The organism is Streptomyces sp. NPDC002643, assembly GCF_053592555.1.
This window is the reverse complement of record NZ_JBSFVY010000001.1, coordinates 331,551-386,630: the sequence shown is the minus strand read 5'-3', so window position 1 is coordinate 386,630 and position 55,080 is coordinate 331,551. Positions and strand designations below refer to the sequence as shown.

The following is a 55,080-nucleotide window of genomic DNA, read 5'->3' as shown; positions in this document are numbered from 1 at the left end:
GCCGCGCCGGCGACCAGGGTGGCGGCGCCGAGTGCGGAGCGTGCCGCGGCGGTCAGGGGGGAGCCGTCCCAGCCGATCACCGTGACCCGGTCGGCCATCGTCGTCAGTCTCCTGGGTTCTTCGCGGGTCGTTCGGGAAGGCCCGCACGGGGGGTCACGTGAGGGTACCCGGTGACGTGGAAGTCCCCGGCGGCCGGGCGGTGGGTGGGGGCGGCCCGTGGCCGCGCGTTCAGTTCCAGTCGGAGTACGAGCCGTAGCCGCCGTTGTCGGCGAGTTCGTCGCTGACGCCCTCGATGTCCTCGGGGAGGAGGCTCCAGATGATGAAGTCCGTGCGGATCTCGGTCCAGTGGTCGTCGGCGGTACGGGCGCGCGCTATGCAGGCGTTGCGCAGGACGCCTTCGCTGATACAGCCGATCTTCTGGGCGACCTGCTGGGAGGCGGTGTTGTCGGCGGCGGTGCGCAGCTCGATGCGCTCGAACTTCTGCTCGCGGAACAGCCATTGGGCGGCGGCGAGGGTCGCCTCGGAGGCGTAGCCCTCGCCGCGTGCCCAGGGGGCGATGACGTACGACATCTCGCTGGAGCGGACCCGCCAGTCGGCATGTCGCAGATGGACGATGCCGACGAGGCGCTGGGTGAGGAACTCGTCGACGGCGAAGACGATGCCGCGGCCCTCGGTGCGTTGGGCGGGGGCCTGTTCGGTGATCCAGCGCCGGGCGTCCTCCCGGGTGTACGGGTGGGGGACGGAGGTCCAGGCGGTGACCATCTCGTCGTTCATCATCTCCGCGAACGCCTCGATGTCGTCCTCGTCGAACGCGCGCAGAACCAACCGCTCCGTGCTGATGGAGATGTCGGGAAAGGTGCTCATCATGCGCCGCTCCGTAACCTTCGAACCCTTGAGGCCTGAACCGTCGAAACCTTTGAGGCCTGCTGAACTGCCCAGCATGCAGCATGAAAGCACTGAATCGCACCACAGGGTCCACCCCGAGTGATCGAGTGGACCCCATGCGTGGCGATACGCCGTATACGCCCCCGGCTCCGGATCGAACGGCAGCCGCTCAAGCGGTCGATCAGAAGGACGGGATGACGGAACCGTCGTACTGGTCCTCGATGGACTTCCTGACCTCGTCGGAGGTGAGGAGCTTGGCGAGCTTCTTCACGCGCGGGTCGTCCTTGACGGACTCCAGTACGAGGGCGTCCTCGGCCGGCTTCGGGTCGGCCTCGATGGCGTAGGTGCCGTTGACGACGGCGGCGTCGACGTCGTCGAGGGAGCGCGGGGTCTGGGCCGCCTCCCACTCCTTGAACTGGAGGTTCTTGGGGTTCTTGGTGCTCCTGGCCCAGTACCGCAGGCCCTGAGAATGGGGGCCGATGGGGCATCGAGGGACCCCTTCGTCCGGGGTCGGCGGTGGCAGGGCTTTTCGGCCGTATTAGGGTCACGGCATGCTTGTTGCCCTGACGGTGACGACCGCCGTCGCCGCGCTGTTGCTCGCCGCGTGGTGCGGCTGGGCCGCGTACCGAGATCAGCCGACCAAGGACTGGCACTTCATCGGCATGGCCGTGGTGACGGTGCTGGCCCTGATCCAACTGGTCGTCGGAATCGTGCAGTTGGCGCGGGGCGAGAAGCCGGAGCAGGGGACCACGATCTTCGTGTCCTACCTCCTCGGGGCGTTCGCCTGCGTCCCGGTGACCGGATTCATGTCGCTCGCGGAGCGGACCCGGTGGGGCAGTGTGACCGTCGCGGCGGGTGGTGTGGTGCTGGCCGTGTTGCAGGTGCGGCTCTATGACATCTGGGGAGGCTGAGGTGTCCGGAGTGCGGGAGGAGCCGGGTGCCGAGCGGGCCCGGCTGATCAGCGGGCCCGGGATGCTGCTGGTGTGGCTCTACGGGGTGATGGTCGTCGGGGCCGTGTCGCGGTCCGTCGTCCAGATCTCCACCGAGTTCGAGCACGCGCCGCTCGCCTACTCGCTGTCCGCCGTCGCGGGCGTCGTGTACGGGTTCATCACGTACTCGCTGGTGCGGGGCGGGGAGTTCGCCCGCCGGGCCGCGCGGGTGTGCTGTGCGGTGGAGTTGGCGGGCGTGCTGGTCGTGGGGACGTGGACGCTGGTGGAGCCGTCGGCGTTTCCGGACAAGACGGTGTGGTCGGATTACGGGATCGGGTACTTGTTCATTCCGGTGATTCTGCCGATCACGGCGATGTACTGGCTGCGGAAGAGTGCGCGGCAGGGGGAGACGGGCTGAGGTTTCTGGGCGACTGCAGGTCCGTTGTGGCTGGTCGCGCGGTTCCCCGCGCCCCTTGAAAGCCGGGGGGTGCCCCCAGCCCTTTAGGGGCGCGGGGAACTGCGCGACCAGCCAGACACGACCCGCAGTCGCCCGAAAACCTCAGGCCGCACCCCAGTAGGCGCCCCTAAGCCGTAGCCGCGTACGCCTCCGCAGGCTTCTCCAGCACCACCATCGGCACCCCGTCCTGCCCCTGGCTCGTGCCCACCGCCTCATACCCGACCCTGCGGTACAACCGCAGATTCCCCTCGCTGCGGTGGCCCGCGCTGAGGCGGAACCTCGTGGCGCCGTGATCCTCCACGAGGGCCGACTCGGCGGCGCGGAGCAGCCTCGCCCCGATGCCGTGCCCCTGGAGGCGGGGGTGGACGCAGAGTTTGCCGATCGAGGCGGTGCCGTCCTCGTCGATCGCGCCGCGCACCGAGCCGACGACCTCGTCGCCGAGCCGGGCCACGAACACACAGTCGGAGGCGACCTCTTCGCGAACGGAGTCGAGGCTCTGCACGAGCGGGTCGATCCGGTAGTTGCCGTACAGCGCCGCCTCGCTCTGGAAGCACAGGTACTGCAGCCTGAAGATCTGCTCGGCGTCCTGCTCGTTCGCCACGGAGATGGTCACGCTCATGCCCATGTGTGCACGCCTCCCGCTCACCTGCTCACCAGTTGTCCTTCACTCCTATCCCCGTGGTTCGCGCGCCGCAACCTCCACGGCGAGCAAACGACGCAGACATCCAAGGCATCTGGAACGTTCCGGACCCAAGCTGCCCTGTGAGATACCCAACTTGCCCGCGATCTCGCGGTACGTGAGGTCCTGCGGTGACAGCAGTGCCGCGAGCAGGCTGGGGCAACGGCCGGGGAGTCGGCGTACGGCGGCGTGCAGGGCGCGGCGGCGGGCGGCGGCGAGGGCCTGCTGTTCCGGGCAGGCCGCGCGGTCGTCGGCGGGCTCGTCGGCATAGGGCTGTTCGACCCTGGCCTTGCGGCGGCTGAGACGGGCCTCGAAGCGGACGGCGCTGCGCAGCCAGGCCTCGGGATCGGCGGGCGGTCCGTCCGTGTCGAGGCGTTCCAGCAGCCGTAGCCAGACCGCCTGTTCCAGGTCTCCCGCCTCCGCGCCGGCGGCCGGGGCCTCGGCCGACACCTCCGCGACCAGCAGGGGCCGGAGGGTGGCGAGCATGTCGTGACTCATATGCCCCGGGACGCCGCCGCCCCGGCAAGGGGTTGCCGGGGCGGACGGGAGTTACCCCCATCGGGGGCAGGGGGCTCAGTCGTTGACGAAGTCCGCGTGGGCCAGGAGGCCCGTGTCCGGGTTGTCGGTGAAGATGCCGTCGATGCCGGTGTCGAAGTACACCTTGAACGCGCCGAAGGCGTCGCCGTAGGCGTTGGCGTCCGTGCCCTTGCGGAACTCGGCGGGCAGGAAGCTGTTCTCGTTGCGCATCGTGTAGGGGTGCAGGATCAGGCCCTCGGCGTGCGCGTCGCGGACGAGGGTGGTCGGCGTGGTGAGCCTGCCGCTCGTGTCGCGCGGGATGATCAGGTCCAGCGTGGGGCCGATGCCGTGGGCGTACGAGGCGATCCAGGCCAGGCCCTCCGGCTTGACCAGGTCCGCGACGGTGCGCGGGTCGCCCGCCTCGACGAAGTCCCAGGGGCGGGTGGAGGCGCCGGACAGCAGGACGACGAGCGGGCTGTCGACCAGGCGGCCCAGGCGCTGGATGCTGCCGGGCTCGAAGGACTGCAGGAAGACCGGGGAGTTCTTCTTGTGGCGGTCGTACTTGCGCAGCAGCTTGGCGAGCGGCTCCTCCAGGCCGAGGCCGAGCCCCCGGAAGTAGGTGGGGTGCTTGGTCTCGACGTGCAGCCAGATCCGCTTGCCGCGCTTCCTGCCCTCCTTGTCGGCCCAGCGCAGGACCTCCTCGAAGGAGGGGATGGTCCAGCGGCCGTCGTAGAGGGTGTTCTCCTGGCGGACGCCCGGGATGCGCTCCTTGGCGCGCAGGGTCTTCAGCTCGGCGAGCGTGAAGTCCTCGGTGAACCAGCCCGTGTAGGTGACACCGTCGACCACCTTCGTGGTCTTCCGGCCGGCGAACTCTGGGTGGTCGGCGACATCGGTCGTCCCGGTGATGTCGTTCTCGTGACGGCACACGAGATGGCCGTCCTTGGTGGGCACGAGGTCCTGCTCGATGACGTGCGCGCCCATGTCGAGGGCGAGCTGGTACGAGCCGAGCGTGTGCTCCGGGCGGTAACCGCTCGCGCCCCGGTGCGCGATGACCGTCGGTACCGGCAGGCTCCGGTAGCCGCCTCCGGACGAACCGAGCGACGACGCACCGCGCGATGTCGACTCGGCCGCGCCCGCCGTACCCGGCAGTCCGAGGACCGCCCCGCCCGCTCCCAGCATCGCGGCGCCGAGCAGCGCCCTCCGGCCCGCGCCCCGCCCCTGCTCGTACGCGTGCTCGTACGAGCCCCGCGACTCGCCGGTCGCCGACGGCTCTCTCAACTCCTGCGTCCCCATGACGGCTCCTCCCACCGTGCGCCTGTCAAAGCGGGACGATGGTAGGTGTCATGAAGTGACCGTTGGGAGACCTGGGACCGAACACACGGATGACGCCTTGTGTCGCACTGGAGGCGGAAGTTGACAGGGCATCGCATCCGGAGCGCGACATGCGTCACATGTCGGACCTCGGCTTCGGCGGGTCATCGGGGCGCCACCGCAGGTAAAGCTGCGTCAATAGTGTGTATCCACTCGGTGAACCCGATGTGCGTCACCCGCGAAAGCGGGAGTATCGTCCTCACCTGCACAGACTTGTACCGGAACCCTTGACATGGGAGGGCCCGTTGTCCCGCTTCGCGCTCATCAAGGCAGTGCTCGGACCGATCATGCGTCTGATGTTCCGCCCCCGGGTGGAAGGCGTGGAGCACATCCCGGGGGACGGTCCGGTCATCCTCGCCGGCAACCACCTCACCTTCATCGACTCGATGATCCTGCCGCTGGTCTGCGACCGGCAGGTCTTCTTCATCGGCAAGGACGAGTACGTCACCGGCAAGGGCTTCAAGGGCCGGCTGATGGCGTGGTTCTTCACCGGCGTCGGCATGATCCCCGTCGACCGCGACGGCGGACGCGGTGGCGTCGCCGCGCTGATGACCGGGCGGCGCGTGCTGGACGAGGGCAAGGTGTTCGGTATCTACCCCGAGGGCACAAGGTCGCCCGACGGGCGGCTGTACCGGGGGCGTACGGGTATCGCCCGGCTGACCCTGATGACGGGGGCGCCCGTCGTTCCGTTCGCGATGATCGGCACGGACAAGATTCAGCCGGGGGGTGCGGGGTTGCCCCGGCCGGGGCGGGTCACTGTGCGGTTCGGCGAGGCGATGGAGTTCTCTCGGTATGAGGGGATGGATCGGGATCGGTATGTTTTGCGGGCTGTGACCGATTCTGTGATGGCTGAGGTTATGCGGCTTTCTGGGCAGGAGTATGTGGATATGTACGCGTCTAAGGCTAAGGAAGCGGCGTAGTTGGTTCGTTGCCGGGTGCGGGTTCGGTGGGGGCTGGTCGCGCCCACGCGGCGGAGCCGCAAATCGACACAGCCCCGCGCCCCTAAAGGGGCACCCCCCCTCAGCCGGAGGTTTCCAGGTGCTGTTTCCTCAACATGAACCAGGACGCCACCGCCGCCGTCCATAGGACCGCCGCGCCTACGCCCGCTGCGATCGTCAAGCCGTCCACGAAGGACTCCCTGGCTGACGTCAGCAAAGCCTGAGCTGATTCCGGCTGCATTGCCGCTGCCGCCTCCACCGCTCCGCCCAGCGACTCATGTGCGTCCTGCGGTGTGCCTGCCGGGGCCGCGAAGTCTCTGTATACGCCCGTCACTATCGAGCCCAGCAACGCGATGCCCAGGGCCGCGCCCAGTTCGTATGCCGTCTCCGAGACCGCCGACGCCGCGCCCGCCTGTTCCTTCGGGACGCTCGACAGGATGACGTCGGCCGTGACCGTGAAGGAGAAGCCGGCGCCGGTGCCGACCATCAGGAGGGCCGCGCCGAGCAGGGGGTAGCCGGTGGTCTGGTCGAGGAAGGTGAGGGCGGCCAGGGCGAGGCCCATAGCGGCCAGGCCGGCGGCGACCACCGAGCGGACGGAGAAGCGGCGGGCGGCGGCTCCGGCCACCAGGCCGGCCGCTACCGCGCCCAGGGCGGCCGGCAGCTCGGCGAGGCCCGCTTCGAAGGGGCGGCGGCCCTGGACGAGCTGCAGGTACTGGGAGAGGAAGAAGACCAGGCCGGAGAGGCCCAGGATGGTCAGCAGGTCGGCGAGGACCGCTCCCAAGAAGCCGCGGTTGCGGAACAGGCGCATGTCCAACAGGGGGTGCGGCAGGGAGAGTTGGCGGCGTACGAAGAGGGACAGCGCGGCCGTGCCGAGGGCGCCTGCCGCGAGGGCGCCCGTGTCGAGGCCGTGGGCTGCCGTCTCCTTCACGAAGTAGACGACGCCGATCATGCCGATGAGGGAGAGGGCGACGCTGGGGAGGTCCCAGGGGCCGGGGTTCGGGTGGCGGGACTCCGGCAGCAGCTTGACGCCGATGAGGACCAGGACCGCCATCACGGGCAGGTTGATGAGGAAGACCGAGCCCCACCAGAAGTGTTCGAGCAGGAAGCCGCCGACGACCGGGCCGACCGCCGTGCCCGCCGAGGCCGTGGCGCCCCAGACGCCGATGGCGAGGCTGCGTTCGCGCGGGTCGTGGAAGAGGTTGCGGATCAGGGCGAGGGTGGCGGGCATCAGGGTCGCGCCCGCGACACCGAGCAGCGCCCGGGCCACAATCATCATCTCGGGCGTCGTCGCGTAGGCGTTGAGCACGGATATCGCGCCGAACGCGGTCGCGCCCATCAGCAGCAGCCGCTTGCGGCCGACGCGGTCGCCGAGGCTGCCGGCCGAGACCAGCAGGCCCGCGATGACGAACGAGTAGACGTCGCCTATCCATAGGAGCTGGGTGCCCGAGGGCTTCAGGTCCTCGCTGATGTAGGGGGTCGCGAGGCCGAGGACGGTCGCGTCGACGGCCACCAGCAGCACGGCGAGCACGAGGACGGCGAGCGCGAGCCAACGGCCGGGCCGCTTCTCCGTCTCCGCCGTGCGGGCCTGCCGCAGGGTGCTGGTCATGATTCCTCTCTCCGTAGCGCACCGCCGAGCAGCAACTCGACGATCATGTGCGTGAAGTCGTTACGGGCGACCCTTCCCTCGGCGACCGCCCAGGCGCCGGAGGCCAGCAGGCCGTAGAGCGCCTCGGTGAGCCAGGCCGGGGTGAGGTCGATACGGAACTCACCGGCCGACTGGCCGCGCCGGAACAGGGCCGCGACGCGGTCGTCGATCCGGGTCCAGCCCTCGTTCTGCTCCTCGCCCTCGAACAGCTGGTTCTCGGTGTAGAGGAAGGCGAGCAGTCCGGCGGCGGGTTCCATCTCGCGGACGAGTCGTCGTACGGCGTCCGACGCCGGGCCCTCGTCCAGCCGGGCCGCGCCCAGCGCGGTCTCGCACTCCGCGATGCCCAGCGACTCCAGGGCGCGGACCAGTGCGTCGCGGCCGGCGAAGTGCCGGTGCAGGGTGGCACGGCTGATGCCCGCCGCCCTGGCGACCTCGTCCATGGTCGCGGTGGATTTACGGGTCAGCAGGGCTGCGGCGGTGCGCAGTACGTGGTCACGGTCGACGGCCATGAGACGACAGTACCCCATATGAGACATGAATGTCTCAGACAAGGTACAGGGGTCTCATGGCCGTGACCGTCGAAGCCGCCGGACGGCTCCAAGGGGGTGGTGGCTCAGTGCCAGGGGAGTGCGCCTCGGTGGTTCCAGTACGTGGCCGGGTCCTCCACCAGCGTGGCGAGGCGGGCGAGTTGGGCTTCGTCGAGGTCCACGACGGCCGCGTGGAGGTTCGAGGCGAGTTGGTTGGTGGTGGCGGCGCCGGAGAGGACCACTCCTGCCCAGGGCTGGCGCAGGATCACGGCCAGAGCCACCGCGTCGCAGGCCAGGCCCGTCTCCTCGGCGACCGCCTTGAGTGCGTCGGGGGCGTGCGGGGCGGCCAGTCGGCCGTTCGCCATGCCTTCCTTGACGATCACGGTGAGGCCCGCGTCATGTGCCTCGGCGAGGGCGGGGGCGGCCGAGGTCTCCAGCGCGTTGTACGTCGACTGGACCGTACGGAAGAGGGGCTCGCCGTCGACCGTCACGGCGAGGGCGGCGCGGATGGCGTCCGCCTGGGCCGGGCCGCTCGTGGAGAAGCCGATGGTGAGGCCCTGGGCCGCGGCTTCGGCCAGCTTGGCGTGGAGTTCCTTGTCGGTGAGGGCCGGGCTGTCCGGGGTCACCGAGTGGATCTGGTAGAGGTCGAGGCGGTCACCGAGCAGTTCGGCGGTTTCGGCGCGCTGGCGTTCGTACGTCTGGACGCTGTGGTCCTTGACCTCGTGCTGCTCGGCGTCGGTGGTCCAGTCGGCGGTGTAGATGTAGCCCCATTTGCTGCCGATGACCACGTCGTCGATGTCGGGGTGGGTGTTCAGCCAGTCGGCGAGGAACTCCTCGCTGCGGCCGTAGGAGCGGGCCGCGTCGAAGTAGCGGACGCCCTGGGCGTAGGCGGCGTCGAGGAGGGCGTGGGTGCGGGTGCGCAGCGTTTCGACGCTGCGGTCTTCTCCGAGGTCGTGGTCTCGGTCGAGGGTGATGTAGCCGGGGCGGGCGATTGCGGCGAGGCCCAGGCCGAGGTGGCAGGTGGGGGTGGTGGCTGAGGCCAGTCGGGTGAAGGGCATCGCGGGCTCCGTTCGGGTGGGGGCCGGTACGGGTGTTGTCCCAACCTAACTCGCGATGACCTTCGTGGGGTTTCCTCGCCCCCGCCGCCCCTACCCGTCCCATCCCCAGGGGCTGCCGCCCCTTCGACCCCGCCCGCCTTTCGGCTCGGGGGGCGGGGTGCGTTGGCGGGTGCGGGTGAGTGGGGGCTGATCGCGCCTCCCCGCGCCCCTAAAAGAACTGGGGGCAACCCCCAGCTTTTAAGGGGCGCGGGGAACTGCGCGAGCAACCACAACATGCCCGCACCCGCCAACGCACCCCCCACGCCCCACGCCCGAGTTCTCCTGCGGATGGGACGGGTAGGGGCGGCGGACCCCGGTTGTCGGGCCCGCGGCCGGGTCAGTTGGCCTTGGCCGTGGCCCACTCGTGCTGGGTGGCCACGTCCGCCTTGATCTCGGCCAGTTGGACGGCCACCGCGCTCGGGGCCGTGCCGCCTCGGCCGTTGCGGGAGGCCAGAGCGCCGGGGACGTTGAGGACCGTACGGACCTCGGGGGTGAGGTGGGTGCTGATCTTGGCGAACTGGTCGTCCGTCAGGTCGTCGAGTTCCTTGCCCTCCGCCTCGGCGGCCTTGACGCACTCGCCAGCGACCTCGTGGGCCACACGGAAGGGGACGCCCTGCTTGACCAGCCACTCGGCGATGTCCGTGGCGAGGGAGAAGCCGGCGGGGGCCAGTTCCTCCATGCGGTCGCGGTGGACGGTGAGGGTGGCCATCATGCCGGTGAAGGCGGGGAGCAGGACCTCCAGTTGGTCGATGGAGTCGAAGACCGGCTCTTTGTCCTCCTGGAGGTCGCGGTTGTAGGCGAGGGGCAGGGCCTTCAGGGTCGCCATCAGACCCGTCAGGTTGCCGATCAGACGGCCGGACTTGCCTCGGGCCAGTTCCGCGATGTCGGGGTTCTTCTTCTGCGGCATGATCGACGAGCCCGTCGAGAACGCGTCGTGGAGGGTCACGAAGGAGAACTCCTTCGTGTTCCAGATGATGACCTCCTCGGCGATCCGGGAGAGGTTCACGCCGATCATCGCGGTGATGAAGGCGAACTCCGCGACGAAGTCACGGGACGCCGTGCCGTCGATGGAGTTGGCCGAGCTGCCGTGCTCGAAGCCGAGGTCCTTCGCGACCGCCTCCGGGTCCAGGCCCAGGGAGGAGCCGGCCAGGGCACCCGAGCCGTAGGGCGAGACCGCCGTGCGCTCGTCCCACTGGCGCAGCCGCTCCGCGTCCCGGGAGAGAGACTGGACATGGGCCAGGACATGGTGGGCGAACAGCACGGGCTGGGCGTGCTGGAGGTGGGTGCGACCGGGCATCGCCACGTCCGGGTGGGCCTCGGCGAGGCCGATCAGCGCGTCCTGGAGTTCGGCGATCAGGCCGCCGATCGTACGGGCGTGATCCCGGAGGTACATCCGGAACAGGGTGGCCACCTGGTCGTTCCTCGACCGTCCCGCGCGCAGCTTGCCGCCGAGGTCGGGGCCGAGGCGCTCCAGCAGGCCGCGCTCCAGGGCGGTGTGGACGTCCTCGTCGGCGATCGTGCCCACGAAGGAGCCGTCGGCGACATCCGCTTCGAGCTGGTCCAGGCCCGCGATCATCCGGGTCAGCTCGTCCTCGGTGAGCAGGCCCGCCTTGTGCAGCACGCGCGCGTGGGCACGCGAACCGGCGATGTCGTACGGGGCCAGCCGCCAGTCGAAGTGGACGGACGCGGACAGCTTCGCCAGGGCCTCGGCGGGACCGTCGGCGAAACGTCCGCCCCAGAGCCGTACGTCACCGCTGTTGCTGCTCACTTGCGCTGCTCCTAGAGAGATACGAATGTGCTGCCGCCCCACGTCGGGAGGTGGCGGTACTCACGCTACTGCCTACGCCTGGTCTCGCTTCGAGGCGATCTTCGACGACAGGGCATAGAGGTCGATGAAGCCCTTGGCCGCCGACTGGTCGAAGGTGTCGCCCGTGTCGTACGTCGCCAGGTTGAAGTCGTAGAGGGAGGAGTCCGAGCGGCGGCCGGTGACGACCGCTCGGCCGCCGTGCAGGGTCATGCGGATGTCGCCGCCGACATGCTCGTTGGCCTCGTTGACGAAGCCTTCGAGGGCGCGCTTGAGCGGGGAGAACCACTGGCCGTCGTAGACGAGTTCGCCCCAGCGCTGGTCGATCTGGCGCTTGTAGCGGGCGAGTTCGCGTTCGACGGTGACGTTCTCCAGCTCCTGGTGGGCCGTGATGAGGGCGATGGCGCCCGGGGCCTCGTAGACCTCGCGGGACTTGATGCCGACGAGGCGGTCCTCGACCATGTCGATGCGGCCGACGCCCTGGGTGCCGGCGCGCTCGTTGAGCTGCTGGATCGCCTGGAGGACGGTGACGGGCCTCCCGTCGATGGCGACCGGGGCGCCCTTGTCGAAGGTGATGATCACCTCGTCGGGGTCGCGCTGGACGGCCGGGTTCTGCGTGTACTCGTAGATGTCCTCGATCGGGCCGTTCCAGATGTCCTCCAGGAAGCCCGTCTCGACGGCGCGTCCGAAGACGTTCTGGTCGATGGAGTACGGGGACTTCTTGGTGGTGGCGATCGGGAGCTTCTTGGCCTCGCAGAACGCGATGGCCTTGTCGCGGGTCATCGCGTAGTCGCGGACCGGGGCGATGCACTTCAGGTCGGGGGCGAGGGCGACGATGCCGGCCTCGAAGCGGACCTGGTCGTTGCCCTTGCCGGTGCAGCCGTGGGCGACCGTGGTGGCGCCGTGTTTACGGGCGGCGGCGACCAGGTGCTTGACGATCGTCGGCCGGGAGAGCGCGGAGACCAGCGGATAGCGGTCCATGTAGAGGGCGTTGGCCCTGATCGCCGGGAGGCAGTACTCGTCGGCGAACTCGTCGCGCGCGTCGGCGACTTCGGCCTCGACCGCGCCGCAGGCGAGGGCGCGCTTGCGGATGACGTCCAGGTCCTCGCCTCCCTGGCCGACGTCCACCGCGACCGCGATGACCTCGGCGCCCGTCTCCTCCGCGATCCAGCCGATGGCGACGGAGGTGTCCAGACCGCCCGAGTAGGCGAGTACCACGCGCTCGGTCACGGCGTTCTCCTCACACTGTCGGCCACTGGCATGCATGAGTATGCAGGGTTCTGCATGAATCGTCAATCTGAGAGAAGTTTGAGAGACACGGTCGGGCGGTTTGAACAAACGAAAGGGCTTTCTCGTACCTCTCCCCGAACGCAGGCGCCGCGTTTGTAAACAACGACCACCCGACCCGAGTGAGGCATCCGCATGTCCAGGGCTCTTCCTAAGTACAACAAGCGTCGCGTAGGGATCATCGGCGGCGCCGCCGCGGTCGTGTTGTCCGGAGCGGTCATCGCCGGTTCCGCCCTCGCCGGGGAAGGCGCCAACAACGGTGCGGACGCGGCGGCGGGTGCCTCGCCGGGCACCATCTCCTGCCCGGCGGTCGAGGGGAGCCTGCCGGAGATCCCCGCCGCCGCGCAGGCCGAGGTCGACAGCAACCTCGCCCAGCTGCAGACGCAGATCCAGGAGGCCAACCAGCGTCTGATCGACACCGTCGGCCAGGGCGGCCCCAACTTCGTCCAGAACGCCATCCTCGGCCCTCTGGAGGACAAGCGCGTCGCCGCTCTGAACCGTATCGAGACCGCCATCGGCCGCGTCGCCGACAAGCCCGAGGGCCTGGAGGCGCTCGCCCCGTGCGAGCTGGTCCAGGGTGGTGCGGCCGGGGCCGGCGAGGAGGCGGACGCCGGTGCGGGGGCGGGGGCCACCGTGGAGCCGACCGAAGAGGCGGACGCCGGTGCCGCGGCGGGCGCGGGCGAGGAGGCCGACGCCGGCGAGCAGGCGGGCGAGGGTGCCGACGACGCGGGTGACGCGGGCAACGCCGGTGCGGCGGGCACCATCACCTGCCCCGAGGTCGAGAGCCAGCTCCCGGAGGTTCCGGCCGCCGCGCAGGCCGAGGTCGACCGTAACCTCGCCCAGCTGGACACCCAGATCCAGGAGGCCAACCAGCGCCTCATCGACACCGTCGGCCAGGGCGGCCCCAACTTCGTCCAGAACGCCATCCTCGGACCCCTGGAGGACAAGCGCGTCGCCGCCCTGAACCGCATCGAGACCGCCATCGGCCGCGTCGCCGACAAGCCCGAGGGCCTGGAGGCGCTCGCCCCGTGCCAGCTCAACCAGTGAGCACCTCCGGCTGAGCGCTTCCGAGCGAGCACTACCGAGCGACCACTATCGAGTCGGCATCTCCGGTGAGCACCTCCGCGTGAGCACCACCGAGTCGGCACCCCCGGCGAGCACAGCCGCTGAAGCCCGACCTCCTGCGCTCCGTGTGAGCGACAGGGGCCGTGGCCGCCCCGCGCGCCGGCCGGGGCGGCCATGGAAGACCTGATTCCGGGTGGACCCAGAAAATGGGGTCCACCCGGAGTTCGTTCGGGTCAATAATCGTTAGACATGGGAAAGACTTACGAGCGCATAGACGGCCGCCTGCGTACGTTCATCGAGGCGCAGCCCCTGTTCTTCACCGCCACGGCGCCGCTCTCCGCCGACGGCACGGTCAACCTCTCCCCCAAGGGGCTCAAGGGCTCCTTCGTGATCCTCGACGAACTGACCGTCGCATACCTGGACTTCGCCGGGTCCAACGCGGAGACGGTCGCGCATCTGCGGGAGAACGGCCGGATCACACTCATGTGGTGCGCCTTCCAGGGGCCGCCCAACATCGTGCGGGTGCACGGCAAGGGCGAGGCCGTCCTCCGTGACGACCCACGCTTCAAGGAACTCCTCGCCCGCTTCCCGGACATCGACCCGACGCCGCACGGGCTGCGCGCGATCGTCGTGGTCCACGCCGAGCGCATCCGGGACAGCTGCGGCTACGCGGTGCCGCTCATGACGTACGACGAGGACCGGGACCTCCACGGGCGGCGCTTCGCGCGCGAGGACGACGAGTCGTTGAACGCATACTTCTGCTCCAAGGAGCACATCGGAACCAGCCTGGACGGGCTCCCGGGCCTGCCGCTGCCACTGCCGCCGTCCCCGGCCTGACCCACCCGGCCGACCCCTGCGCGACCGCCACCCGGTCCCCGCCCGGCCGTCGAGCGACCTCCGCCCGGTCGGCCGTCAGCCTCCGTCCGGCCATACCGTGGCACCCGTCCCACCGCCGCGCGACCGCGGCGGGACCGTGTCGCGACCTCCGTCCAGCCGGCTTCGGCCTCCGTCCGAACCGGCCCACAACCTCCGCCCGACCATCTCTCGGCCTCCGTCCGAATCGGCCCACAACCTCCGCCCGACCATCTCTCGGCCTCCGTCCGACCGTCCCTCGGCCACCACCCGAACCGGCCCTAGGCCTCCCTCCCGCCCCCGCGACGTCCGGTTGGCCGTCACGTGACCTGAGGCCGATCGTCCCGCGGCCTGAGCCGGGGCCGGGCCGGTCGGGGCCTCACCGAGGCCGGTCGCGGCCTCCGCCAGGGCGGTCGGGCCCTCCGTCGAAGCGGAACCCCAGGTTTCGCGAGTCGGTTGATTCGGGCGTTGAACACGCGGCGCTTCCTGCACGTACGTGTGGGCCAAGGGTCCAGCCCACCACGGAGGAACCGTGTCCACGATCGCCGGAGGTCGCGCCGCGAGGCGCCAGACGATGCGCCGCATCCGACCTCGTCGCTCCCCCGCAGTCCCCCTGCTGCTTCTGTTCTGGGCAGGCGCTGCCGGTGTGGTGTGGTTGTGGTGGGACAGCACCCCGTCCATCGCCGACCAGGGCAGCCAGTTCACCAACGCCGGACGGATCACCGGGCTGCTCGCCGGGTATCTGATGGCGCTGGTGGTGCTGCAGATGGCGCGGGTGCCCGCCCTGGAGCGCCGGGTCGGCTCGGACCGGGTGGCCCGCTGGCACGCGATGACCGGTCGCTACACGCTCTGTCTGGTCGTCGCGCACGTGGTCCTCACGATGTACGGGTACACCCTCCAGGCCGGGCTCACCGCCGCCGACGTCCTCCAGCAGACGATCGACTCGATCAATCAGCTGCCGGACATGGGCAAGGCCGCCATCGGCACCGGTCTGCTGGTGCTCATCGGGCTGATCTCCATCGGCCCGGTGCGCAAGCGGATTCCGTACGACCTCTGGTACCACACGCATCTGCTGACGTACGCGGCGACGTTCCTGACCTTCTGGCACCAGCTCTCCACCGGCAACGAGTTCGCGGTCACCCCGGTCGCCAAGACCGCCTGGTACGCGCTGTACGGGTCGGTGACCGCGCTGGTGCTCTGGTACCGCGTGCTCACCCCGATCCGGCTCAACATGCGCCACCGGCTGCGGGTCGAGGCGGTCATCGAGGAGTCGCCGGGCATCGTCTCGGTGCTGATGAGCGGGCGCAAGCTGCACCGGATGGGCGCGGAGGCCGGACAGTTCTTCCGCTGGCGGTTCCTGGCGCCCGGGATGCGGTTCAGCTCGCACCCGTACTCCCTGTCCGCCGCGCCCCGCCCCAACATGCTGCGTATCACCGTCAAGGCGATCGGCGACCACAGCTCGGCCCTGCGTGACCTGGAGCCCGGCACCCGGGTGTGGGCCGAGGGCCCGTACGGGGCGCTGACGGCCGACAAGCGCAGCCGGGGCAAGGTGCTGCTGGTGGCCGGCGGTGTGGGCATCACCCCGATGAGGGCCCTGTTCGAGACGCTGCCCGGCGCGGCCGGTGATCTGACCCTGCTCTACCGGGCCAACAGCACCCAGGACCTGGCCCTCTGGGACGAGCTGGCGCAGATCGCCGAGGAGCGCGGGGCACGCCTGATGTACGCGGTGAACAGCCCCGAGGGCGAGCGCCCGGACATCTCGGCGGAGAGCCTGCGCCGCAAGATCCCCGACATCGAGCGCCATGACGTCTTCCTGTGCGGGCCGCCCGGCTTCGCCCAGGGCGTGTACGAGGCGCTGCGCGGCGCGGGCGTACCGACCCGGCGCATCCACCACGAGTCGTTCGAGATGTGACCCCGGGGCGCGGAGCCCCACCCCCCACTCGCCTGCCCCTGCCCACCTCCCCCTGCCCAAGTGCCCCTCACACTTCACACTTCACAGGAGCTGAAGGAGCGATGAAGAAGAGTCACCCCATCCGGCGGACCCTGCTCGCCACCGCCGCCACCGTGTCCGGCATCGTGCTGCTGCTGTCGTTGAAGCCGGCCTCGGACCCGGCGGGATCGGTACAGGCCGGAGCGGCGGGGGGCGCGCCTTCGGCCCAGGGCGGGGTGGCGGCCGGTGCCCAGACCCTCACGGGTAACGCCGTGCAGACGGACTACGGCCCCGTCCAGGTCCGGATCACGGTCAACGGCGGCAAGATCACGACCGCCGAGGCGGTACAGCAGCCGACCGGCGGACGCAGCGACCAGATCAGCGGCACCGCCATCCCCAAGCTCAACCAGGCCGCCGTCGCGGCGAGTTCGGCCGAGATCGACGCCGTATCGGGCGCCACCTACACCAGCGCCGGATACAAGGAGTCCCTCCAGTCCGCCATCGACCAGGCGGGCGCCGCTCAGGGCTCGGGTACGCAGGTGCTCACGGGGACCACCGTCCAGACCGACTACGGGCCGGTGCAGGTCCGGATCACGGTCAGCGGGGGCAAGATCACGGCTGCCGAGGCGGTGCAGCAGCCGACGGGCGGACGCAGCGACCAGATCAGCGGCACCGCCATCCCCAAGCTCAACCAGGCCGCCATGGCGGCGAGTTCGGCCGAGATCGACGCCGTATCGGGCGCCACCTACACCAGCGCCGGATACAAGGAGTCGCTGCAGTCCGCCATCGACCAGGCGGGCGCCGCTCAGGGCTCGGGGTCCGGGTCGGGTTCGGCGGAGGCGGGCGGTGGTGCGCAGGACTCCGGGTCAGAGGCAGAGGCCGGGTCCGGGACCGGGCAGTCGACGGGTACGCAGGTGCTCACCGGTAGCGCCGTGCAGACCGATTACGGGCCGGTGCAGGTCCGGGTGACCGTCAGCGGGGGCAAGATCACGGCCTCCGAGGCGGTGCAGCAGCCGACCGGTGGTCGCAGCGACCAGATCAGCGGCACCGCCATCCCCCAGCTCAACCAGAACGCCGTCGCGGCAGGGAGCGCTGACATCGATGCTGTCTCGGGCGCCACTTACACCAGTGCCGGGTACAAGGAATCCCTCCAGTCCGCGCTCGACCAGGCGGGCTGAGCCGGTGGCCGAACCCTCCGGAACGGCCGGGGCAGGTGGGGCGACGGGAGCCGGTGGTGCGGCCGGGCCGTCCCAGTTGCGGCATGTCGAGGAGGCCATGGGCACTGTCTTCTCGTTCGACATCCGGGGAGGCGAGCCCGAGGCGGTCAGGGCCGCGCTGGACGAGGCGGTGGCCGGGTTGCACACCGTGGACAAGGTGTTCAGCACGTACCGCGAGAACAGTCAGATCTCCCGGCTGGACCGGGGGGAGTTGACGATCGAGGAGTGCGATCCCGAGGTCGCCGAGGTGCTTCGACTGTGTGCCGAGGCGGAGCGGTTGAGTGACGGGTGGTTCAGCGCGACGTACGAGGGCCGCTTCGATCCGACGGGGCTGGTGAAGGGGTGGGCCACCGAGCGTGCCGCGCTCCGGCTGGTCGCCGCCGGGGCGGCCGGGGTGAGTGTCAACGGGGGCGGCGATGTGCAGTTGTGCGGTGTGCCCGGGCCGGATCGGCCGTGGCGGGTGGGGGTCGCGGACCCGCTGCGGCCGGGGGGTTTGGCGGCGGTCGTCACGGCCGCCGGGGCGGATCGGCTGGCGGTGGCGACGTCGGGTACGGCGGAGCGGGGGGCCCATATCGTCGACCCTCGTACCGGTAAGTCGGCGGTGACGGATCTGGTGTCGGTGACGGTGGTCGCGCCTCGGCTGACCTGGGCGGACTGTTGGGCGACCGCCGCGTTCGCGATGGGGTCGCGGCAGGCGTTGGCGTGGTTGGAGGCGTTGCCGGACACGGAGGCGTTGCTGATCACTGCCGGGGATGAGGTGCGGTGCACCGGGGGGCTGGCGGCGCGATTGGGTTGAGCGGGGAGGGCTGGGCCGGGGGCGGAAGGTGACCCGGCGCTGATGCTGAGCTGGGCCGGGGTCTCGCTTACCGGCGCTCGCAGGGTGCCGCTCTCTTTGGGATGGGCGCCCGCCCCTAGCGGCGCGCCTGCCCGCAGTTGGGTAGGGCAGCTGTGGCAACTGGGCCCAGCATTAATAGGGGCGCGGGGAACTGCGCGACCAGCCACGACGGACCCGCAGTCGGCCGATCCCCGCAAGCACCCCTCCCCCCCAGCCGTCCCTCAGTCCCTCAATGCCCGTTCTGGGAAGCCAATCGCAGCAGATGGTCGGCCAATGCCTGCCCGCCCACCGGATCGCGGCTGATCAACAGCAGCGTGTCGTCACCGGCGATGGTGCCCAGCACATCGTGCAGTTCCGCCTGGTCGATGGCCGACGCCAGGAACTGGGCGGCACCCGGCGGCGTACGGAGCACGACGAGGTTCGCCGAGGCCTCCGCCGAGATCAGCAGCTCGGCGGAGAGGCGGCGCATCCGCTCCTCCTTGGCCGACTCCCCCAGCGGCGCCCGGGGCGTACGGAAACCCCCTTCGCTGGGCACCGCGTAGATGAGGTCGCCGTCGTTGTTGCGGATCTTCACCGCGTTGAGCTCGTCCAGGTCCCGGCTGAGCGTCGCCTGGGTGACGCTCAGCCCGTCGTCGGACAGCAGCTTCGCCAACTGGCTCTGCGACCGCACGGGTTGCCGGTTGAGGATGTCGACGATCCGCCGATGCCGTGCCGTGCGGGTCTGCGGCACGGCGGGCCCCGCCTGGTCGTGCTCCTGCGCCTGACTCATCGTCGTCGTCCCATTCCCCGGTTCCCCCGGCTCATCAGTCCCCCTCGGCCCCGTCGGCCGCGTCGGCCCCGCTGACCGCGTCCAGGACGCCCGGCAGTGCCTGGAGGAGGGCGTCCACCTCGGTGTCGCCGATGTTGAGCGCCGGCATGAGCCGTACGACATCGGGGGCGGGCGCGTTCACCAGGAGACCGGCGTCCTGAGCCGCCTGTTGCGCCTGGGGCGCGAGCGGCTCGGTGAGCACGATACCGAGGAGTAGACCGGCGCCACGGACATGGCTGATCAAGGGGTGGCCGAGCGACTCGATCCCGTCCCTCAGGCGCTCGCTCTGCCGCTTGACGTTCTCCAGGAGGCCTTCCGTCTGGATGGTCTCCAGGACGGCGAGCCCGGCGGCGCAGGCGATGGGGTTGCCGCCGAACGTCGTACCGTGCTGGCCGGGCTTCAACAGCTCCGCCGCCCGGCCGAAGGCGACCGTCGCGCCGAGCGGGAGTCCGCCGCCGAGGCCCTTGGCGAGGGTGACGACGTCCGGGAGGACACCCTCGTGCGCCTGGTACTCGAACCAGTGTCCGGTCCGCCCGATGCCGGTCTGCACCTCGTCGAGGACGAGCAGGGAGCCCGTGGCCGCCGTGATCGCCCGCGCCGCCTTCAGATAGCCGGGGGGCGGGACGACCACACCCTTCTCGCCCTGGATCGGCTCGATGACGACGAGCGCGGTGTCCTCGGTGACGGCGGCGGCGAGGGCCTGCGCGTCGCCGTACGGGACGTGGGTGACGTCGCCGGGCAGCGGGTGGAAGCCGTCCTGCTTGCCGGGCTGGCCGGTGAGGGCGAGGGCGCCCATGGTCCGGCCGTGGAAGCCACCCTCGGTGGCGACCATGTGGGTCCGCCCGGTGAGCCGGCCGATCTTGAAGGCGCCCTCGTTGGCCTCGGCGCCGGAGTTGCAGAAGTAGACCTTGCCGTCCCGGCCGAAGTGCGCCAGGAGCCGTTCGGCGAGGGCGACGGGCGGCTCGGCGATGAAGAGATTCGAGACGTGGCCGAGGGAGGCGATCTGCGTGCTGACGGCCTCGACGATCGCCGGGTGGGCGTGGCCGAGCGCGTTGACGGCGATACCGCCGACGAAGTCGACGTACTCCTTGCCGTCGGCGTCCCACAGCCGGCTTCCCTCACCGCGGACCAGGGGGAGCCTGGGGGTGCCGTAGTTGTTCATGAGCGAGCCCTGCCACCGCTGGGTCAGCTCTGCGTTATTCGCGGTCTCGGTCATTCTGCGTCCCCCTGTTCTGTGGCGTCGGGCACGACCATCGTGCCGATGCCTTCGTCGGTGAAGATCTCCAGCAGGATCGAGTGCTGGACCCGGCCGTCTATGACACGGGCGGTCTGGACGCCGCCCCGTACGGCGTGCAGACAGCCCTCCATCTTCGGCACCATGCCGGAGGACAACTCCGGCAGCAGCTTCTCCAGTTGGGAGGCGGTGAGGCGGCTGATCACCTCGTCGGAGTTGGGCCAGTCCTCGTAGAGGCCCTCGACGTCGGTGAGGACCATGAGGGTCTCGGCGCCCAGCGCGGCGGCGAGTGCGGCGGCCGCCGTGTCGGCGTTGACGTTGTACACTTGGCCCCCTTTGTCGGAGGCGTCCTGGCTGCGGGCGATCGACGAGACGACCGGGATACGGCCGTCGGCGAGCAGGGCCTCGATGGCGCCCGTGTCGATCGCGGTGATCTCGCCCACCCGTCCGATGTCGACGAGTTCGCCGTCGATCTCGGGCTGGTGCTTGGTGGCGGTGATGGTGTGCGCGTCCTCGCCGGTGAGTCCGACGGCGAGCGGGCCGTGCTGGTTGAGCAGCCCGACCAGCTCGCGCTGCACCTGTCCGGCGAGCACCATGCGTACGACGTCCATGGCGTCCTCGGTGGTGACCCGGAGGCCGGCCTTGAACTCGCTGACGATGCCGTGCTTGTCGAGGGCGGCGCTGATCTGCGGGCCGCCGCCGTGCACGACGACGACGTTGAGGCCGGCGTGGCGCAGGAAGACGACGTCCTGGGCGAAGGCGGCCTTCAGGTCCTCGTCGATCATGGCGTTGCCGCCGAACTTGATGACGACCGTCTTGCCGTTGTGGCGGGTCAGCCAGGGCAGCGCTTCGATGAGGATCTGGGCCTTGGGGAGGGCGGTGTGCTTCCGCGTGGTGCTCATGAGGAGTAGGCGCTGTTCTCGTGGACGTAGTCTGCGGTGAGGTCGTTGGTCCAGATGGTGGCGGTCTCGGACCCGGCGGCGAGGTCGGCGACGATGTGCACCTCGCGGTAGCGCATGTCGACCTGGTCGCGGTCCTCGCCGACGCCGCCGTTCTTGCAGACCCAGACGCCGTTGATGGCGACGTTGAGACGGTCGGCCTCGAAGGCGGCGGATGTCGTACCGATGGCGGACAGGACACGGCCCCAGTTGGGGTCCTCGCCGTGGATGGCGCACTTGAGGAGGTTGTTGCGGGCGATGGAGCGGCCCACCTCGACGGCGTCGTCCTCGGTCGCGGCGTTCACGACCTCGACCTTGATGTCCTTGCTGGCGCCCTCGGCGTCCCGGATGAGCTGCTGACCGAGGTCGTCGCAGACCTGCCGTACGGCCTCGGCGAACTCCTCGTATTCCGGGGTGACTTCGGCGGCACCGGAGGCGAGCAGCAGCACGGTGTCGTTGGTGGACATACAGCCGTCGGAGTCGACCCGGTCGAAGGTCCTACGGGTGGCGGCGCGCAGGGCCTTGTCCAGTACGTCGCCGTCGAGGGCCGCGTCGGTGGTGAGGACGACGAGCATGGTGGCGAGGCCGGGCGCGAGCATGCCGGCGCCCTTGGCCATCCCCCCGACGGTCCACCCGTCCTTCGTCACGACCGCCGTCTTGTGCACGGTGTCGGTGGTCTTGATGGCGATGGCGGCCTTCTCACCGCCGTGCTCGGACAGCTGCGCGGCGGCCGTGTCGACGCCCGGCAGCAGCTTGTCCATGGGGAGCAGTACGCCGATGAGGCCGGTGGAGGCGACGGCGACCTCGGCGGCGTTCAGCCCGAGGACGTCGGCGGCCTTCTCGGCGGTGGCGTGGGTGTCCTGGAAGCCCTTGGGGCCCGTACAGGCGTTGGCGCCACCGGAGTTGAGGACGACGGCCGACACCCGGCCGCCCTTGAGGACCTGCTCGGACCACAGCACCGGCGCGGCCTTCACCCGGTTGGAGGTGAAGACGCCCGCGGCGGCGAGGCGGGGCCCGGTGTTGACCACGAGGGCCAGGTCGGGGTTGCCGTTCTCCTTGATCCCGGCGGCGATACCCGCCGCCGTGAATCCTTTCGCTGCCGTCACGCTCACGGCGCAACTCCGATCGTCGTCAAGCCCGTGGCCTCGTCCAGGCCGAGGGCGATGTTCATGCTCTGCAGGGCGCCACCGGCGGTGCCCTTGGTGAGGTTGTCGATGGCGCTGATCGCGATGATCCTGCCCACGGACCCGTCGTACGCCACCTGCACCTGAACGGCGTTCGAACCGTAGACGGACGCCGTCGCGGGCCACTGCCCCTCCGGGAGGAGGTGGACGAACGGCTCGTCGGCGAAAGCCTTCTCGTACGCGGCGCGCACGGACTCGGCGGTGACGCCGGGCCTGGCCTTGGCGGAGCAGGTGGCGAGGATGCCTCGGGGCATGGGGGCGAGGGTCGGGGTGAAGGAGACGGAGACCGGCTCGTCCGCCGCCCCGCTGAGGTTCTGGACGATCTCGGGGGTGTGCCGGTGGCCGCCGCCGACGCCGTACGGCGACATGTTGCCCATCACCTCGGAGCCCAGCAGATGGGGCTTGGCCGCCTTGCCCGCGCCGGAGGTTCCGGACGCGGCGACGATCACGGCCTCGTTCTCGGCGAGACCGGCCGCGTACGCCGGGAAGAGGGCGAGGGTGATGGCCGTGGGGTAGCAACCGGGTACCGCGATGCGCTTGGACCCCTCCAGCGCGGCGCGGGCACCCGGCAGTTCGGGAAGGCCGTAGGGCCAGGTACCGGCGTGGGGCGAGCCGTAGAAGCGCTCCCAGTCGGCGGCGTCCTTCAGCCGGAAGTCGGCGCCCATGTCGACGACGAGGACATCCGGGCCGAGCTGCTCGGCGACGGCGGCGGACTGGCCGTGGGGCAGTGCGAGAAACACCACGTCATGGCCCGTGAGCACCTCGGCCGTGGTCTCCTGGAGTATGCGGTCGGCGAGCGGCAGCAGATGCGGTTGCAGCGCGCCGAGCCGCTGTCCCGCGTTCGAGTTCCCGGTCAGCGCCCCGATCTCGACCTCGGGGTGCGCGAGCAGCAGCCGCAGCACCTCCCCGCCCGCATAACCACTCGCCCCCGCAACCGCAGCACGTACCGCCATGGAATCCTCCTCCTGAATGGCATGACTATACGTTTCGCTGCACGTTTATGCAATCGGTGATCCAGGGGGCCTCCGGGCAGGTGTAAATCGCGGCGACAGGGTCCCCCACCCCCCGTTACGGTGCCCCAATGGCATCGATCAAGAAGTTCCAAGTCACCTTCGACTGCGCGGAACCCGAGCGCGTCGCTCGTTTCTGGTGCGAGGTGTTGGGGTACGTCGTACCGCCGCCGCCGGAGGGGTTCGATTCCTGGGACGATTACGATCGCACGCTGCCGCCCGAGAACCAGGGTGTGTGGTTCGCATGCGTCGACCCCTCGGGGGTCGGCCCGCGACTGCTCTTCCAGCGCGTTCCCGAAGGCAAGGTCGTCAAGAACCGGGTGCATCTGGATGTGCGGGCCGGTACCGGGCTCGTGGGCGAGGAGCGCCTGGCCACGCTGGAGGCCGAGTGCGCGAGGCTGGTCGCGCTCGGCGCGGTGTGCGTGCGCGTCATGCGTGCCGATGGCGTCAACGAGTCGTGCATCGTGATGCAGGACATCGAGGGCAACGAGTTCTGTCTCGACTGAGCGCCTCTAGGCAGTCCCCCCGGCTCAGTCCGTGTTCGCGGCGGCGGGTGTGAAGTCGTACGCGGACCAGTGGGCGAGCAGTTCGTATCCGAGGCGCTGGTAGAGGGCGTTGCTGGTGGGGTTGGCCGGGTCGGCGTAAAGAACGACGTCGGTCGCGCCCGCCTCCAGCGCGGCCCTGGTCACCTCGGCCGAGACGGCGCCCGCGTAGCCGCGCCCCCGGAGGTGGACCGGGGTGTAGACGGGGTCCACCCGGACCATGCCGCCGATCATCGAGGTCGAGCCGGCGAGGGAGACCGGGGTGCCGTCCGGGGTCTCCCAGAACGTGAAGTGCTTCTCCGCGAAACGTGATCCGGCCCAGGTGTCGGCGTCGACGAAGCCAGGGGCCTCTCCGACGGCCGTGAGGAACTCGCCGAGGAATCGGAAGAGCTGCTCACGGTCCCGCGCGCCCGCCAATCGGCCCCGGCCCTCCGGGAACGGCTCCGGCGGGGTGAGCGTGCCGAGCCGGTACAGGTGGTACGGCTGGCGGAGCGTCGGCGTCGCGCCGGTGTGCTTGCGCCATGCCTCGGCGAAGGCGAGAGCGGTGTCGCGTTCCCCGCCGACGCCGGGGAACGTGTGGCCGAGCCCGTCCAGGTGCGCGGCCAGGGAGTCGGCCTCCTCGACGGACAGGGAGGTGAGGCTCAGCACACGGGAGGGCAGGCTGTAGAACACGGCGGTGACCTCTCCCCCTCGCTCCAGCCAGCCGAGGAGCGAGTCTCCCTCGCCGAACGCCTTCATCCCGCGCGTGCGCAGCGTCTCGGCCGTGGTCAGCGGCGTGTTGTGCAGGGCGGGACGCGAGCGCAGGAAATCCCGGGTGCGGGTGAGGAAGGTGTCGAGGTCATCGGTGAGGTGCCAGTCGTTCGAGCGCATGGGCGACAGTCTGGCCAGTTGCCGCCGGTGCGCCCATGGTTTTTCGCCAGATCCCGTCCCCGCGACGGGGCTGCTCGTCAGGCGGCCAGGCGCTCCGCGAGCAGGAAGCCGCCGATGAAGATCATCATGGCGCCGGAGGCCCTGGTGACCGTCCGGGCCGCCGACGGCCGGGTCCGCAGTACCGTGCGGGCCAGTACGCCGACGCCCGGATAGACCAGGGCGCAGGCCGTCATGTGGAGGGCGCCCAGCAGCCCCGTCTGCGCGGCGACGGGCCAGCCCCCGGTGGAGTCGATGAACTGCGGGAACAGCGAGAAGTACAGCAGCAGGGCCTTGGGGTTGAGGCCGCTGATCCCGGCCCCCTTGAGCATGATCCGGCGGGGCGACGAGGCCAGGGGCTCCTCGGCGGCACCCAGTACCGCCGGCCGCGTCAGCACACCCCAGCCCAGCCACATCAGATAACCGGCCCCGGCCACGGTCAGCGCGGTGAGCACCGTCGCCGAACTCGCCACGATCACCACCAGCCCGGCCACCGCCAGCAGCGTGTACCCCGCGTACCCGGCCATCAGCCCGGCGACCGCGGGCACGACCGAGCGGTCCCTCAGTCCCGCCGAGATCGCGTAGGCCCAGTCCGCGCCCGGGGGTGAACACCAGCAGCAGATCCACCGCCACAAAGGCCGCCACGACCGTCGGGTCCATCGACCGTCCTCCCTCACGGTCACCGAGCTGGCCGCGCGGGTGCGGCTGAGTGTGTCGCCCTGCCATCGGCGGCTGCGCGACCTCGAACGCGAGGGCGCGATCCGTGGCTATCGCGCGGTCGTCGAACCGGCCGCCGTCGGCCTGAACTTCGAGGCGCTGGTCTTCGTCACCATGCGCTGGGAGGACCGTGAGACCGTCGCCGCGTTCGAGGAGGCCGTGGCCGCCGTCCCCCATGTCATCCAGGCCCAGCGGCTGTTCGGCGAGCCCGACTACCTCCTCCGGGTCGCGACCGCCGACCTGGCCGCCTACCAGCGGCTGTACGACGAGAAGCTGGCCACGCTGCCCGGTGTGCAGCGGCTGACCTCCACGCTCGTGATGAAGCACGTCGTGGACGACCGGCCACTGCCGGAGTAGCCGCCGGACCGGCCGCGCGGTCGGCGGCTCATACCAAGGGGTCCTCACCCCAGGGCGTCCTCACCCCAGGGTGACGTCCATGCCGCCCTCGGCCAGGGTCTCCTGGATCTCGGCGAACAGGTCGTAGGGGACGCCGTCCGACGTCAGGGCCCGGGAGAGATGCCTGCGGGCGACCGCGGAGTCCCGCCAGAGCAGGGTCGCGGGGGCGGTGTAGCCGAAGGTGCCCCGCAGACAGTCGTCGGTGGCGGCCAGGCAGCCGCCGAAGTAGCCGCCGGGGCCGTTCACCGCCTCTCCGAGGGCCAGATGGAAGCCGGGGACGTCGGTGATGTGCCGTCCGTCGAGTTCGTACGCGTGACCGGCCGGCCGGTCCTCGCGCGGGACGGGTCGGCACGCCCGCTCCCGGACGAGCGTGAGCCATGCCTCGCGCCTACGGGTGTCGAGCCCGGCCCAGGCGCCGAGGGCCTTGGGCGGCCCGCCGAACCATCGCTCCCAGAGGGGCCGGACATACTCCGGTACGGGCGTGAAGAACTCCCCGTCCAGCTCCAGGTCGATCAGATCCGCGCCGGGGGCGGTGGTGAGGGAGGAGGGGCGCCAGGCGCGGACCCTGCCCCAGAAGAGACGGTCGGTGAGGGGCTCCCCCCGGTCGTCGTACACCTCCAGGGAGACCTGCTCCAGCTGCAGCGCCCGCCGGGTGCCCTTCGCCAGGGCCTGCCGCAACTCCTCCCCCGGCGCGAGCCCGCGCAGCACGAGCGGGGGTTCGGCCCGCCGGGGCGGCAGGACGCGGGCGAACTCCCGGCAGGAGCCAAGCCACCGGCGCTCGTCGTGGACGCGTACGGCACCCCGGTATCCCTCGGGCGGGCCCAGATGGTCGTCGAGGCCGGTGAGCAGGAGGCCGTCCGTCCCCGGGTGCGTCCCGAGGCTCACCGCGCCCTCGATGAGCCAGTGCTCCGGACAGTCCGCCGCGAACGGGTCGTCCGACCTGGCCGGTTCATCCGACCTGGCCGGTTCGTCCGCCGCCACCAGCCACACCCGGTCACCGACCCAGCCGTGCGGCTCGGCGCTGCCGTCCCCGCCGACCCGGTCGGTCTCTCCGGCGCCCCGCTCCCCTTCGGGAACCCAGCCGAACAGCTCGTACATCCCCCGCCGGGGCTCGCCGAACAGTCCCTCCACCTCCGCGCACGTACCCCAGACATGGCCGTGCTCCGTGTTGATCAGCGCGAACCGCACCCGCCCGTGACTCCCCCGGTCCCCGTCCCCGTCCACATCCACGGTCGGCATCATGCCGGGACGGGCAGCCGCCGGGGCAACCGAATTTGTTCGTGGGCGGCGTGCCACACTGCGCGCCATGACTCTCGCCGCTCTCACCCTCCCCGAATGGCGCTCTTTCGACATCGCCACCGCGCGGCGCATCGCCGAACAGGCGGCCGAGTCGGTCGCGGGCCGAGTCGTACGCGTCGAGACGGTCGAGCATCTCGGTGCCCCGCTGCACCGGGCGCTGATCGAGCGGGCGGGGCAGGAGTTCGCGCTGATACCCGGCGGCCGGGTGACCCTCGGCTTCGACGCGGGCGCCTGGCGGCCGACGCCGGAGCAGACCGCCGACTACGCCGAGAGCCTGGCGCAGGGCTTCGGTTACGCGGACGACCTGCGGGACCACCTCGCGAAGGTGCTCAGCCCACGTCGTACGGTCGTCCTGTCCACCCTGCTCATGGCGGTGGAGGCCGAGAATCTGACGGAGCCGCCCGCCGAGATGCCGGGCGTCCTCGCGGCGCGCGGCCTGCGGATGCCGACGGCCGACGAGTGGGAACACGCCTGCGGTGCCGGGGCGGACACCCTGTTCCGGTGGGGCGACGAATGCCCCCTGGACCGCATCCCCTACGGGGACCCCACCGGCCCGCACAACGAGCCGAACGCCTTCGGGCTGCGGATCGCCCATGACACCTACAGTTCCGAACTCACCGGCGATGCCTCGGTGCGCGGCGGTGACGGCGGCGAGTCGGTGTGCGGCGGCTACGGCCGTCTGCTGGGCTGGCTGCCGCTGGCCACGGCCCACGCCAACCCCGGGCTGGTCGAGTTCGTGTACGGGGAGGACGGCGACGACCTCTACGAGGACCTGTCCACCCGGCCGGTCCTCGCCCTCTGAGAACGTCCGAGGCCGACCCCGGCGAACCCGACCACCCACCCCAGGGGATCGGGCGACCCCATGGGGATCAGCCCTGGCGGGCCGCGCGCTCCGCGTTCCGCTTCTTGATGCGGGCGCCTTCCTTGCGGACCTCGGCCTGGGTGGCGCGCTCGCGCTGGAGCCACTCGGGGTTGTCGTCCTTCAGCGTCTCGATCTGCTCGGTGGTGAGGGCCTCGGTGACACCGCCGCGCGCGAGGCCCGCGATGGAGACGCCCAGCTTGGCCGCGACCACCGGACGCGGGTGCGGGCCGTTGCTGCGCAGTTCCCGCAGCCAGGCGGGCGGATCGGTCTGGAGCGCGTTCAGCTCGGCGCGCGAGACGACGCCCTCCCGGAACTCGGCGGGAGTGGCTTCGAGGTACACACCCAGCTTCTTCGCCGCGGTCGCGGGCTTCATGGTCTGGGCGGTCTGCTGCGTCGTCATGCCGTCAAGGGTAACGAGGGCGGGGGCCATCGCCGACCACGGCCGACAGCGGGGACGAGGGGGCGGGCCGGCGGACCGGTGGACCGGTGGCGATCGGGCGCCCGGTCGTGACCGTTTAGCCTTGGGGTGTGACTGGCTCGGATGCTTCCCCCTCGTTCCGGCTCGCTCATGTCCCGGGAGTGACGCCCGCCAAGTGGGTGCGGATCTGGAACGAGCGGTTGCCCGACATCCCCCTCGTCCTCACCCAGGTGACCGCCGCGGAGGCGTTCGGGGTGCTGCGGGGCGGTGCCGCCGACGCCGGGTTCGTACGGCTCCCGGTGGACGCGGACGACCTCAGCGCGATCCCCCTCTACACCGAGACCACGGTGGTCGTGGTCCCGAAGGACCATGTCGTCGCGGCCGTCGACGAGATCTCCACCGAGGATCTGGCCGACGAGATCGTGCTGCATCCCCTCGACGACACCCTCGGCTGGGAGCGGCCCCCGGGACAGCCCGCCTTCGAGCGCCCCGCGACCACCGCCGACGCGATCGAACTGGTCGCGGCCGGTATCGGAGTGCTCGTCGTCCCGCAGTCCCTGGCCCGTCTCCACCACCGCAAGGACCTCACCTACCGTCCCGTCGAGGACGCCCCCGAGTCCCGGGTCGCCCTGTCCTGGCCCCGGGACGCCACCACCGACATGGTCGAGGACTTCATCGGGATCGTGCGGGGCCGTACGGTCAACAGTTCACGGGGACGCCCCAAGCCCCCGGCGGAGAAACGGCAGCCCAAGGCCAAGCGGCCCTCCTCGTCCACGGATGCCCGGCGCCAGCCGACGTCCGGCAAGAACGCCAAGGGCGGGGCCACCAAGTCCGGGACCGCGAAAGGCGGCAGCACCCGAGGGGGCAGCGGCCGTCATCCCAAGCCCGGCAACGCGAAGAGCGGCGGCAAGGCCGGAAAGCCTCGCCGCCGCTCCTGAGCCGTTCCCGCTCCCGGGTTGCTCCCACCGGTGAGGCACGAACTCACCAGCGGGGCGGCACCCGTTCACCGGGACGGCCGTTCGAAAGGGGGCCGGCCCCCGCCGCACAGGCCATGGCCCGGCCCCTGCGCCAGGGGCGGCCCCGAGTCACCCACGACCCGGGGCCCGCCCCCGACCTCACCTCTTCTTGATCCGCAGGAACGTCACCGAGTTCGCCGGGAACGTGTACGTGAACTCGTCGGCGACCCCCGAGAACGTCGACGTCACCGGGGTCACCGGCGCATCGGTCTCGGTGTTCACCGCGTCCTGGTCGGCGGCCAGGGTGGTGACCTTGGCCTTGGAGGCGACCTTGGCGCCGCCGAGGTCGATGGCCGTACGGGCCTCCGCCGACTGGGCGTTGACGACCTTGACGATCAGGTCACCGGTCGCGGCGTCACGCGTGACGACCTGGCGGAACGGCTCGGCCGGCTTGTCGTCGGTGAAGCTGCCCCACTCCTCGCCGTCCAGGTACAGGGTGACCTGGCGGCCCCGCACCTTGATGTCGATGTCGTAGGCGCGGCCCGTCTCGATGGACCCGGCCTTGGTCATCAGCGTGCCCTTGCCGCCGTCCACGGCCTGCTCGACCGCGCCCTGGGTGTTGTTCCAGCCGCCCAGGTTCCACCAGTAGTAGTTGCCGGTGTCCTTGACGCCGAAGGCGACGAGGAAGCCCTCCTTGCCGGACTTCTTGGTGGCCTTCACATGCAGGTCGTAGTCGTGCCAGGACGGGTCGCCGGCCTGGACCATGGTGTTCTCGGCGGCCTCGTCCGTCTGGACGTACTGGCCGTCCGTGACGCTCCAGCTGCCGCCGCCCGTGTGCGTCCACTTCGCGGCGTCACCGGAGAAGTCGTCGCTGAGCAGCGTCGAGCCGTCCGCCGCCGTGACCTTGACGTCGTCGTACGCGGCGCTGGTGGCCCAGGTCGACAGACCGACGGCACCGGTGATCGGGCCGCTGACGTCGGGGGTGAGGGTGGCCTTCGACGGGACGACACGGTCGCCGACGTTGTTCATGAACAGCTTCTGGACCTCGTAGTTGGTCGAGTTCCAGGAGGCGCGGTTGTTGAACCAGACCAGGTCGGGCCGCCACTGGACGTAGTCCTCGTTGGCGAGCAGCGGGGCGTACGAGGCGAGCTTGACGACGTCCGCGTTGCGCTCCAGACCGGTCATGAACGCGGCTTCGGAGAGGCCGTTCTTCCAGGCGTTGCCCTGGGAGGCGTACTCGCCGAGGAAGACCTTCGGACCGTTCCTGTCGTAGGAGTCGTAGCGGTCGTTGTTCTGGAGGAACCAGTTGGGGCTGTTGTAGTAGTGCTCGTCGACCATGTCGACGTTCGCCTCGCGGTTGAGCTTCCAGGCGGTGTCGAAGGTCGTGCCGGAGTCGTCCGGGCCGGAGTTGGAGATGACCGTGATGTCCGGGTACTTCGCCTCGATGGCGGTGCGGAACTGCTGGAAGCGGGCGAAGAACTCGCCCGGGAGGTTCTCCTCGTTGCCGACTTCGAGGTGGGTGAGGTGGAACGGCTTGGGGTGGCCCATCTGGGCGCGGACCTTGCCCCACTCGGAGGTCGCCGGGCCGCCTGCGAACTCGATGAGGTCGAGGGTGTCCTGGATGTGCCGCTTGAGCAGCGCCTCGTCGGTGACGGCCTTGTTCTGGCCGCAGCCGGTCACCAGGGCCGGGACGACGGGCAGCGGCATGGCGCCGATGTCCTCGGAGAAGCGGAAGTACTCGTAGTAGCCGATGCCGTAACTCTGGTTGTAGCCCCAGAAGTTGGCGTTGGTGGCGCGCTCCTCGACCGGGCCGATGGTGTCCTTCCACTGGTAGCTCCGCTTGCGCTGCCAGTTGGAGGCCTCGCTGTAGTCCTCCATGGAGCCGGTGTTGACGAGGCAGCCGCCGGGGAAGCGGACGAAGCCCGGCTTCAGGGCGGCGATCTTCTCCGCGAGGTCCTTGCGCAGACCATTGGGCTGGTTCTTGTAGGTCTCGCGCGGGAACAGCGACACCATGTCCAGGGCCGCCGCGTTCGTGGACGCGACGGCGAGACGGCCGCGGTTGCTGGTGCGGTTCGCCGTGAACGTGACCTTGTACTTGGCCCAGCCGCCGTCGGCGGCCACCTGGCGGGCGGTGGCCAGGGTGCCCGCCGCGTCCTTCAGGGTGACGGTCAGCGTCGTACCGCCTTCGGCGCGCGCCCATACCGAGAAGTCGTACCGCTTGCCCTCCTCGACGCGGATGCCGGTGTTGTAACCGGCGTTCGTCACGCTCGAACCGGCGGTCAGGGAGAGGTAGTTGCGGTTGCGTTCGTTGAGGCGGCCGGAGTCGTTCATGACCTCCGCCGTGCCGGCGACCGTCCACGAGGTCAGGGGGGTGTACGACCGGTTGTCGTCCGTGGAGTACTCGAAGGATCGATTCTGCACGAGTTCCGCGTACAGACCGCCGTCCGCGGCCCGGTTGATGTCCTCGAAGAAGACGCCGTACATCGTGTCGTCGATCTTCGCACCCGCGGCGGCCGGGTCGACGGTGATCGAGTAGTCGGTGACGTCCTCGGCATGGGCGGTGGTGGGGATGAGGCCGGCCGCCATCAGGAAGGCGGTGGCGGCGACGCCGTATCTCCAGCGGGTGCGTGACATGGGTGCTCCGCGGCTCAGAGTGGCAACAACGATTGCGTTCGAAATCTCAGACGATGATCAGTACGTCGAACGGCAAGATAGGGAGGGCACAGAGGGGCGTCAATGGGGTGCGCGAGGCCACTTTGACGAAAAGTTTCGCCTGTTGCTGCCGAGTCAGGACGTTGGTTCGCTGCGGCTCCGTCGTGGCTGGTCGCTCCCCCACGCTCGGCTTCGCTCGCGCGGGGGGACCCCCATCGCGGCGGAGCCGCACGATGTCCCGCCCCGCGCCCCTTACGGGGCGCTGCCCAACCGGAGGTTCCAACGCCCCGGCCGCCCCGCCACCGTGACCGTCGACAGGGGCCGGATGTCCATGTGCCAGTACGTCGACGGTGGGGCCTTGAGGGTGTGGACGAGGGCGGCTCGGAGGACGGACGGTTCGGCGACGGCGACGATGCGGCCGCCGCCGTCGGTCGGGCGGGTGTCGAGCCAGCCGCCTATCCGGGTGATGAACCCCATCAGCGACTCACCGCCGTGCGGAGTGGAGTCCGGGTCGGCGAGCCAGGCGTCCACGGCGGAGGGCTCCCGGGCCATGGCCTCGCCGAGGGTGAAGCCACGCCAGCGGCCCATGTCGCAGTCCCGCAGCGCGGGCTGGACCAGCGGTGCGTAGCCGAGGGCGTCACCGGTGGCCCGGCTGCGGGGCGTCGGCGCGCAGTAGCGCAACTCGGCCGCCGACAACGGCACCAGCGCATGCGCGGCCCGCTGCACCTCCTCCCAACCGGCCTGGTCGAGCGGCCTGTCGTCCTCGAACCGCTCCGCGAGCAGCGACGAGCAACGGGCGGCTGCGACGAACGTGACCCGAAGATGCATGCGGCGATGGTGGGCCGCGCGGCTGGGCGGGTCAAGAGGCGTTACTGGCCGGTCAAGAGGCGTTACTCAGGAGTTACCCGAGGTACTCCGAAACCCCTCGCGACCGCCCGGAACTCAGCCGCCGACGGCCTCCCGCAGCCTCCGTACCCCCTCCGTGATCTCCCCCGCCCCGGCCACCCCGGCGAAGCTCAACCGCAGGTGCGCGGCCGGGGGTTCGGCGCTGAAGTACGGGCGGCCCGGGGTGACGGCGACGCCCGCGCGCAGGGCGGCGGCGACAAGGGCGGCCTCCTCGGTGCCGTCGGGGAGGCGGACCCAGAGGTGGTAGCCGCCGGAGGGGATGTGCGGCAGAGCGAGTTCGGGGAGGCGCAGCCGCAGTGCGGAGGTCATGGTGTCCCGGCGGTTCCTCAACTCCCGTGACACCGCCCGGAGATGGCGGGGCCAGGCGGGCGATCCGACGAGTTCGAGCGCGGCCTCCTGGAGGGGCCGGGGGACGAAGAAGGTGTCGACGACCTGGATGGCGCGCAGCCGTTCCAGTACCGGCCCCCGGGCCGCGAGCGCGCCGACGCGGAAGCTGGGCGAGGTCGCCTTGGTCAGCGAGGAGACGTGTACGACGACTCCGTCCGGGTCGTCGGCGACCAGCGGCGGCGGCAGCGGCCCCGCGTCCTCGTGCACGAGCCGCCGTACGAAGTCGTCCTCGATGACGAAGGCCCCGGCCTCGCGGGCGATCCGCAGCACCTCGCCCCGGCGGTCGGCCGACAGGGCGGCGCCCGTGGGGTTCTGGAACAGCGGCTGGCAGACGAAGAGCCGGGCGCCGGATGCCTTGAACGCGTCGGCGAGCAGGGCCGGTCGTACGCCGTCCGCGTCGACCGGCACGGGTACGGGGCGCAGGCCGGCCGCTCGGGCGATGGCCAGCATGCCGGGGTAGGTGGGCGACTCGACCAGGAGAGGGGCGCCGGGCGGGGCGAGGGCGCGCAGGGCGGTGGTCAGCGCGGACTGGCCGCCCGTGGCGACGATCACCTCGGCGGCGGTGACCGTCCCGCCGATGCTGCGCGCGAACCACTCGCGCAGCTCGGGCAGCCCGTCCACCGGTGGCCGGGCCCAGGCGCCCGGCCGTCGTCCGGCCCGGGAGAGGGCCGCGCCCATCGCCTGTTCCGGTTGCAGGGAGGGGTGCAGATAGCCGCTGTTGAACTCGATCACTCCGGGTGGCGGGAAGGCGAGCGTCGCCAGGACGCCGGACGCGTCGACCGTGCGGGGCACCAGCTCGGTGGTGGCGTCGGCGCTCAACGCCACCTCCTGCCAGGACGTGTCCCCCACCGCCGCCGCCCCGGTCTCCCTCGGCACGGCCCGGAACGCCCCGGCGCCCGGCCGGGTCACCACCAGCCCCTCGGCGACCAGTTGGGCGAGCGCCCGCGACACGGTCACCGGACTCACGCGATACCGCTCGACGAGCGCCCGACTCGACGGCAGCTTTCCACCTGGCGAGTAGCGGTCAAGCTCCCGCCTCAGCTGTTCCACCAGTTCATCCGCGCTGCTACGCTCTTGCATGAGAGTAGACAGTAGCGCTATCAGCAAGAATTCAGTAGCGGTCGACGGCAAGCGCGCGGTCGGCGAACCCCATCGCCGCCACGCCCCCGCCCGCACCCGCGGAATCCTCCGGGCCCGTACCGGTGGCACTTTTCAGGCCGCTCTCGGGGTGATCGCCTTCTCGCTGACCTTCCCGGCCACCGCCTGGGGGCTGGAGGGGTTCGGGCCCTGGTCGCTCGTCACCGTGCGGACCGTGCTCGCCGCGTTGATCGCCGGTGGCTGTCTGATGGCGCTGAGGGTGCCGCTGCCGGGGCGTGAGCACTGGGCCGGGCTCGCGGTGGTGGGCGGCGGGGTCGTCGTGGGCTTCCCGTTGCTGTCGACGCTCGCGTTGCGGACCTCGACCACCGCGCACGCCGCCGTCGTGGTCGGACTGCTGCCGCTGACGACGGCCCTGTTCTCGGCGCTGCGGATGGGCGCCCGCCCCTCGCGTACGTTCTGGGTGGCCGCCTGCGCCGGAGCCGCCGCCGTGCTCGCGTTCACCGTCGGCCAGAGCGGTGGCGCCCTGAGCACGGCCGACCTCTACCTCTTCGGCGCCCTCGTGGTGTGCGCGGCCGGATACACCGAGGGCGGGAGGCTCGCCCGGGTGATGCCGGGCTGGCAGGTGATCGGCTGGGCGCTGGTGCTCTGTCTGCCGTTCGGCCTCGCGGGGGCGTTCCTGGCCCTGTCGTACGAGCCGGTCCAGCTGACCGGGCACAGTGTGGCGGGGCTGTTGTGGGTGGCGGCCGGGTCGCAGTTCCTGGGGCTTGTGGTCTGGTACCGGGGCATGGCGGCGATCGGGATACCGAAGGCCAGCCAGTTGCAGCTGGCACAACCCCTGCTCACACTGGTGTGGTCGGTGCTGCTGCTCGGCGAGCACCTGACGGTGGCCGCCCCGCTGACGGCCGCGGCGGTGCTGGTGTGCATCGCCGTCACCCAGCGGGCGCGGGGCTGAGCGGCGCCGCCGCACCCGCCGGAACCGGGCTTCCGCACCGGTTCCCACGGGGCTCCCGCGCCGTAGACTCAAGGCCACGGACCGCTGCTCCCGCACCCCGAGGAGGCCCCGAAGATGCGTGCAACCGTGGGCGACCAGCTTGTCCAGCACGGCAGGGTGGTCGGGCAACACGACAAGGTCGGCGAGATCGTCGAAGTCATGGGCCAGGAGGGCAACCCCCCGTACCGCGTCCGCTTCGAGGACGGGCATGTGGGCGTCTGCTCCCCCGGCCCCGACACCGAGATCCGGCACAAGGAGACGCGAGAGTAGATCCTCGGCCGAGGGTCAGCGCGGTGGTTGCGCCGGCTGCTGATAGTGGTCGGCGACCACCTGCGCCATGGCGCCGATCCTGTCGACGCCGACCTCCTTCGCCGAGAAGAACACATGCCCGCGCGCCTCGGCGTAATCGCGGGCCAGCGTGAGGTGCTTGGACAGCTCGGCCGGGTCCTGCCAGGCCGCGGGCTGCGCCGGGTCACCGGCCTTGTAGAGCGCCTCGCCGAGGTAGAGCTTGGTGCCGCTGCCGCGCGCGGTCTCGGCCCACCAGGGCAGCAGCTTGGCGTAGTCGGCGGCGGCGAAGCCGATGTTCCAGTACAGCTGGGGCACGATGTAGTCGATCCAGTTCTCCTGGACCCATTTCCTGGTGTCCGCGTACAGGTCGTCGTACGTCTGGACGCCCGCCCTGGTGTCGGAGCCCCGCTCGTCGGTGGCGATGTTGCGCCACACCCCGAAGGGGCTGATGCCGAACTCGGTGCCGGGGCGGACGCTCTTGATCCCGGCGGCGGTCTCGCTCACCAGCTTGTCGATGTTGTCGCGCCGCCAGTCGGCCCGGTTGGCGAAGTCCCCGCCGAACTCGTCGTACGCCGCGTCGTCGTCGAACACCTGCCCGGCGACCGGGTACGGGTAGAAGTAGTCGTCGAAGTGCACGGCGTCGACCGGGTACTTGCGGACCGCGTCGAGCATCGCCTGCTGCACGAAGGCGCGGACGGCGGGGATACCCGGGTTGTAGTAGAGCTTGCCGCCGTAGGGGACGGCCCAGTCCGGGTTCTTGCGCGCGGGGTGGCTCTCGATCAGTCGGCTCGGGTCGGTGTGGTTGGCGATCCGGTACGGGTTGAACCAGGCGTGCAGCTCCAGACCGCGCGCGTGGGCCTCCTCGACCGCCGTGCCCAGCGGGTCCCAGCCGGGGTCCTGGCCCTGGGTTCCGGTGAGGACTTGCGACCAGGGCTCGTAGGGGGAGGGCCACAGGGCGTCGGCGGTGGGGCGTACCTGGAAGATCACCGTGTTGAGGCGGCGCTCCACGGCGGTGTCGAGATGGGCGAGGAGTTCGGCGCGCTGTTCGTCGGCGGTGAGGCCCGGCTTGGAGGGCCAGTCCCGGTTGACGACCGTTGCCAGCCACATACCGCGCAGTTCCCGGCTCGCGTGCCTTCGGCGGCGGCTCGGCTCCCCGCCGGCGATGGCGGTCCCCGCCGCCACCCCGCCCGCCGCCACGAGTGTCACCGCCGCCGTCGCCCAGAACGCCCGTCGGGACATCCGTGGCTTGCGATGCATGGTCATTACCTCCGCCTGGCGCTTGCCTTGCCGCAGCCCGCTTGGTCATACGGACTGCCGCGCTCCAGCCTTCCATGCGCCACCCCGGATACTGATCGGTAACGGTCGCGGGTAACGTGCAGGTTTGGCGCAGGCCCCCACCAGGGGTATCTGCCAGGCACGTGGACCAGCGAAGGGAACGATGTGACGGACTTCCCGGCGGGAGACATCTCGCGAGTCGGAGTCGTGGGCTGCGGCCAGATGGGAGCGGGCATCGCCGAGGTGTGCGCCCGCGCCGGTCTGGACGTGAAGGTCGCCGAGACCACCGGCGAGGCCCTGGAGTTCGGCCGGACCCGGCTGTTCGGCTCCCTGTCCAAGGCGGCCCAGCGCGGCAAGATCACCGAGGAGGAGCGGGAGGCCACCCAGGCGCGGCTGAGCTTCACCACCGACCTCGGAGAGTTCGCCGACCGTGACCTCGTCATCGAGGCGGTCGTGGAGAACGAGCAGGTGAAGACCGAGATCTTCCAGGTACTCGACCAGGTGGTGACCCGCCCGGACGCCATCCTCGCCTCCAACACCTCCTCGATCCCGCTGGTCAAGCTCGCCGTCGCCACCTCGCGGCCCGACCATGTGATCGGCATCCACTTCTTCAACCCGGCCCCGGTGCAGAAGCTCATCGAGCTGATCCCGGCGCTCACCACCTCCGAGGGCACCCTCAGCCGGGCGCAGCTGTTCGCCGAGAAGACCCTCGGCAAGCACCCCGTCCGCGCCCAGGACCGCTCGGGCTTCGTGGTCAACGCCCTGCTGGTGCCGTATCTGCTCTCCGCCATCCGGATGTTCGAGTCGGGCATCGCCGGGCGCGAGGACATCGACAACGGCATGGAGCTGGGCTGCGCCCACCCGATGGGCCCGCTGAAGCTGTCCGACCTGATCGGTCTGGACACGGTCGTCTCCATCGCCAACTCGATGTACGAGGAGTACAAGGAGCCCCTGTACGCCGCTCCCCCGCTGCTCCAGCGCATGGTCGACGCGGGCCGGCTGGGCCGCAAGACGGGCGCGGGCTTCTATTCGTACCCCTGATTACGTTCAGTGAGTTCTGGGCCGGCCACGGGCCCGGCGCCGTCTTCGGCGCCGGGCCCGTGGCATTCACACACCGTGTGCGCGACGGACACGCATATGCCCGTCGCACACGCTCCCCTCCCGTCGACCAGCCGAGTTGACTGCCTGTTGCACATGAAAGGGATGTGACGACTACAGAAAGGAGCGGGCTCGTGGCACTCGACCCCGAGCATCCCGTGCTCCACGGCGAACTCGCAGAGTTACGCCGTCGCCTCGATGTGGCGCACGCACGCGTCGAAGGAGGGCTGACCCTGTTGAGCCACCGTGCCGAGCAGACCGCCAAGGAACTCGACGACCTGAGCAACCGTGTCGTCAATCTGGAGCACTCCCGCTGGCCGCTGCCCGCCGTCGCGGCCCTCACGGCCATCGGTGCCCTGGTCGTGTCGGTCTGGCAGGTGGTGGGCCGCTGAACGGGTCGGACGGGACGCGCGGGGGAGAACGGATCAGGGCTTGGCGTCCTGCCCGAGCCTCAGATGGTGCAGCAGGAGCAGCGCGGCCGCCATGTTGGAGGCCGGGACCTCACCGCGGGCGACCATGTCGGGCACGAGCTTGAGGGGAACCCATTCCCTGCGGTCGGACTCGAAGTCGTCCACGGGGTGACCGACGTACGCGGCCTCGTCGGACCAGTAGATGTGGTGCACGGCGTCGGTGAGCCCGTTGGAGGGCTCGACGCTCATCAGACGGTGCAGGGGTCCCGGCCGCCATCCGGTCTCCTCCTCCAGTTCACGGGCGGCCGCGTCGGCGACGGATTCACCGTCCTCGACGACACCCGCCGCGAGTTCCCAGCCCCAGCTGTCGGTGATGAAGCGGTGCCGCCAGAGCAGCAGCACCTCGTTGGCCTCGTTGACGACCGTGGCCACGGCCACGGGGCGCAGCCGTATCAGGAAGTGGTCGAGGTGCCGGCCGTCGGGCAATGCGACATCCGCGAGATTGACGCTGAACCAGCGGTTCGCATACACAGTTTGTTCGTTCTGCTTTGTCCACTGCACGGTTCTGCCACCTTCCGCCGAGTAGATGGCAATATCGCAGCAGGAACGTGCTGACAGCAGGCGCACAGTGGGGGCACGGCCGTCCCGGACGCGTGGTGCCGGAGCCATCCGCGCAGGCCCCGTCGGTGTCACAGCGGGATGCGCAGTGCTCCGTCGATGAGTTCGGCGGCTTCGGCGGTCCCCGCGCAGTCGCTGCGCACGAGGTGTTCGCGAACCGCCCGGAGTCTGTCACGCAGCCGCATGGACTCCATGCCACGGGCCCGTTCGGTCATTTCGACGGCGGTCGCCACCGCCTTGTCCGCGTTGCCCTGCCGCAGTTCGATCTGGCTGAGCATGGCGAGCCGGTGCACCCGCCCCCGGTCGTGCGCCGGGGTGTCCACGGCCGCCTCCGCGTGCTCCGCCGCGCCCGTCAGATCGCCGAGGCTGAGCAGCGCCTCCGCCACCTGGACATTGACCAGGCCGGGTTGGACATAGCCGGTCTCGTCGGGTTCGTAGCCGCGCCGGATGCGCTCGGCGGCCTGCTCGGCCCGCTGGATGCAGGACAGCGCGCTGGTGCCGTCGCCGAGGTGCGCGTACGCCTTGGCCTGCATGGCGTAGAGGTCGGAGGCGAGCGCCGGGGTGATGTCCCGTCCGGCGGCCCGCAGCGCGGCCTCGGCGAAGGCCACGGCCTGCCGGTACTCCTTCATGAACAGCACCTGGTTGACCAGCAGCGCGATCACATACGCCCCGAGCCCCCGGTCCCCGCTCGCCTTGGCCAGCCGCAGCGCCTGGTGGAAGTACCGCTGGGCGAGCCCATGGGCATCGGAGTCGTAGGCGCAGATCCCGGCGATGGCCACCAACCCGCCGGTGGCCCGGTGGAGTTGACGCCCCGTGGCGTCGGTGTAGCTACCACGCAGCAGCGGCGCGGCCTCGGCGTTCAGGAAGCCCACGATCCGCGTCCGGGTCGCTATCCCGCCCGCTTTCCGGTACATCTGCTCGTAATGCGTCCGCGCGGCCCGCAGCATCGCGATGTCGGCCATGCTGACCTGATGCCGCCCACCGCGTGAGACGTCCACGTCCTCGGGCGGGTTCTCCCACTCCCACACGGGCATGACCGCCGGTGTCCCGGTGACGGCCGGGGCCCCCAGCACATGCGCCCGCTGCTGCTCGTCGGACCGCCACAGCGCGGTGGCCCGCTCCACGAACCCCGAGAGCCCCGCCCCGTGCAGGGTGGTGGGCTCCCCCGGCACACCGAGCCCGATGTCGTCGAGGGTGACGGTCCGGTGCAGCCGCCCGGCGAGCACCTCGCAGATCAGGTCGGGCACCTGCCCTCTGGGCCGCTGCCCCTTCAACCACCGTGCCACGGCGGTGTGTTCGTACCTCAGCGACAGCCCTCTCGTCCGGCCCGCCTGGTTCACATGGGCGGCAAGACCCGCGTGGGAGATACCGGCCTCGTCGAGGATCGCGTCCAGCAGGGTGTTGGGCTGCATAGCGCCTCCGGCGGCATGCGGGGTGCGACTACGGGGTGGGGGCTACCGGTGGATTGTCGACCGCGGGTTGTTTGTGGCTGGTCGCGCCCTGCGGCGGAGCCGCAAGTGGATGCTGCCTCGCGCCCCTCAAGGCTAGTCGCCGTTCGTTGTGGAGTACCAGTATCGCGATGTCGTCCTTTGGCCTTCCTCCTGTGTGCCTCAGGAGTTGGGTGAAGACTGCGCGGAGGATGGACTGGGGGGAGATCGGGCGGCCTTGGACGGCCTCCGCCAGCGCCTTCGGCAGGCCGAAGAACGCGCCGTTCGCGTCTCTCGCGTCCTCGACCCCGTCCGTGTGGAGGAACAGGGCCTCTCCGGGGAAGAGCTGGCCGCACGGGGTGGGCGGCAGCTCGGCCGGGAGGGGGAACATGCCCAGCGGGGGCATCGGATCGGTGTGGGCGACCAGCTCCGCCCGGCCCGCACTCAGCAAGTACGGCCATGGATGGCCGCAGTTGAGGGCGTGGACGGCGCCGTCGGGGGCGATCTCCAGCAGGACCACGGTCACGAAGTCCTCGGTGTCCTCGGCACGGGCGCCGTCGCGCACATGGCGGGCGAGGGCGCGGTCGAGGCGGGAGAGGAGTCCGGCCAGGTCGGCTTCGTGGTGGACGGCCTCACGGAAACCGCCTAGTACGGCGGCGACGGTGCCGGTGGCGGCGAGCCCGTGACCGCGTACGTCGCCCATCACGACGCGTACGCCGTGGCTGGTGGCGATCACGTCGTACAGATCGCCGCCCCCGCCGGCCCCGCGCTCGGCGGAGAGCCGTACGGCGGCTGCGGCCAGACCGTCGATACGCGTGACCGGCGGCCGAGCGGACCGGCTCCGTGACGTCCGTGCGACCGGCCAGATGTGTCGCACCCGACGAACGAGACGGGCACCGGCCTTGCTTCGAATCATGCCGTTGGCCCCCCATCAGGCCCTGACAGCGTGTACGGCCCCGAGAGGCCGGTCCGATTCTGTCGACCACATGCCCCGAACGAGCCGGATCACCGGAAGTTGTCACCCAAATGAGTGAGATATAGCGATGGGGCGCGGGGTGGATATGGGGGCATGGGGGCTTGCCCCCATAGGGGCGCGGGGAACTGCGCGACCAGCCACGGACGCACCCGCAGCCGCCAAAAACCCGCAGCTCCCCACCCCTTGGGCGCCCTAGCTCCGCAGCACAGCCCCAGTCCGCTCGCCCGCGAGGGCAACCGCCGCGTCCCGGGCGGCCGACGCCTCATCCACGGTCAGCGTCCGATCCCCGGCCCTGAAGCGGAGCGCATAAGCCAGCGACTTCCGCCCCTCACCCAACTGCTCGGCGCTCTCGTACACGTCGAACAGCCGGATGCTCTCCAGCAGTTCCCCGGCGCCCTCGCGCAGCGCGGCCTCCACATCGGTGTGCGGGACGAACGCGTCGACGACCAGGGCGACATCCTGGGTCGCCACCGGGAACGTGGAGATCTTCGGCCCCTTGGGCACCCCGGCGCTCGCCGCCTGGAGGACATCCAGATTCAGCTCCATCGCACAGGTGCGCGCGGGCAGCCCCAGCGTCTTGAGGACACCGGGATGCAGCTCACCGGCGTACCCGATGACCTTCTCCGCGCCGTCCACGACGACCGCCAGCTCGGCGCAGCGGCCCGGGTGCCACGGCCCGTACTGGCCCTTGCGGACGGTCAGTTCGGCCCCGGCCTCGCCGGCGAGCAGCCGTGCCGCCTCGATCGCGTCGGCCCAGTCGGCCGGACGGCCCTTGCCCCACCAGCCGGCCTGCTCACGGGCGCCCGCGAGGACGACGGCGGCGTGCCGGGGCTGGTCGGGGAGCGCGGCCGTGAGGGACGCCAGCTCCTCGTCGGTCGGGCGACGGTCGACGGGCAGACGGCCCGCGACGCGTCGCTCGTCCTTCGGATGGAAGACGAGCCCGGTCTCGAAGAGCGCCAGGTCATGGCTGCCCCGGCCGTCGTTGCGCCGCAGGGCACCGAGCAGGCCCGGCAGCAGCGTCGTACGGAGGGCGGGCTCCTCGTCGGAGAGCGGGTTGACGAGCTTGACGACCTTGCGGTGCCTGTCGTCGGCGTCGAGGCCGAGCTGGTCGAAGACGGGCTCGCCGATGAACGGGTAGTTCAGCGCCTCGACGTAACCGGCACCGGCCAGCGCGAGCCCGACACGGCGGTGCAGCCGCTGCCGGTCGGTGAGGCCGAGACCCGCCGGGGGCTTCGGGAGCGTGGAGGGCAGGTTCTCATAGCCCTCAAGACGGATGACCTCCTCCGCCAGATCGTTAGGGTCGGTGAGGTCGGGCCGCCACGACGGGACGGTGACGATCAGCTCGTCCTGGCCGTAGACGTCGCAGCCGACCTCCTGGAGGCGGCGTACGACGGTCTCGCGGCCGTACGCGACGCCCGCGACCTTGTCGGGGTGGTCCGCCGGGATGCTGATGGTGTGCGGGGCGGACGGGGCGATGACCTCGGTGACGCCCGCGTCGGCGGTGCCGCCGGCGAGGAGGACCAGCAGGTCGACCGTGCGCTGGGCGGCCGCGGCACCGGCCAGCGGGTCCACGCCGCGCTCGAAGCGCTTGGACGCCTCGGAGGACAGCTTGTGGCGGCGGGCCGTGCGCGCGATGGCGATCGGGTCGAAGTGCGCGGCCTCGATGACGACCTCGGTGGTGGTGCCGTCGGTCTCGTCGACCTCGGTGTTGGCGCCGCCCATGACACCGGCGAGCCCGATGGGCCCGTACTCGTCGGTGATGACCAGGTCCTCGGTGTGCAGCGTGCGCACGGCGCCGTCGAGGGTGGTGAGCTTCTCGCCCGCCTCGGCGCGACGGACGCCGATGCCGCCCTGGACGCGGGAGCGGTCGTAGGCGTGCAGGGGCTGGCCCAGCTCCAGCATCACGTAGTTGGTGATGTCGACCGCGAGGGAGATCGGGCGCATGCCCGCCTTCTGCAGACGGCGCTTGAGCCAGATCGGGGACTTGGCGTCGGGGTCCAGGCCGGTGACCGTACGCGCGGTGAAGCGGTCGCAGCCGAGCGGGTCGGAGACCTCGACGGGGTGGCCGAAGGCGTTGGGGCCGGGTACGTCGAGGAGGGCCGGGTCGCGCAGCGGCAGCCCGTAGGCGGTGGCCGTCTCGCGGGCGATGCCGCGCAGCGAGAGGCAGTAGCCGCGGTCGGGGGTGACGGCGATGTCGAGGACCTCGTCGACCAGCTGGAGCAGCTCGATGGCGTCGGTGCCGACCTCGTACTCCGGCGGGAGCACGATGATGCCCTTGGTGCCGTCGTCACCCATGCCCAGCTCGTCGCTGGAGCAGATCATGCCGTGGGAGTTGCGGCCGTAGGTCTTGCGGGCGGAGATCGCGAAGCCGCCGGGCAGCTCGGCGCCCGGGAGGACCACGACGACCTTGTCGCCGACGGCGAAGTTGCGGGCGCCGCAGACGATCTCCTGGGGCTCGCCGGTGCCGTTGGCCGTGCCGACGTCGACCGTGCAGAAGCGGATGGGCTTCTTGAAGCCCTCCAGCTCCTCGATGGTCAGCACCTGGCCGACGACGAGGGGGCCCTTGAGGCCGTCGCCGAGCTGCTCGACGGTCTCGACCTCCAGACCGGCCGAAATGAGCTTGGCCTGGACGTCACGGCCGGTCTCTGTCGCCGGCAGGTCGACGTACTCCCGCAGCCAAGAAAGCGGGACCCGCATCAGATCTCCATCCCGAACGGCCGGGTGAACCGGACGTCACCCTCGACCATGTCTCGCATGTCTTCGACGTTGTGGCGGAACATCAGCATCCGCTCGATGCCGAACCCGAAGGCGAATCCGCTGTACTTCTCGGGGTCGACGCCACAGGCGGTCAGCACCCGGGGGTTGACCATGCCGCAGCCGCCCAGCTCGATCCAGCCCTCGGACGAGCAGGTGCGGCAGGGGCGGTCGGGGTTGCCGACGGACTCGCCCTTGCAGACGTAGCAGAGCATGTCCATCTCGGCGGACGGCTCGGTGAAGGGGAAGAAGTTCGGCCGGAGCCGGGTCTTCATGTCCTCGCCGAACAGCGACTGGACCATGTGGTCCATGGTCCCCTTGAGGTCGGCCATGGTCAGGCCCTCGTCCACGGCGATCAGCTCGATCTGGTGGAAGACCGGGGTGTGCGTGGCGTCCAGCTCGTCGGTGCGGAAGACCCGGCCGGGGCAGACGACGTAGACCGGCAGCTCGCGCGTGAGCAGCGAGCGGGCCTGCACCGGGGAGGTGTGCGTGCGCAGCACGACACCGGACTCGTCCCCTTCAGCGCCCTTCGGGCCCTGGACGAAGAAGGTGTCCTGCATCTGGCGGGCCGGGTGGTCCGGGCCGAAGTTCAGGGCGTCGAAGTTGAACCACTCGGCCTCGACCTCGGGGCCCTCGGCGATCTCGTAGCCCATGGAGACGAAGACGTCGGCGACGCGCTCCATCATCGTGGTCAGCGGGTGGCGGGCGCCGGACGGTACGCGGTCGTAGGGCAGTGTGACGTCCACCGCCTCCTCGACCAGCACGCGCGCGTCGCGCTCGGCCTCCAACTCGGCCTGGCGGCCGGCGAGCGCCTTGTTCACGGCGCCGCGGGCCTGGCCGACGAGCTTTCCGGCGGCGGCCTTGGCGTGCGGAGGCAGGGCGCCGATCTCGCGGTTGGCGAGCGCCAGCGGGGAGGTGCCCCCGGTGTGGGCGACCTTGGCCTCCTGGAGCGCGTCGAGGGAGTCCGCGGCGGCGAAGGCGGCGAGCGCCTCGTCCCGCATGCGCTCGATCTCTTCCGGTTTCAACGCCTCGACCTCGACAGGGTCGTACGACTTATTGGGTGCCGACATCTCTTCCCGTGCTTCCGGTTGGCTGGCGGATGGTCCCCGTCCCGACTCGGGGGACGTGTCGTCCCTGAAACGGGGACGCAAAGGTGCCAAAGGCCGAGTCTAACGGGGTGGAGGTGCTGCGAACGCGCCCGTGGGCTACTGGGCCAGGTAGGCCGGTGCCCCCACGGGCAACGTAAATCGGAACTCGGCGCCGCCGCCGGAGGCGCGTCCGACCGTGATGGTGCCGCCGTGGGCTTCGACGATGCCCTTGACGATATACAGCCCGAGGCCGGTACCGCCGCGCTTGCTGCCCCGCCAGAAGCGGGTGAAGACGCGGTTCATGGACTCCTCCGGGATGCCGGCGCCCTCGTCGCTCACGGTGACCGACGTACCGATGTCCTCCCCTTCTCGGGGAGACGCCGTGGGCGTGACGTCAATCGTGACGGTTCCCTCGCCGTGCCGCACCGCATTTTCGAGGAGGTTGCTGAGCACCTGGTCGATCTTGTCGGGGTCGGCCCACAGGCCGGGCAGCGGCTGTTCGATGCGGAGCAGGAACCGGTCGGCGGGCTGCCCGGCGGCGACGTACGCCTGGATGTGCCGTCCGACGGCCGCACCCATGTCGACGGGCTGCCGCCTGACCTCCAGCCGCCCCGAGTCGATCCGCGAGATGTCGAGCAGTTCGGCGATGAGCCGGGTGACCCGGTTCGCGTCCGCGTCGACGGTCTCCAGCATCAGTTTCTTCTGGTCGTCGGTGAAGCGCTCCCACTTGGCCAGCAGGGTGGCGGTGAAGCCCTTGACGGAGGTGAGCGGGGAGCGCAGTTCATGGGCGACCGTGGCGATCAGCTCGGCGTGGCTGCGCTCGGTGCGGCGCCGGGCCTCGGTGTCGCGGAGGCAGACGACGACCCGGCGGACGGGGCCGGTGGGTTCGGTGCGGACGTAGCGTGCCGATACGAGGACTTCGCGCGCCCCCGGCAGGAGCAGGTTCCGCTCGGGCTGGCCGACCCTGATGGCGAGGCCCCCGTAGGGGTCGGTCAGCTGCCACCAGCGGCGTCCTTCGAGGTCTTCTAATGGCAGGGCCCGTTCGAGGGGGTGGCCGAGGGCGGCGGCGGGGGAGGTGGCGGTGATCCGGGCGGCGGCGGCGTTGAAGCAGATCACGCGGCCGTTCTCGTCGGCGACGACCAGTCCGTCGGGGAGGTCGTCGGGGTCGAGGCCGAGTTCGACGGGTTCACCGTACGGGGTCCTGGGTGCGGGGCACGCCTCGTGTGCTCCCAGTGTGCTGCTCGTGCCGACCCTCATCCCCGTACCCCACCTCTCGCGTTGTGCAGTGGGCCCCCGAGCCCGTCACCCTACTAGCTGGGAGTGACGGTGCGGCACCCTCCGAAGGCGCGCTGTGCACGGGCGGACGCGTAGAGACATACGGCGGCGGCGGTCGCGAGGTTCAGGCTCTCGGCCTTTCCGTGGATGGGCACCCGTACGACGGCGTCGGCGAGCGCCCTGGTCTCCTCGGGCAGCCCCCATGCCTCGTTGCCGAACACCCAGGCCGTGGGCCCGCCCATGGTCCCCTTGTCGAGTTCGTCGTCGAGGTCGTCCTCGCCGGCCCCGTCGGCGGCGAGGACGCGTACGCCGGTGTCCTTGAGCCTCCCGACGGCCTCCTCGACGGGCACCCCGACGGCGACCGGCAGATGGAACAGCGAACCGACGGAGGCCCGCACGGCCTTGGGGTTGTAGAGGTCGACGGAGGCGTCGGTGAGGACGACCGCCTCCGCCCCTGCGGCGTCCGCGCAGCGCAGTACGGTGCCGGCGTTGCCGGGGTCGCGGACGTGGGCGAGTACGGCGACCAGCTTGGGCCGGGACGCGAGGACGTCCTCGAACGGTGTGTCGACGAACCGGCAGATGCCGACGAGGCCCTGTGGGGTCACGGTGGTGGAGATGTCGGCGATGACCTGCTCGGCGGCGAGGTGGACGCGGGTTCCGGTGGCGCGGGCCTCGCCGATGATGTCGGCGTACCGCTCCGCGGCGTCGATCGTGGTGAACAACTCGACGAGGGTGTTCCGGCCGTGGGCCGCCGCCTCCCGCACGGCCTGCGGGCCCTCCGCGAGGAACAGGCGCTCCTTGCTCCGGAAGTTCCGCTTGGCCAGTCGGCGGGCGGCGGAGACTCGGGGAGAGCGGGGGGAGATGAGGTCGGGGCTGGTGGCGGGCATGGGTGGTCACCTTCGGGGCGTGGGAAGGGGGCGTGGGGGCCGGTTTGGTGTCTGCGGCTCGGTTGGGGCTGGTCGCGCAGTTCCCCGCGCCCCTAAAAGACACGGGCCCCGGGGGCCGAAAAGCGTGGGGCGCAGCCCCCGCTTTTCGGGGGCGCGGGGAACTGCGCGAGCAACCCCCACCCACCCGCAGCCGAACAACCGCCCCAAACGCCCGGACCCGCAGGCGGCAAGCACCTGCGGGTCCGGGTCACATCACATCCGGCTCAAGCCGGCGCAGCGTCACGCTGCCTTCGGCGCGTTCACGTCCGACGGCAGGGCCTTCTGGGCGACCTCGACGAGCGCGGCGAACGCGTTCGCGTCGTTGACGGCCAGCTCGGCGAGGATCTTGCGGTCGACCTCGATGTTCGCGGCCTTCAGACCCTGGATGAAGCGGTTGTACGTGATGCCGTTGGCGCGGGCAGCGGCGTTGATGCGCTGAATCCACAGCTGACGGAAGTCACCCTTGCGCTTCTTGCGGTCGTTGTAGTTGTAGACCAGCGAGTGGGTGACCTGCTCCTTGGCCTTGCGGTACAGACGCGAACGCTGACCGCGGTAGCCGGAGGCCTGCTCCAGGATCGCCCGGCGCTTCTTGTGGGCGTTGACTGCCCGCTTGACGCGTGCCACTTTTTAACTCCTTGTAGCGGGGCCGTGGTGGTCTTCACACGACCCGGAATCGATTGGGTCCCGGTCCTGACGTACGGCGCTCACAGAGGGCGCCGCCGACGTCACTTGCCGAGAAGCTTCTTGATCTTCGCGGCGTCGCCCGGGGCCATCTCGGCGTTGCCGGTGAGGCGACGCGTCACGCGGGACGACTTGTGCTCAAGCAGGTGGCGCTTGCCGGCGCGCTCACGGAGCACCTTGCCGGAGCCGGTGACCTTGAAGCGCTTGCTGGCACCGCTGTGCGACTTGTTCTTCGGCATAGCGCCGTTCTCTCCTCGTCAGTGGCGCTCCCGTGCCCGGTCGCTAAACCGGGCACGACGGAACGTCATTTCTTTCGGTTGACACCCCGGACTCGTCGTCCAGGACTTCCCCCGGACTCTCGTCCCGGAGACTTACGCCTCGGCAGGCTCCTCGGCCGGCGCCTCGACCTCGACGTGCTCGGCGTCGGCGGCGTTCTGCGACTTGCCAGGGTTGGCCTTCGCTTCCGCCTTCCGCGCTTCCTGAGCCTGACGGGCCTCGGCCATCGCCTCGGTCTTCTTCTTGTGCGGACCGAGAACCATGATCATGTTTCGGCCGTCCTGCTTGGGGTTCGACTCGACGAACCCGAGCTCCTGGACGTCCTCCGCGAGACGCTGCAGCAGTCGGTAGCCCAGCTCGGGCCGGGACTGCTCGCGACCACGGAACATGATCGTGATCTTGACCTTGTCGCCCTGCTTGAGGAACCGGACGACGTGACCCTTCTTGGTGTCGTAGTCGTGCGGGTCGATCTTCGGCCGGAGCTTCATCTCCTTGATGACCGTGTGCGCCTGGTTCTTGCGCGCCTCACGGGCCTTCATGGCCGACTCGTACTTGAACTTCCCGTAGTCCATGAGCTTGCAGACCGGCGGACGTGCGTTCGCGGCCACCTCGACCAGGTCGAGGTCGTACTCCTGCGCAAGCTCCAGGGCCTTGGCAAGCGGAACAATCCCGACCTGCTCGCCGCTGGGACCGACAAGTCGCACCTCGGGAACGCGAATCCGGTCGTTGATGCGGGGCTCGGCGCTGATGGATCCTCCTCGGTAGCACCCCACGACGGTCTGGCGGACCGCCGCGTTATGTCTGGCTGACATTAAGGACCAACCATCGGGAGGCAAGAAAAATGCCCCGGACGGGACACAGGCGGGGCTCCAATACTGCCGGAGCACCGCCGCGGGTGTGCCGCGGGGCGCGGTTTCGGACGACTCCACCGTCCGTACGGAACGGTGGGGGCCGTCTGACCGGGGTGACCTGCCGCCCCGGGGGCGGTCAGGTGGGAGTTCGGAGCCTCCACTTGCGGGTCGGACACGCAGGTGTCCGACCGGTCGTTTCACAACGATAGCGGGTTGACACGACCGGTGCCAATTCGGGCGCGTGGCCTTGCATGGACTCCCGTGGATCGGGGAAGAGGCGGCGGGGCCTATCGTGTGGGCATGAGTGACACCCCTCCCGAGGTTCCCGGTCCCGAGACCCCCGATTTCGACGCCATGGCCCGCGACATCGCGGAGGTTCCCGCGGTCGAGGTGATCGTGACGGTCGCCGTCAATCTGATGAGCGCCGCCGCCGTGAAGCTCGGTCTCGCGCCTCATGACGGGGAGAGCGCCAATTACAAGGACCTCGACGAGGCCCGCAAGCTGGTCACCGCTCTCGCCGGTCTCCTCGACGCCTCCACGACGGAGATCAGCTCCTTCCACGCGGCCCCGCTCCGCGACGGCCTGAAGTCACTGCAGCTGGCGTTCCGCGAGGCGTCCTTGGTGCCGGACGAGCCGGGGCAGGGGCCGGGCGAGAAGTACACCGGTCCCGTCTACGGCTAGGGCACACCCACGCCGTTCTCAGGGACGTACGTACAAGGGCTCGCCCGGTGGTGTCGCCCCGGCCGGCAGGAGTGCCAGGTCGAGGCCGCGTACCAGGCGGGCCCTCAGTGTCTCGTCGGTGGCGAGGCGGCGGGCCACGGCCTGGGCTGTCTCGGCCGGGGTGGCGGACGGCTCCAGAACCAGGGCGAGGGTGCCGTCGGCCCGGCCGGGGCCGAGGTGGGCGCGGAGGACGGCGGGCTCGGCGGCGACGGCGGACCGTACCGCCTCGACGACGGCCGGGTCGGCGAGCGGGTCGGTGGTGGTGCGGCCCTCGGCGAGGGCGCGCAGGGCCGGGCCCGTCAGCTCGAACGGCACCGGCCCCGCGAGGTCCAGCACGATCGTGTCGGCCTTCTCGTGCGCGGCGGCCTGGAGGGCCTGGTGCAGGGGTACGGCGACGGGGCGGGCGGCCGGGTCCCAGCGGGCCAGCGACTCGGTGGAGGTGAAGGCGGGCAGGGCGGTGCGGTGGCCGGCCTTCAGTGTGGGGACGGCCATGTCGCTGGTCTTCTCGCGGCGCAGCCCCTTCTCGTCCTCCTCGACCTCGCCGAGTACGGCGACGACGGGGACGAGCAGTCGGGTGCCGTCGAGTGCCTCAAGGACAGGCCCCACGGCGGTGCGGTCCTCGGCCCAAGCGGCGAGCGCGGCGGCCAGCCCGGGGTCGGCGGAGCCGTCGTCGTCGGAGAAGCCAGGGTCGGGGATGTTCTTGTTCGCCACGGTTGTCGACCCTATCGGGGGTGACCGCCGGGGGCGTTCGCGGGCCGGGCTTGGGGGCGGGGGCCGTGCCACGTTTCCGGGCGGTTGCCCGGCCGTGCCATGGGCGGTCGCAGGCCGGTTTTCCGGAGGTTCGTCGGACTCGGAAACGTGACGGTCATCTCACTCACGGTTTTCTCAGGCTCCCCTGACGAGCCTCTAACACACGGCTAACCCACCGCACAGCCCGGCGCAGAACCATCGCGGCATGTCTCCTCACAGAGCCCGTCGCCGTGCCCGTACGGCCAAGCGCCGTCCGCTCTATCTCGCCGCGCTGGCCGCCCTCGTCGTCAGCGGTACGGCCGCCGGGACGGTGTATGTGACCGCCCGGGCCCAGGACAGCGGGAGGGCCGCCGTATCGTCGTCGGCGTCATCGTCGATATCGCCCTCGGCCTCGGCGTCCGTGTCGCCGGGTGCGGACGGGGCCGTTGAGGAGGCTTCGGTGGAACCAGCGGCGGCGCCCGAGGTGAACTACGACGCGTTGCTCGCGGCGGCCATGGCCCAGGTGCCGGTGGAGGACGGGGCCGAGGTGTCGGTGGCCGTGCTGGACACGGCCTCCGGGGACTCGGCGGTGTACGGGGACGGGCGGTTCGACACGGCGAGCATCGTGAAGGCCGACATCCTTGCGGCGCTGCTGCTCCAAGCCCAGGACGAGGGGCGGCGGTTGACGGCCCAGGAGCGGACGTACGCCTCCGCGATGATCCGGGAGAGCGACAACGCCTCCGCGACCGCCCTGTGGAAGGCCATCGGTCAGGCGTCGGGCCTGGACGCCGCGAACGAGCGGCTCGGTCTCACCGACACGGAGGGCGGCGACGGCCTGTACTGGGGGCTCACCCAGACCACCGCCGCCGATCAACTCGCCCTGCTCCAGCAGGTGTTCGGGGACGACGAGACCTCCGAGCTGAGCACGGCCTCACGGGCGTACGTGCGGGAGTTGATGGGTTCGATCGCCGAGGGCCAGGACTGGGGGGTCTCGGCGGCGGCGACGCAGGGCGGCGACAGCGGTTCCTTCGCCCTGAAGAACGGCTGGCTGCCGCGTACGGCCACCGGTCTGTGGGACATCAACAGCATCGGCCGGGTGACGGTGGGCGGCCGGGAGTATCTGGTCGCGGTCGTGTCGGACGGCAACACGACGAAGGCGAAGGGTGTTTCGCTGGTGGAGGCGGCGGCCCGGGCGGCCGTGTCGGTGTTCGGGGACGTGAGCGCGGACGAGGAGGGGACGGCTGACGGGACGGCTTCGGTGGCCGCCACGTCCGCCGCCAAGGCGACGACGAGGGTGACCTCGTAGGCGACGACGAGGGCGATGTCGTGGGCGATGTCGTGGCCGTACCGGCAGGTGGTGGTCAGACGGCGAACTCGTCGTCCGGTTCGGTGAAGTCCTCCGGGCGGTGGCGGCCGAGCCGGAGGACCACCGCGGTGATGAGGAGGGCGGCGCCGAGGCCGCCGGCGGCGGGGGCGGCCCAACCGGTGCCGCTGTCCTCCTCGGCCACCGGGTCGGGGCCGGAGCCGAAGTACTCGCGGCCGTACGACGCCGACGTGAGGTCGTCCGGCCGGAGTCTGCCGCCCTCCTCGATGGCGGCGGCGGGGTCGACGAAGCCGAAGCCGTAGGCGTCGTCGCGGCCGCCGGTCGGGGCGTCGCGGGCGGTTTCCTCCAGGAGGCGTTTGACCTGGGCGGGGGTGAGTCCGGGGTGGGCCGCCTTGATGAGGGCGGCGGCGCCGGAGACGAACGCGGCGGCGGCGCTGGTGCCCCAGCCCTCGTAGTACTTGAGGTCGGGGTCGGCGATGACGACGTCGAAGCCGGGGGCGCTGACGCTGGCGTACCAGCGGCGGGTGGAGAAGTCGGCGCGGACGCCGTGTTCGTCGACGGCGGTGACCGCGATCACGCCCGGGTAGGCGGCGGGGTACGAGATGTGGTCGCCCTTCTTGCCGCCGTTGCCGGCCGAGGCGACGACGATGGAGCCCTTCTTCAGGGCGTACTGGACGGCGGCGTCCTCGGAGGGCTCGGGGTGGGCGGACTCGGAGTCGTCGCCGAGGGAGAGGTTGATGACGTCGGCGCCCTGGTCGGCGGCCCAGCGGATGCCTTCGGCGAGGGCGTTGCCGCGGGTGCTGCGGGCCTTGGAGCGGGCGGAGTCGCCGTCTTCGAGGATGACGCGGACGGGGAGGATCTTGGCCTCCGGGGCGATGCCCATGACACCGTCGCCGTTGTTCACGCCGTGGCCGTGACCGGCGATGATGCCCGCCATGGCGGTGCCGTGCCGGGCCCAGGTCCGGTCACCTCGTGACGCCCCGAACCCGATCATGTCCTTGGTCGGCAGCACGTTCCCGACCAGGTCCGGGTGCTCGTCATCGACACCGGTGTCGAGCACGGCGACGGTGATCCCGGCCCCCTTGGTGGTCCGCCACGCCTCCCGCGCATGCATGGCATCCAGCGCCCACTGCTGATCCCGAATCCCATCGGCGTACGCGGCGGTGGAGGGGAACAGGGCGAGGGATGCGGCCAGGGGGAGGGACAGGAGGGCGACACGGAGGGGGCGCCGTCGCGGGCGGGGGGCGGGGGAGGCAGGGGGTGTGGGCGGGGTGGGGGGCATGTGCGCGGGGCTTGGGGCGGCGGCCCGGGTGCGCGGCACGTGTGTGGCGTTTGAGGCCGTGGCCGAGGCGCTCAGGGCAGAGCGACCGGGCTGCCGACGAGCCTGCTGCTCCGCCGCCTCCGTACCGTTCCCCCGGTCCATCCCACCCATGCGATCCGCCTGCTCCACCGCGCTCCGCCGCTCCCTCCGGTCGAACCGGACCCGCCCGTCCAGCCCGTCCGAGCGGTCCTGCTCATCCAACTCGACCAGCCGACTCGGGCGGCACTGCCGAGCCCGCTGCCCCCGCTGGTCCAGGCGCCCCCGGCTCTTCGACGGCTCGGCCCCCGCGTCCTTCCCGGCGGTCATGACGTCCGCTCCGTGGTCGACGCGGCGGTTTTGCGGAGGCCTCGTTCGATGCGGTCGGCGAGGCCCTTGGCCTCATGGCCCAGGCCGGACTGGGCGGGGGCCGTGGTGGCGCCGGTCTTCATCGCGTCCTCGGCGGGCTGCGGTTCGGTGATGGTGCGGCCGTCGGCGAAGCCGGACACCGCGTAGACGACGACGGGGACGTCCGTGAGCACGGAGATCGTCCACGAGGCGCGCTGGTCGTCGCCGAAGCCGGCCGCGACGGTGTTCTCGGCGGCGTAGGGGCGGGGCATGAGATCGGTGCGCCGGTCGAGGCCGTCCTTCTCGAAGCGGGTCTTGAGGGCCGTCATCGTCGCCGCGTCGGCCCTGGTGAACATCAGGCCGACGGTGGTGACATTGCTGCGGGTGGCGTCGGTGTAGGTCGCGCGCAGCAGTCGTAGGCACCCGGCGGGGTCGAGGGCCCGGCGGAGCAGCGGGTCGAAGGCGTCGGCGCAGCCGCTGTCGGGGGCGACGGCGATACGGGTCCACGTACGGTCGGTGCCGCCGGGTCCGGCGCCCTCGCCCTGCACGGTGGGCGGGAACAACTCGTCCACGGGCACGCTGTGCCACAACTCCCCGGCCGCCGCGAAGCCGGTGCGGTCGCTGTCGGCCCCGGAGTCCCCGGTGAGCCAACTCCCCGCCGCCGCGCCGCCGATGAGCCCGACGCCGAGTACGACGCAGGCGGCGACGGCGGCAGCGCGGTTCCCCGACGGCCACATCCTGCGCCGTCCGTCGTACGGTTCGGCCCCGGCCCAGGCCGAGGTGTCGGGCTGCGCCAAGGTCACGAAAGGCCGCCCCGCGGCCGAGCCGAGCGCCGCGTCGATCGCCTCGGCCGAACGCCGCGAGGGCGCCGACGCCGGTTGCCACCCGCCGGCCCGGTCGGACTCGACGGAACGGGGGCGTGGGGTGACGGTCTCGGGCCGGGCCTCTTCGGGGAGCGGGCTGCGCGGCGGCGATGTCCGGGGCGGTACGGCACTGCCGGCGGCCGGTGCGGCGGAGCGGGACCCCGGTTCGGAGGGCTGCCCGGCCGAGCGGGACGAGGCGCTGCCGGCCGGCGAACCGCCGGGCCGGGAGGTCCCGTCCGTGAACGGCACTCCCCCACGAGGCGCCGACACCCGGGGCGGCTCGGCGGGGCGGGGCGGAAGGGAGGACTCGGGAGCATCGGCGTTCGAGGCCCGCGCGGCAGTCGCACGCCGCCCGCCATCACCCGCCGGGGACGTCGACGCCCCGGGGAACCGCACGGAAGCCGGGCGTGAGCCGCCCTGAGAACGCGGCTCGGACGGGCCATCGGGGAAGCGCGCCGACGCAGCGGACGTCCCGTCCTGAGAGCGCCGCTCCGGCGGGGCATCCGGGAAGCGCGCCG

Annotated in this window: 54 protein-coding genes and 2 pseudogenes (1 of these 56 cut by a window edge); 19 read left to right on the top strand and 37 right to left on the bottom strand. The window is 70.9% G+C overall.

What is annotated here, in order from left to right:
* The 3 genes and pseudogenes from cbiE to ACWD4G_RS01695 all read right to left on the bottom strand — a co-directional run.
* Positions 1–98, bottom strand: the start of a protein-coding gene (gene cbiE, locus ACWD4G_RS01705) for a precorrin-6y C5,15-methyltransferase (decarboxylating) subunit CbiE (protein WP_451290093.1). It extends 1,108 nt beyond the left edge of the window; the window shows 98 of its 1,206 coding nt (coding positions 1–98); its start codon is at positions 96–98; the stop codon falls past the left edge of the window.
* Positions 99–228: 130 nt separating this feature from the next.
* Entirely contained in the window at positions 229–867 is a 639-nt protein-coding gene (locus ACWD4G_RS01700; RefSeq protein WP_451290092.1) for a GNAT family N-acetyltransferase, read from the bottom strand.
* A 199-nt stretch (positions 868–1,066) separates the two neighbouring features.
* Positions 1,067–1,324: pseudogene (locus ACWD4G_RS01695) on the bottom strand (MetQ/NlpA family ABC transporter substrate-binding protein); the annotation flags it as partial.
* Positions 1,325–1,436: 112 nt separating this feature from the next.
* On the opposite strand from ACWD4G_RS01695, the gene ACWD4G_RS01690 reads away from it, so the two are divergent.
* Entirely contained in the window at positions 1,437–1,796 is a 360-nt protein-coding gene (locus ACWD4G_RS01690) for a hypothetical protein (RefSeq protein WP_451290090.1), read from the top strand.
* Positions 1,777–2,232 carry a hypothetical protein gene (locus ACWD4G_RS01685; RefSeq protein ID WP_451290089.1) on the top strand — a complete coding sequence of 152 codons (456 nt, stop codon included), beginning with the start codon at positions 1,777–1,779 and terminating at the stop codon, positions 2,230–2,232. Before ACWD4G_RS01690 ends, ACWD4G_RS01685 begins: the two co-directional genes overlap by 20 nt.
* Before the next feature lie 166 nt (positions 2,233–2,398).
* Here ACWD4G_RS01685 and ACWD4G_RS01680 read toward each other — a convergent pair whose 3' ends face one another.
* The 3 genes from ACWD4G_RS01680 to ACWD4G_RS01670 all read right to left on the bottom strand — a co-directional run bounded on the left by ACWD4G_RS01680 (position 2,399) and on the right by ACWD4G_RS01670 (position 4,759).
* Positions 2,399–2,896, bottom strand: a complete 498-nt coding sequence (locus tag ACWD4G_RS01680) for a GNAT family N-acetyltransferase (RefSeq protein WP_451290088.1) — start codon at positions 2,894–2,896, stop codon at positions 2,399–2,401.
* A gap of 45 nt (positions 2,897–2,941) precedes the next feature.
* Entirely contained in the window at positions 2,942–3,448 is a 507-nt protein-coding gene (locus ACWD4G_RS01675; RefSeq protein WP_451290087.1) for an RNA polymerase sigma factor, read from the bottom strand.
* A 75-nt stretch (positions 3,449–3,523) separates the two neighbouring features.
* Positions 3,524–4,759 (bottom strand): glycerophosphodiester phosphodiesterase, encoded by a 1,236-nt coding sequence (locus tag ACWD4G_RS01670; RefSeq protein WP_451290086.1) that lies wholly within the window; start codon positions 4,757–4,759, stop codon positions 3,524–3,526.
* Positions 4,760–5,082: 323 nt separating this feature from the next.
* On the opposite strand from ACWD4G_RS01670, the gene ACWD4G_RS01665 reads away from it, so the two are divergent.
* On the top strand, positions 5,083–5,757 hold the full coding sequence (locus ACWD4G_RS01665) for a lysophospholipid acyltransferase family protein (protein WP_451290085.1): 675 nt from the start codon (positions 5,083–5,085) through the stop codon (positions 5,755–5,757).
* A 100-nt stretch (positions 5,758–5,857) separates the two neighbouring features.
* On the opposite strand, the gene ACWD4G_RS01660 is transcribed toward ACWD4G_RS01665, so the two are convergent.
* From ACWD4G_RS01660 to ACWD4G_RS01640, 5 genes are all read right to left on the bottom strand, one after another.
* Positions 5,858–7,381, bottom strand: a complete 1,524-nt coding sequence (locus ACWD4G_RS01660) for an MFS transporter (RefSeq protein ID WP_451290084.1) — start codon at positions 7,379–7,381, stop codon at positions 5,858–5,860.
* Positions 7,378–7,929 carry a TetR/AcrR family transcriptional regulator gene (locus ACWD4G_RS01655; protein ID WP_451290083.1) on the bottom strand — a complete coding sequence of 184 codons (552 nt, stop codon included), beginning with the start codon at positions 7,927–7,929 and terminating at the stop codon, positions 7,378–7,380. The genes ACWD4G_RS01660 and ACWD4G_RS01655 overlap by 4 nt, the downstream gene beginning before the upstream one ends.
* Positions 7,930–8,033: 104 nt before the next feature.
* The gene (locus tag ACWD4G_RS01650; RefSeq protein ID WP_451290082.1) at positions 8,034–9,005 is read right to left on the bottom strand and encodes an aldo/keto reductase; all 972 of its coding nucleotides are present in this window, start codon (positions 9,003–9,005) and stop codon (positions 8,034–8,036) included.
* Positions 9,006–9,381: 376 nt separating this feature from the next.
* Positions 9,382–10,812, bottom strand: a complete 1,431-nt coding sequence (gene argH, locus ACWD4G_RS01645; protein ID WP_451290080.1) for an argininosuccinate lyase — start codon at positions 10,810–10,812, stop codon at positions 9,382–9,384.
* Positions 10,813–10,884: 72 nt separating this feature from the next.
* A complete protein-coding gene (locus ACWD4G_RS01640; RefSeq protein ID WP_451290078.1) occupies positions 10,885–12,078 on the bottom strand; it encodes an argininosuccinate synthase in 1,194 nt (397 codons plus the stop codon).
* Positions 12,079–12,270: 192 nt separating this feature from the next.
* Here ACWD4G_RS01640 and ACWD4G_RS01635 point away from each other — a divergent pair, with 192 nt between their 5' ends.
* The 5 genes from ACWD4G_RS01635 (at position 12,271) to ACWD4G_RS01615 (ending at position 17,995) form a co-directional block, all read left to right on the top strand.
* Positions 12,271–13,182, top strand: a complete 912-nt coding sequence (locus tag ACWD4G_RS01635; RefSeq protein ID WP_451290077.1) for a hypothetical protein — start codon at positions 12,271–12,273, stop codon at positions 13,180–13,182.
* Between the two features lie 267 nt (positions 13,183–13,449).
* Positions 13,450–14,037 carry a pyridoxamine 5'-phosphate oxidase family protein gene (locus ACWD4G_RS01630; RefSeq protein ID WP_451290076.1) on the top strand — a complete coding sequence of 196 codons (588 nt, stop codon included), beginning with the start codon at positions 13,450–13,452 and terminating at the stop codon, positions 14,035–14,037.
* Positions 14,038–14,626: 589 nt separating this feature from the next.
* Entirely contained in the window at positions 14,627–15,964 is a 1,338-nt protein-coding gene (locus ACWD4G_RS01625) for a ferredoxin reductase family protein (protein ID WP_451290279.1), read from the top strand.
* Positions 15,965–16,065: 101 nt separating this feature from the next.
* Complete coding sequence (locus ACWD4G_RS01620) at positions 16,066–17,160, top strand: FMN-binding protein (protein ID WP_451290074.1); 1,095 nt, start codon at positions 16,066–16,068, stop codon at positions 17,158–17,160.
* A 97-nt stretch (positions 17,161–17,257) separates the two neighbouring features.
* A complete protein-coding gene (locus ACWD4G_RS01615; protein WP_451290072.1) occupies positions 17,258–17,995 on the top strand; it encodes an FAD:protein FMN transferase in 738 nt (245 codons plus the stop codon).
* A 268-nt stretch (positions 17,996–18,263) separates the two neighbouring features.
* Here ACWD4G_RS01615 and ACWD4G_RS01610 read toward each other — a convergent pair whose 3' ends face one another.
* Genes ACWD4G_RS01610 through argC form a run of 5 tightly spaced genes read right to left on the bottom strand, consistent with a single transcriptional unit; the run spans position 18,264 to position 23,151 of the window.
* Positions 18,264–18,803: an arginine repressor gene (locus ACWD4G_RS01610; protein WP_451290071.1), complete on the bottom strand. Its 540-nt coding sequence runs from the start codon at positions 18,801–18,803 to the stop codon at positions 18,264–18,266.
* A 34-nt stretch (positions 18,804–18,837) separates the two neighbouring features.
* Positions 18,838–20,058: an acetylornithine transaminase gene (locus ACWD4G_RS01605; RefSeq protein ID WP_451290070.1), complete on the bottom strand. Its 1,221-nt coding sequence runs from the start codon at positions 20,056–20,058 to the stop codon at positions 18,838–18,840.
* Entirely contained in the window at positions 20,055–20,978 is a 924-nt protein-coding gene (gene argB, locus ACWD4G_RS01600) for an acetylglutamate kinase (protein WP_451290069.1), read from the bottom strand. Before argB ends, ACWD4G_RS01605 begins: the two co-directional genes overlap by 4 nt.
* On the bottom strand, positions 20,975–22,126 hold the full coding sequence (argJ, locus tag ACWD4G_RS01595) for a bifunctional glutamate N-acetyltransferase/amino-acid acetyltransferase ArgJ (RefSeq protein WP_451290068.1): 1,152 nt from the start codon (positions 22,124–22,126) through the stop codon (positions 20,975–20,977). Before argJ ends, argB begins: the two co-directional genes overlap by 4 nt.
* Positions 22,123–23,151 (bottom strand): N-acetyl-gamma-glutamyl-phosphate reductase, encoded by a 1,029-nt coding sequence (gene argC, locus ACWD4G_RS01590; protein ID WP_451290067.1) that lies wholly within the window; start codon positions 23,149–23,151, stop codon positions 22,123–22,125. The genes argJ and argC overlap by 4 nt, the downstream gene beginning before the upstream one ends.
* A gap of 128 nt (positions 23,152–23,279) precedes the next feature.
* Here argC and ACWD4G_RS01585 point away from each other — a divergent pair, with 128 nt between their 5' ends.
* On the top strand, positions 23,280–23,714 hold the full coding sequence (locus ACWD4G_RS01585) for a VOC family protein (protein WP_451290065.1): 435 nt from the start codon (positions 23,280–23,282) through the stop codon (positions 23,712–23,714).
* 24 nt (positions 23,715–23,738) lie between these two features.
* On the opposite strand, the gene ACWD4G_RS01580 is transcribed toward ACWD4G_RS01585, so the two are convergent.
* On the bottom strand, positions 23,739–24,620 hold the full coding sequence (locus tag ACWD4G_RS01580; RefSeq protein WP_451290064.1) for a GNAT family N-acetyltransferase: 882 nt from the start codon (positions 24,618–24,620) through the stop codon (positions 23,739–23,741).
* A gap of 77 nt (positions 24,621–24,697) precedes the next feature.
* Positions 24,698–25,316, bottom strand: a pseudogene (locus ACWD4G_RS01575) (LysE family translocator).
* Between ACWD4G_RS01575 and ACWD4G_RS01570 the strand changes: the two are divergent.
* Positions 25,278–25,730: an Lrp/AsnC family transcriptional regulator gene (locus ACWD4G_RS01570; protein ID WP_451290278.1), complete on the top strand. Its 453-nt coding sequence runs from the start codon at positions 25,278–25,280 to the stop codon at positions 25,728–25,730. The pseudogene ACWD4G_RS01575 and the gene ACWD4G_RS01570 overlap by 39 nt on opposite strands.
* 60 nt (positions 25,731–25,790) lie before the next feature.
* On the opposite strand, the gene ACWD4G_RS01565 is transcribed toward ACWD4G_RS01570, so the two are convergent.
* A complete protein-coding gene (locus ACWD4G_RS01565) occupies positions 25,791–27,011 on the bottom strand; it encodes a barstar family protein (protein WP_451290063.1) in 1,221 nt (406 codons plus the stop codon).
* Positions 27,012–27,075: 64 nt separating this feature from the next.
* Between ACWD4G_RS01565 and ACWD4G_RS01560 the strand changes: the two genes are divergently transcribed.
* Positions 27,076–27,870 (top strand): hypothetical protein, encoded by a 795-nt coding sequence (locus ACWD4G_RS01560; RefSeq protein WP_451290062.1) that lies wholly within the window; start codon positions 27,076–27,078, stop codon positions 27,868–27,870.
* Positions 27,871–27,937: 67 nt separating this feature from the next.
* On the opposite strand, the gene ACWD4G_RS01555 is transcribed toward ACWD4G_RS01560, so the two are convergent.
* The gene (locus tag ACWD4G_RS01555; protein ID WP_451290061.1) at positions 27,938–28,330 is read right to left on the bottom strand and encodes a DUF5997 family protein; all 393 of its coding nucleotides are present in this window, start codon (positions 28,328–28,330) and stop codon (positions 27,938–27,940) included.
* Positions 28,331–28,458: 128 nt separating this feature from the next.
* On the opposite strand from ACWD4G_RS01555, the gene ACWD4G_RS01550 reads away from it, so the two are divergent.
* On the top strand, positions 28,459–29,286 hold the full coding sequence (locus ACWD4G_RS01550) for a LysR substrate-binding domain-containing protein (RefSeq protein WP_451290060.1): 828 nt from the start codon (positions 28,459–28,461) through the stop codon (positions 29,284–29,286).
* A 177-nt stretch (positions 29,287–29,463) separates the two neighbouring features.
* Here ACWD4G_RS01550 and ACWD4G_RS01545 read toward each other — a convergent pair whose 3' ends face one another.
* From ACWD4G_RS01545 to ACWD4G_RS01535, 3 genes are all read right to left on the bottom strand, one after another.
* Positions 29,464–31,938 carry an alpha-L-arabinofuranosidase C-terminal domain-containing protein gene (locus tag ACWD4G_RS01545; protein WP_451290058.1) on the bottom strand — a complete coding sequence of 825 codons (2,475 nt, stop codon included), beginning with the start codon at positions 31,936–31,938 and terminating at the stop codon, positions 29,464–29,466.
* Between the two features lie 270 nt (positions 31,939–32,208).
* Positions 32,209–32,784 (bottom strand): histidine phosphatase family protein, encoded by a 576-nt coding sequence (locus ACWD4G_RS01540; protein ID WP_451290057.1) that lies wholly within the window; start codon positions 32,782–32,784, stop codon positions 32,209–32,211.
* Between the two features lie 114 nt (positions 32,785–32,898).
* A complete protein-coding gene (locus tag ACWD4G_RS01535; protein ID WP_451290056.1) occupies positions 32,899–34,329 on the bottom strand; it encodes an aminotransferase-like domain-containing protein in 1,431 nt (476 codons plus the stop codon).
* On the opposite strand from ACWD4G_RS01535, the gene ACWD4G_RS01530 reads away from it, so the two are divergent.
* Positions 34,328–35,299, top strand: a complete 972-nt coding sequence (locus ACWD4G_RS01530) for a DMT family transporter (RefSeq protein ID WP_451290055.1) — start codon at positions 34,328–34,330, stop codon at positions 35,297–35,299. The two genes, ACWD4G_RS01535 and ACWD4G_RS01530, sit on opposite strands and share 2 nt — an antisense overlap.
* A 114-nt stretch (positions 35,300–35,413) precedes the next feature.
* Positions 35,414–35,608 (top strand): DUF1918 domain-containing protein, encoded by a 195-nt coding sequence (locus ACWD4G_RS01525; protein WP_451290054.1) that lies wholly within the window; start codon positions 35,414–35,416, stop codon positions 35,606–35,608.
* 15 nt (positions 35,609–35,623) lie between these two features.
* Here the strand turns inward: ACWD4G_RS01525 and ACWD4G_RS01520 are convergent, their stop codons facing one another.
* Positions 35,624–36,883, bottom strand: coding sequence for a glycoside hydrolase family 10 protein (locus ACWD4G_RS01520; RefSeq protein WP_451290052.1), 1,260 nt, complete (start codon positions 36,881–36,883; stop codon positions 35,624–35,626).
* Positions 36,884–37,066: 183 nt separating this feature from the next.
* On the opposite strand from ACWD4G_RS01520, the gene ACWD4G_RS01515 reads away from it, so the two are divergent.
* Together ACWD4G_RS01515 and ACWD4G_RS01510 are read left to right on the top strand one after the other, a co-directional pair.
* A complete protein-coding gene (locus ACWD4G_RS01515) occupies positions 37,067–37,942 on the top strand; it encodes a 3-hydroxybutyryl-CoA dehydrogenase (protein ID WP_451290051.1) in 876 nt (291 codons plus the stop codon).
* Between the two features lie 191 nt (positions 37,943–38,133).
* Entirely contained in the window at positions 38,134–38,391 is a 258-nt protein-coding gene (locus tag ACWD4G_RS01510) for a hypothetical protein (protein ID WP_451290050.1), read from the top strand.
* Positions 38,392–38,424: 33 nt separating this feature from the next.
* Here the strand turns inward: ACWD4G_RS01510 and ACWD4G_RS01505 are convergent, their stop codons facing one another.
* The 10 genes from ACWD4G_RS01505 to infC form a co-directional block, all read right to left on the bottom strand.
* Positions 38,425–38,970: an NUDIX hydrolase gene (locus ACWD4G_RS01505; protein WP_451290049.1), complete on the bottom strand. Its 546-nt coding sequence runs from the start codon at positions 38,968–38,970 to the stop codon at positions 38,425–38,427.
* 128 nt (positions 38,971–39,098) lie between these two features.
* Positions 39,099–40,439, bottom strand: coding sequence for a transcriptional regulator (locus ACWD4G_RS01500; RefSeq protein WP_451290048.1), 1,341 nt, complete (start codon positions 40,437–40,439; stop codon positions 39,099–39,101).
* Positions 40,440–40,467: 28 nt separating this feature from the next.
* Complete coding sequence (locus ACWD4G_RS01495) at positions 40,468–41,331, bottom strand: PP2C family protein-serine/threonine phosphatase (RefSeq protein ID WP_451290046.1); 864 nt, start codon at positions 41,329–41,331, stop codon at positions 40,468–40,470.
* Positions 41,332–41,622: 291 nt separating this feature from the next.
* On the bottom strand, positions 41,623–44,127 hold the full coding sequence (gene pheT / locus ACWD4G_RS01490) for a phenylalanine--tRNA ligase subunit beta (protein WP_451290044.1): 2,505 nt from the start codon (positions 44,125–44,127) through the stop codon (positions 41,623–41,625).
* Complete coding sequence (gene pheS, locus ACWD4G_RS01485) at positions 44,127–45,254, bottom strand: phenylalanine--tRNA ligase subunit alpha (protein WP_451290042.1); 1,128 nt, start codon at positions 45,252–45,254, stop codon at positions 44,127–44,129. The genes pheT and pheS overlap by 1 nt, the downstream gene beginning before the upstream one ends.
* 135 nt (positions 45,255–45,389) lie before the next feature.
* Positions 45,390–46,529 carry an ATP-binding protein gene (locus ACWD4G_RS01480; RefSeq protein ID WP_451290041.1) on the bottom strand — a complete coding sequence of 380 codons (1,140 nt, stop codon included), beginning with the start codon at positions 46,527–46,529 and terminating at the stop codon, positions 45,390–45,392.
* Positions 46,530–46,582: 53 nt separating this feature from the next.
* Positions 46,583–47,434, bottom strand: coding sequence for a TrmH family RNA methyltransferase (locus ACWD4G_RS01475; RefSeq protein WP_451290040.1), 852 nt, complete (start codon positions 47,432–47,434; stop codon positions 46,583–46,585).
* 279 nt (positions 47,435–47,713) lie between these two features.
* Positions 47,714–48,097, bottom strand: a complete 384-nt coding sequence (rplT, locus tag ACWD4G_RS01470) for a 50S ribosomal protein L20 (protein WP_016642495.1) — start codon at positions 48,095–48,097, stop codon at positions 47,714–47,716.
* A gap of 101 nt (positions 48,098–48,198) precedes the next feature.
* Positions 48,199–48,393, bottom strand: a complete 195-nt coding sequence (gene rpmI, locus ACWD4G_RS01465) for a 50S ribosomal protein L35 (RefSeq protein ID WP_004933563.1) — start codon at positions 48,391–48,393, stop codon at positions 48,199–48,201.
* 132 nt (positions 48,394–48,525) lie between these two features.
* Entirely contained in the window at positions 48,526–49,203 is a 678-nt protein-coding gene (gene infC, locus ACWD4G_RS01460; protein ID WP_451290277.1) for a translation initiation factor IF-3, read from the bottom strand.
* 378 nt (positions 49,204–49,581) lie between these two features.
* Here infC and ACWD4G_RS01455 point away from each other — a divergent pair, with 378 nt between their 5' ends.
* Entirely contained in the window at positions 49,582–49,962 is a 381-nt protein-coding gene (locus ACWD4G_RS01455) for a DUF1844 domain-containing protein (protein WP_451290039.1), read from the top strand.
* Between the two features lie 18 nt (positions 49,963–49,980).
* On the opposite strand, the gene ACWD4G_RS01450 is transcribed toward ACWD4G_RS01455, so the two are convergent.
* Complete coding sequence (locus tag ACWD4G_RS01450) at positions 49,981–50,712, bottom strand: SseB family protein (RefSeq protein ID WP_451290037.1); 732 nt, start codon at positions 50,710–50,712, stop codon at positions 49,981–49,983.
* Between the two features lie 244 nt (positions 50,713–50,956).
* On the opposite strand from ACWD4G_RS01450, the gene ACWD4G_RS01445 reads away from it, so the two are divergent.
* Positions 50,957–52,036 (top strand): serine hydrolase, encoded by a 1,080-nt coding sequence (locus tag ACWD4G_RS01445; protein ID WP_451290036.1) that lies wholly within the window; start codon positions 50,957–50,959, stop codon positions 52,034–52,036.
* A gap of 55 nt (positions 52,037–52,091) precedes the next feature.
* Here the strand turns inward: ACWD4G_RS01445 and mycP are convergent, their stop codons facing one another.
* Together mycP and ACWD4G_RS01435 are read right to left on the bottom strand one after the other, a co-directional pair.
* Positions 52,092–53,336 carry a type VII secretion-associated serine protease mycosin gene (mycP, locus tag ACWD4G_RS01440; RefSeq protein WP_451290276.1) on the bottom strand — a complete coding sequence of 415 codons (1,245 nt, stop codon included), beginning with the start codon at positions 53,334–53,336 and terminating at the stop codon, positions 52,092–52,094.
* Between the two features lie 341 nt (positions 53,337–53,677).
* On the bottom strand, positions 53,678–54,502 hold the full coding sequence (locus tag ACWD4G_RS01435) for a hypothetical protein (protein WP_451290034.1): 825 nt from the start codon (positions 54,500–54,502) through the stop codon (positions 53,678–53,680).
* Between the two features lie 121 nt (positions 54,503–54,623).
* On the opposite strand from ACWD4G_RS01435, the gene ACWD4G_RS01430 reads away from it, so the two are divergent.
* Entirely contained in the window at positions 54,624–54,983 is a 360-nt protein-coding gene (locus tag ACWD4G_RS01430) for a hypothetical protein (protein ID WP_451290033.1), read from the top strand.
* Positions 54,984–55,080: the final 97 nt, after the last annotated feature.

What these genes read in the sequence shown, in the direction of transcription:
- ACWD4G_RS01700 (WP_451290092.1), bottom strand. Translation starts at nt 867, where the DNA reads ATGATGAGCACCTTTCCCGACATCTCCATCAGCACGGAGCGGTTGGTT.
- ACWD4G_RS01690 (WP_451290090.1), top strand. Translation starts at nt 1,437, where the DNA reads ATGCTTGTTGCCCTGACGGTGACGACCGCCGTCGCCGCGCTGTTGCTC.
- ACWD4G_RS01685 (WP_451290089.1), top strand. Translation starts at nt 1,777, where the DNA reads ATGACATCTGGGGAGGCTGAGGTGTCCGGAGTGCGGGAGGAGCCGGGT.
- ACWD4G_RS01680 (WP_451290088.1), bottom strand. Translation starts at nt 2,896, where the DNA reads ATGGGCATGAGCGTGACCATCTCCGTGGCGAACGAGCAGGACGCCGAG.
- ACWD4G_RS01675 (WP_451290087.1), bottom strand. Translation starts at nt 3,448, where the DNA reads ATGAGTCACGACATGCTCGCCACCCTCCGGCCCCTGCTGGTCGCGGAG.
- ACWD4G_RS01670 (WP_451290086.1), bottom strand. Translation starts at nt 4,759, where the DNA reads ATGGGGACGCAGGAGTTGAGAGAGCCGTCGGCGACCGGCGAGTCGCGG.
- ACWD4G_RS01660 (WP_451290084.1), bottom strand. Translation starts at nt 7,381, where the DNA reads ATGACCAGCACCCTGCGGCAGGCCCGCACGGCGGAGACGGAGAAGCGG.
- ACWD4G_RS01655 (WP_451290083.1), bottom strand. Translation starts at nt 7,929, where the DNA reads ATGGCCGTCGACCGTGACCACGTACTGCGCACCGCCGCAGCCCTGCTG.
- ACWD4G_RS01650 (WP_451290082.1), bottom strand. Translation starts at nt 9,005, where the DNA reads ATGCCCTTCACCCGACTGGCCTCAGCCACCACCCCCACCTGCCACCTC.
- ACWD4G_RS01635 (WP_451290077.1), top strand. Translation starts at nt 12,271, where the DNA reads ATGTCCAGGGCTCTTCCTAAGTACAACAAGCGTCGCGTAGGGATCATC.
- ACWD4G_RS01630 (WP_451290076.1), top strand. Translation starts at nt 13,450, where the DNA reads ATGGGAAAGACTTACGAGCGCATAGACGGCCGCCTGCGTACGTTCATC.
- ACWD4G_RS01625 (WP_451290279.1), top strand. Translation starts at nt 14,627, where the DNA reads ATGCGCCGCATCCGACCTCGTCGCTCCCCCGCAGTCCCCCTGCTGCTT.
- ACWD4G_RS01620 (WP_451290074.1), top strand. Translation starts at nt 16,066, where the DNA reads ATGAAGAAGAGTCACCCCATCCGGCGGACCCTGCTCGCCACCGCCGCC.
- ACWD4G_RS01615 (WP_451290072.1), top strand. Translation starts at nt 17,258, where the DNA reads ATGGGCACTGTCTTCTCGTTCGACATCCGGGGAGGCGAGCCCGAGGCG.
- ACWD4G_RS01610 (WP_451290071.1), bottom strand. Translation starts at nt 18,803, where the DNA reads ATGAGTCAGGCGCAGGAGCACGACCAGGCGGGGCCCGCCGTGCCGCAG.
- ACWD4G_RS01605 (WP_451290070.1), bottom strand. Translation starts at nt 20,058, where the DNA reads ATGACCGAGACCGCGAATAACGCAGAGCTGACCCAGCGGTGGCAGGGC.
- argB (WP_451290069.1), bottom strand. Translation starts at nt 20,978, where the DNA reads ATGAGCACCACGCGGAAGCACACCGCCCTCCCCAAGGCCCAGATCCTC.
- argC (WP_451290067.1), bottom strand. Translation starts at nt 23,151, where the DNA reads ATGGCGGTACGTGCTGCGGTTGCGGGGGCGAGTGGTTATGCGGGCGGG.
- ACWD4G_RS01585 (WP_451290065.1), top strand. Translation starts at nt 23,280, where the DNA reads ATGGCATCGATCAAGAAGTTCCAAGTCACCTTCGACTGCGCGGAACCC.
- ACWD4G_RS01580 (WP_451290064.1), bottom strand. Translation starts at nt 24,620, where the DNA reads ATGCGCTCGAACGACTGGCACCTCACCGATGACCTCGACACCTTCCTC.
- ACWD4G_RS01565 (WP_451290063.1), bottom strand. Translation starts at nt 27,011, where the DNA reads ATGATGCCGACCGTGGATGTGGACGGGGACGGGGACCGGGGGAGTCAC.
- ACWD4G_RS01560 (WP_451290062.1), top strand. Translation starts at nt 27,076, where the DNA reads ATGACTCTCGCCGCTCTCACCCTCCCCGAATGGCGCTCTTTCGACATC.
- ACWD4G_RS01555 (WP_451290061.1), bottom strand. Translation starts at nt 28,330, where the DNA reads ATGACGACGCAGCAGACCGCCCAGACCATGAAGCCCGCGACCGCGGCG.
- ACWD4G_RS01545 (WP_451290058.1), bottom strand. Translation starts at nt 31,938, where the DNA reads ATGTCACGCACCCGCTGGAGATACGGCGTCGCCGCCACCGCCTTCCTG.
- ACWD4G_RS01540 (WP_451290057.1), bottom strand. Translation starts at nt 32,784, where the DNA reads ATGCATCTTCGGGTCACGTTCGTCGCAGCCGCCCGTTGCTCGTCGCTG.
- ACWD4G_RS01530 (WP_451290055.1), top strand. Translation starts at nt 34,328, where the DNA reads ATGAGAGTAGACAGTAGCGCTATCAGCAAGAATTCAGTAGCGGTCGAC.
- ACWD4G_RS01535 (WP_451290056.1), bottom strand. Translation starts at nt 34,329, where the DNA reads ATGCAAGAGCGTAGCAGCGCGGATGAACTGGTGGAACAGCTGAGGCGG.
- ACWD4G_RS01525 (WP_451290054.1), top strand. Translation starts at nt 35,414, where the DNA reads ATGCGTGCAACCGTGGGCGACCAGCTTGTCCAGCACGGCAGGGTGGTC.
- ACWD4G_RS01520 (WP_451290052.1), bottom strand. Translation starts at nt 36,883, where the DNA reads ATGCATCGCAAGCCACGGATGTCCCGACGGGCGTTCTGGGCGACGGCG.
- ACWD4G_RS01500 (WP_451290048.1), bottom strand. Translation starts at nt 40,439, where the DNA reads ATGCAGCCCAACACCCTGCTGGACGCGATCCTCGACGAGGCCGGTATC.
- pheT (WP_451290044.1), bottom strand. Translation starts at nt 44,127, where the DNA reads ATGCGGGTCCCGCTTTCTTGGCTGCGGGAGTACGTCGACCTGCCGGCG.
- pheS (WP_451290042.1), bottom strand. Translation starts at nt 45,254, where the DNA reads ATGTCGGCACCCAATAAGTCGTACGACCCTGTCGAGGTCGAGGCGTTG.
- ACWD4G_RS01480 (WP_451290041.1), bottom strand. Translation starts at nt 46,529, where the DNA reads ATGAGGGTCGGCACGAGCAGCACACTGGGAGCACACGAGGCGTGCCCC.
- ACWD4G_RS01475 (WP_451290040.1), bottom strand. Translation starts at nt 47,434, where the DNA reads ATGCCCGCCACCAGCCCCGACCTCATCTCCCCCCGCTCTCCCCGAGTC.
- rpmI (WP_004933563.1), bottom strand. Translation starts at nt 48,393, where the DNA reads ATGCCGAAGAACAAGTCGCACAGCGGTGCCAGCAAGCGCTTCAAGGTC.
- ACWD4G_RS01455 (WP_451290039.1), top strand. Translation starts at nt 49,582, where the DNA reads ATGAGTGACACCCCTCCCGAGGTTCCCGGTCCCGAGACCCCCGATTTC.
- ACWD4G_RS01445 (WP_451290036.1), top strand. Translation starts at nt 50,957, where the DNA reads ATGTCTCCTCACAGAGCCCGTCGCCGTGCCCGTACGGCCAAGCGCCGT.
- mycP (WP_451290276.1), bottom strand. Translation starts at nt 53,336, where the DNA reads ATGCCCCCCACCCCGCCCACACCCCCTGCCTCCCCCGCCCCCCGCCCG.